The 43,929-nt window shown below is 38.4% G+C and carries 35 protein-coding genes, 3 rRNA genes and 1 riboswitch (1 of these 39 running past the window's edge); of the genes, 8 read left to right on the forward strand and 30 right to left on the reverse strand.

Annotation, left to right across the window (positions count from 1 at the left end):
- Positions 1 to 310: 310 nt before the first annotated feature.
- The 4 genes from gatB to MHH45_RS14725 all read right to left on the reverse strand — a co-directional run bounded on the left by gatB (position 311) and on the right by MHH45_RS14725 (position 3,892).
- The gene (gene gatB, locus MHH45_RS14710) at positions 311 to 1,738 is read right to left on the reverse strand and encodes an Asp-tRNA(Asn)/Glu-tRNA(Gln) amidotransferase subunit GatB (protein ID WP_016112844.1); all 1,428 of its coding nucleotides are present in this window, start codon (positions 1,736 to 1,738) and stop codon (positions 311 to 313) included.
- A gap of 13 nt (positions 1,739 to 1,751) precedes the next feature.
- Positions 1,752 to 3,209 carry an Asp-tRNA(Asn)/Glu-tRNA(Gln) amidotransferase subunit GatA gene (gene gatA, locus MHH45_RS14715; protein WP_016112843.1) on the reverse strand — a complete coding sequence of 486 codons (1,458 nt, stop codon included), beginning with the start codon at positions 3,207 to 3,209 and terminating at the stop codon, positions 1,752 to 1,754.
- A gap of 14 nt (positions 3,210 to 3,223) precedes the next feature.
- The gene (gene gatC / locus MHH45_RS14720) at positions 3,224 to 3,514 is read right to left on the reverse strand and encodes an Asp-tRNA(Asn)/Glu-tRNA(Gln) amidotransferase subunit GatC (RefSeq protein ID WP_003194647.1); all 291 of its coding nucleotides are present in this window, start codon (positions 3,512 to 3,514) and stop codon (positions 3,224 to 3,226) included.
- A 141-nt stretch (positions 3,515 to 3,655) separates the two neighbouring features.
- Positions 3,656 to 3,892 (reverse strand): YiaA/YiaB family inner membrane protein, encoded by a 237-nt coding sequence (locus MHH45_RS14725; protein ID WP_016112842.1) that lies wholly within the window; start codon positions 3,890 to 3,892, stop codon positions 3,656 to 3,658.
- A 230-nt stretch (positions 3,893 to 4,122) separates the two neighbouring features.
- Here MHH45_RS14725 and MHH45_RS14730 point away from each other — a divergent pair, with 230 nt between their 5' ends.
- The 4 genes from MHH45_RS14730 (at position 4,123) to MHH45_RS14745 (ending at position 6,915) form a co-directional block, all read left to right on the forward strand.
- The gene (locus MHH45_RS14730; protein WP_016112841.1) at positions 4,123 to 4,605 is read left to right on the forward strand and encodes a MarR family winged helix-turn-helix transcriptional regulator; all 483 of its coding nucleotides are present in this window, start codon (positions 4,123 to 4,125) and stop codon (positions 4,603 to 4,605) included.
- Between the two features lie 79 nt (positions 4,606 to 4,684).
- A complete protein-coding gene (locus MHH45_RS14735) occupies positions 4,685 to 5,863 on the forward strand; it encodes an ArsA family ATPase (protein ID WP_088094319.1) in 1,179 nt (392 codons plus the stop codon).
- Positions 5,856 to 6,050 (forward strand): DUF3926 domain-containing protein, encoded by a 195-nt coding sequence (locus MHH45_RS14740; protein ID WP_016112839.1) that lies wholly within the window; start codon positions 5,856 to 5,858, stop codon positions 6,048 to 6,050. Before MHH45_RS14735 ends, MHH45_RS14740 begins: the two co-directional genes overlap by 8 nt.
- A 307-nt stretch (positions 6,051 to 6,357) precedes the next feature.
- Positions 6,358 to 6,915 (forward strand): cysteine hydrolase family protein, encoded by a 558-nt coding sequence (locus tag MHH45_RS14745; RefSeq protein ID WP_088094318.1) that lies wholly within the window; start codon positions 6,358 to 6,360, stop codon positions 6,913 to 6,915.
- 59 nt (positions 6,916 to 6,974) lie between these two features.
- On the opposite strand, the gene MHH45_RS14750 is transcribed toward MHH45_RS14745, so the two are convergent.
- The 7 genes from MHH45_RS14750 to MHH45_RS14780 form a co-directional block, all read right to left on the reverse strand.
- On the reverse strand, positions 6,975 to 7,868 hold the full coding sequence (locus MHH45_RS14750; RefSeq protein WP_088094317.1) for a DUF4097 family beta strand repeat-containing protein: 894 nt from the start codon (positions 7,866 to 7,868) through the stop codon (positions 6,975 to 6,977).
- Positions 7,869 to 8,326: 458 nt separating this feature from the next.
- A complete protein-coding gene (gene pruA / locus MHH45_RS14755; RefSeq protein WP_088094316.1) occupies positions 8,327 to 9,874 on the reverse strand; it encodes an L-glutamate gamma-semialdehyde dehydrogenase in 1,548 nt (515 codons plus the stop codon).
- A 156-nt stretch (positions 9,875 to 10,030) separates the two neighbouring features.
- On the reverse strand, positions 10,031 to 10,801 hold the full coding sequence (locus MHH45_RS14760) for a TSUP family transporter (RefSeq protein WP_088094315.1): 771 nt from the start codon (positions 10,799 to 10,801) through the stop codon (positions 10,031 to 10,033).
- Between the two features lie 95 nt (positions 10,802 to 10,896).
- Positions 10,897 to 12,090, reverse strand: coding sequence for a CamS family sex pheromone protein (locus MHH45_RS14765; RefSeq protein WP_016132282.1), 1,194 nt, complete (start codon positions 12,088 to 12,090; stop codon positions 10,897 to 10,899).
- A gap of 16 nt (positions 12,091 to 12,106) precedes the next feature.
- Complete coding sequence (ligA, locus tag MHH45_RS14770) at positions 12,107 to 14,116, reverse strand: NAD-dependent DNA ligase LigA (RefSeq protein WP_016132504.1); 2,010 nt, start codon at positions 14,114 to 14,116, stop codon at positions 12,107 to 12,109.
- A 14-nt stretch (positions 14,117 to 14,130) separates the two neighbouring features.
- Positions 14,131 to 16,365: a DNA helicase PcrA gene (gene pcrA / locus MHH45_RS14775; RefSeq protein WP_016132503.1), complete on the reverse strand. Its 2,235-nt coding sequence runs from the start codon at positions 16,363 to 16,365 to the stop codon at positions 14,131 to 14,133.
- Positions 16,366 to 16,377: 12 nt separating this feature from the next.
- Complete coding sequence (locus MHH45_RS14780; RefSeq protein ID WP_016132279.1) at positions 16,378 to 17,067, reverse strand: heptaprenylglyceryl phosphate synthase; 690 nt, start codon at positions 17,065 to 17,067, stop codon at positions 16,378 to 16,380.
- 515 nt (positions 17,068 to 17,582) lie between these two features.
- Here MHH45_RS14780 and MHH45_RS14785 point away from each other — a divergent pair.
- The 3 genes from MHH45_RS14785 to MHH45_RS14795 all read left to right on the forward strand — a co-directional run bounded on the left by MHH45_RS14785 (position 17,583) and on the right by MHH45_RS14795 (position 19,364).
- Positions 17,583 to 17,963, forward strand: coding sequence for a YgaP family membrane protein (locus tag MHH45_RS14785; protein ID WP_016132278.1), 381 nt, complete (start codon positions 17,583 to 17,585; stop codon positions 17,961 to 17,963).
- A gap of 375 nt (positions 17,964 to 18,338) precedes the next feature.
- Entirely contained in the window at positions 18,339 to 19,184 is an 846-nt protein-coding gene (locus tag MHH45_RS14790; protein WP_016132277.1) for an SPFH domain-containing protein, read from the forward strand.
- A gap of 15 nt (positions 19,185 to 19,199) precedes the next feature.
- Complete coding sequence (locus MHH45_RS14795; RefSeq protein WP_016132276.1) at positions 19,200 to 19,364, forward strand: toxin-antitoxin system HicB family antitoxin; 165 nt, start codon at positions 19,200 to 19,202, stop codon at positions 19,362 to 19,364.
- 61 nt (positions 19,365 to 19,425) lie between these two features.
- On the opposite strand, the gene MHH45_RS14800 is transcribed toward MHH45_RS14795, so the two are convergent.
- The 4 genes from MHH45_RS14800 to MHH45_RS14815 form a co-directional block, all read right to left on the reverse strand.
- Positions 19,426 to 20,910 carry an amino acid permease gene (locus MHH45_RS14800; protein ID WP_088094314.1) on the reverse strand — a complete coding sequence of 495 codons (1,485 nt, stop codon included), beginning with the start codon at positions 20,908 to 20,910 and terminating at the stop codon, positions 19,426 to 19,428.
- 198 nt (positions 20,911 to 21,108) lie between these two features.
- The gene (gcvPB, locus tag MHH45_RS14805) at positions 21,109 to 22,680 is read right to left on the reverse strand and encodes an aminomethyl-transferring glycine dehydrogenase subunit GcvPB (RefSeq protein ID WP_016132500.1); all 1,572 of its coding nucleotides are present in this window, start codon (positions 22,678 to 22,680) and stop codon (positions 21,109 to 21,111) included.
- Between the two features lie 29 nt (positions 22,681 to 22,709).
- The gene (gene gcvPA / locus MHH45_RS14810) at positions 22,710 to 24,098 is read right to left on the reverse strand and encodes an aminomethyl-transferring glycine dehydrogenase subunit GcvPA (protein ID WP_088094313.1); all 1,389 of its coding nucleotides are present in this window, start codon (positions 24,096 to 24,098) and stop codon (positions 22,710 to 22,712) included.
- Between the two features lie 30 nt (positions 24,099 to 24,128).
- On the reverse strand, positions 24,129 to 24,905 hold the full coding sequence (locus MHH45_RS14815; protein WP_016132272.1) for an SDR family NAD(P)-dependent oxidoreductase: 777 nt from the start codon (positions 24,903 to 24,905) through the stop codon (positions 24,129 to 24,131).
- 187 nt (positions 24,906 to 25,092) lie between these two features.
- Between MHH45_RS14815 and MHH45_RS14820 the strand changes: the two genes are divergently transcribed.
- Positions 25,093 to 26,499 carry a sigma-54 interaction domain-containing protein gene (locus MHH45_RS14820; protein WP_088094312.1) on the forward strand — a complete coding sequence of 469 codons (1,407 nt, stop codon included), beginning with the start codon at positions 25,093 to 25,095 and terminating at the stop codon, positions 26,497 to 26,499.
- An 83-nt stretch (positions 26,500 to 26,582) separates the two neighbouring features.
- Here MHH45_RS14820 and purD read toward each other — a convergent pair whose 3' ends face one another.
- The 15 genes from purD to MHH45_RS14900 form a co-directional block, all read right to left on the reverse strand.
- Positions 26,583 to 27,848, reverse strand: a complete 1,266-nt coding sequence (gene purD / locus MHH45_RS14825; protein ID WP_016132270.1) for a phosphoribosylamine--glycine ligase — start codon at positions 27,846 to 27,848, stop codon at positions 26,583 to 26,585.
- Positions 27,849 to 28,123: 275 nt separating this feature from the next.
- On the reverse strand, positions 28,124 to 29,659 hold the full coding sequence (purH, locus tag MHH45_RS14830; protein ID WP_016132497.1) for a bifunctional phosphoribosylaminoimidazolecarboxamide formyltransferase/IMP cyclohydrolase: 1,536 nt from the start codon (positions 29,657 to 29,659) through the stop codon (positions 28,124 to 28,126).
- Between the two features lie 24 nt (positions 29,660 to 29,683).
- Positions 29,684 to 30,271, reverse strand: a complete 588-nt coding sequence (gene purN / locus MHH45_RS14835) for a phosphoribosylglycinamide formyltransferase (protein WP_016132268.1) — start codon at positions 30,269 to 30,271, stop codon at positions 29,684 to 29,686.
- Entirely contained in the window at positions 30,268 to 31,308 is a 1,041-nt protein-coding gene (gene purM / locus MHH45_RS14840) for a phosphoribosylformylglycinamidine cyclo-ligase (RefSeq protein WP_077295398.1), read from the reverse strand. Before purM ends, purN begins: the two co-directional genes overlap by 4 nt.
- 116 nt (positions 31,309 to 31,424) lie before the next feature.
- Positions 31,425 to 32,840, reverse strand: coding sequence for an amidophosphoribosyltransferase (gene purF / locus MHH45_RS14845; RefSeq protein ID WP_016132266.1), 1,416 nt, complete (start codon positions 32,838 to 32,840; stop codon positions 31,425 to 31,427).
- The gene (gene purL / locus MHH45_RS14850; RefSeq protein ID WP_016132495.1) at positions 32,825 to 35,044 is read right to left on the reverse strand and encodes a phosphoribosylformylglycinamidine synthase II; all 2,220 of its coding nucleotides are present in this window, start codon (positions 35,042 to 35,044) and stop codon (positions 32,825 to 32,827) included. Before purL ends, purF begins: the two co-directional genes overlap by 16 nt.
- The gene (gene purQ, locus MHH45_RS14855) at positions 35,028 to 35,711 is read right to left on the reverse strand and encodes a phosphoribosylformylglycinamidine synthase subunit PurQ (protein ID WP_088094311.1); all 684 of its coding nucleotides are present in this window, start codon (positions 35,709 to 35,711) and stop codon (positions 35,028 to 35,030) included. Before purQ ends, purL begins: the two co-directional genes overlap by 17 nt.
- On the reverse strand, positions 35,708 to 35,962 hold the full coding sequence (gene purS / locus MHH45_RS14860; RefSeq protein WP_016132263.1) for a phosphoribosylformylglycinamidine synthase subunit PurS: 255 nt from the start codon (positions 35,960 to 35,962) through the stop codon (positions 35,708 to 35,710). Before purS ends, purQ begins: the two co-directional genes overlap by 4 nt.
- A complete protein-coding gene (purC, locus tag MHH45_RS14865) occupies positions 35,955 to 36,674 on the reverse strand; it encodes a phosphoribosylaminoimidazolesuccinocarboxamide synthase (RefSeq protein ID WP_016132262.1) in 720 nt (239 codons plus the stop codon). Before purC ends, purS begins: the two co-directional genes overlap by 8 nt.
- An 89-nt stretch (positions 36,675 to 36,763) precedes the next feature.
- Positions 36,764 to 38,065: an adenylosuccinate lyase gene (gene purB, locus MHH45_RS14870; protein ID WP_016132492.1), complete on the reverse strand. Its 1,302-nt coding sequence runs from the start codon at positions 38,063 to 38,065 to the stop codon at positions 36,764 to 36,766.
- On the reverse strand, positions 38,062 to 39,213 hold the full coding sequence (purK, locus tag MHH45_RS14875; protein WP_016132491.1) for a 5-(carboxyamino)imidazole ribonucleotide synthase: 1,152 nt from the start codon (positions 39,211 to 39,213) through the stop codon (positions 38,062 to 38,064). The genes purB and purK overlap by 4 nt, the downstream gene beginning before the upstream one ends.
- A complete protein-coding gene (purE, locus tag MHH45_RS14880; RefSeq protein WP_000839362.1) occupies positions 39,210 to 39,695 on the reverse strand; it encodes a 5-(carboxyamino)imidazole ribonucleotide mutase in 486 nt (161 codons plus the stop codon). Before purE ends, purK begins: the two co-directional genes overlap by 4 nt.
- A gap of 110 nt (positions 39,696 to 39,805) precedes the next feature.
- Positions 39,806 to 39,907: riboswitch (purine riboswitch) on the reverse strand.
- 707 nt (positions 39,908 to 40,614) lie between these two features.
- Positions 40,615 to 40,730 (reverse strand): 5S ribosomal RNA (gene rrf, locus MHH45_RS14890).
- Between the two features lie 50 nt (positions 40,731 to 40,780).
- A 23S ribosomal RNA gene (locus MHH45_RS14895) occupies positions 40,781 to 43,702 on the reverse strand.
- Positions 43,703 to 43,847: 145 nt separating this feature from the next.
- Positions 43,848 to 43,929: ribosomal RNA gene (locus MHH45_RS14900) — 16S ribosomal RNA — on the reverse strand; it runs 1,470 nt beyond the window's last position.
- The 16S, 23S and 5S rRNA genes sit together here, the layout of an rRNA operon.

A 43,929-nucleotide genomic window follows, 5' to 3' on the forward strand; every position in this document is an offset into this window, starting at 1 on the left:
TACTTTCTGTTTCTTACATACAAGACAGGGGATAACAATTATCTATTATTTCACGAGATGAAAAAACTCTCTATGTCTAGATTTATCATTATTCCCACCTTTTTGCAACTATCATACCATAGTTGCTATACAAACATTTTCTCACTTTTGTCAGTTAATCAAACGTTTGTTTAAATAATTTCTTAATTTAAACAAACGTTTGATTAACTCAGAAAAAACACCCAAATATGGGTGCTTTCTCTGAGTAATCTTTACTATTTGATAACCGCTTAACTTCATGAGCTAGGCTATCCAGTTCCACTTTTCTTTATTATCGCTTGTTGATTTCTTCTAACAAGATTTTATTAACAAGTGGTGGGTTTGCTTGTCCTTTTGTCGCCTTCATAATTTGACCCACTAAGAAGCCAATTGCACGGTCTTTACCGTTTTTAAAGTCTTCAATAGATTGTTCGTTATTATCAAGAATTTCTGTTACGACCTTACGAAGTGTACCTTCGTCAGAAATTTGAACAAGACCTTTTGCTTTAACGATTTCTTCTGGGTCTCCACCTTTTTCAATTAATTCATTAAATACTTTTTTCGCAATTTTAGACGAAATTGTACCTTTTTCAATTAATTGAACCATTTTAGATAGACCAGCTGGCGTTAATGCTACGTCTTTTAATTCTTTTTGTTGTTTATTTAAGTATGCAAGTACTTCACCCATTAACCAGTTTGATGTTAATTTTGCATCTGCACCATCTGCGATTGTTGCTTCAAAGAAATCAGACATCTCTTTTGTTAATGTTAATACGTGTGCATCATAAGCTGGTAAACCAAGTTCTTCAACATAGCGTACTTTACGAGCATCTGGAAGTTCTGGAATAGAAGCACGAACGCGCTCTTTCCACTCATCATCGATGTAAAGTTCAACTAAGTCTGGCTCTGGGAAGTAACGGTAATCGTCAGATCCTTCTTTTACACGCATTAAGATTGTTTTCTTTGTTGCTTCATCATAACGACGCGTTTCTTGTTGAATGATGCCACCAGATAATAATTCTTTTTCTTGGCGTACTTGTTCATGCTCAAGACCTTTTTGTACATAAGTGAAAGAGTTTAAGTTTTTCAGCTCTGCTTTTGTACCGAACTTCTCTTGTCCTACTGGACGAAGGGAAATGTTCGCATCACAGCGAAGAGACCCCTCTTCCATCTTACAGTCAGATACACCTGTATATTGAATGATAGATTTTAATTTTTCTAAGTATGCATATGCTTCTTCTGGCGTACGCATATCTGGCTCAGATACGATTTCGATTAATGGCATACCTTGACGATTATAATCCACTAATGAACCTTCACTTGTATGCGTTGATTTACCTGCATCTTCTTCTAGGTGAAGACGTGTAATACCGATGCGTTTCTTTTTGCCATCTACTTCAATTTCAATCCAACCATTTTCCCCAATTGGTTTATCATATTGAGAAATTTGGTATGCTTTCGGATTATCTGGATAGAAATAGTTTTTACGATCAAATTTTGTTTCTGTTGCGATTTCACAGTTTAATGCCATTGCAGCTTTCATTGCAAAGTTAACTGCTTCTTTATTTAGAGTTGGAAGCACCCCAGGATATCCTAAGTCAATTACACTTGTTTGTGTATTTGGATCCGCTCCGAATTCTGTTGGACTCGCAGAGAAAATTTTCGAATTCGTTTTTAACTCAACGTGAACCTCTAAACCGATAATTGTTTCTAAATTCATCTATGCTCGCCTCCTACAGACTTGCTTTTTTTGTATGATAATCTGTTGCTTGCTCAAACGCATGTGCAACGCGATAAATTGTTGCTTCATTAAAGTGTTTACCGATAATTTGTAAACCAAGTGGCATGTTGTTCGCACCGAATCCACATGGAACAGAAATCGCCGGAACACCTGCTAAGTTCACTGGAATTGTTAAAATGTCGTTTGCGTACATTGTCATTGGATCATCTACTTTTTCGCCTACTTTGAATGCTGGAGTCGGCGTTGTTGGTCCAATAATAACGTCATAGTTAGCAAATACATTTTCAAAGTCATTTTTAATTAATGTACGTACTTGTTGTGCTTTTTTGTAATATGCATCATAGTAACCAGAGCTAAGTGCAAATGTACCGAGCATGATACGACGTTTTACTTCATCACCGAAGCCTTCGCTACGCGTGTTTTTGTAAAGGTCCATTAAGTTACTCACATTGTCAGAACGAACGCCATAGCGTACGCCATCAAAGCGTGAAAGGTTAGCAGACGCTTCTGAAGAAGAAATTACGTAATACGTTGCTAAAGCATATTTAGAGTGCGGAAGAGATACTTCTTCCCAAGTTGCCCCCATACCTTCTAATACTTTTAACGCAGCTAGTACTGACTCACGAGCTTCTTCGCCAACACCTTCTCCTAAGTATTCTTTTGGTACAGCGATACGTAAACCTTTTACATCACCTGTTAAACCAGCTAAGTAGTTGCCAACTTCAACATTTGCAGAAGTTGTATCCATGCGGTCAACACCTGAAATCGCTTGTAATAGGTATGCATTGTCTTCTACTGTACGTGTAATTGGTCCGATTTGGTCAAGAGAAGATGCAAATGCAACTAAACCAAAGCGAGATACACGTCCGTAAGTTGGTTTTAAACCAACGACACCGCAATATGCAGCTGGTTGACGGATTGAACCACCCGTATCAGAACCTAAAGAGAATAATACTTCTCCTGCCGCTACTGCTGCTGCAGAACCACCACTAGATCCACCCGGAACATAATCTAAATTCCATGGGTTTTTCGTAGCGTAGAAACCAGAGTTTTCATTTGAAGACCCCATTGCAAACTCGTCCATGTTTAATTTACCGATTGTAATTGTGTCAGCAGCTTTCAGCTTTTGCACAACTGTCGCATCATAAATTGGATCAAAGTTTGCTAACATTTTGCTCGCACAAGTTGTACGAAGGCCGTTTGTTACAATGTTATCTTTCACACCGATTGGCATACCGAAAAGTAAACCGTTATCTTCAGCACCAATTTTCGCATCTAATTCCTTCGCTTTCGCGCGTGCATTTTCTTCATCTAATGTAAGAAAAGCTTTTACGCTATCTTCTACATCCGCAATACGTTTGTATGATTCTTCTACTAAATCCGTAACGGAAATTTCTTTGTTGTTTAACTTCTTATGTAACTCTGATACAGAATGATCAAATAATGACATCGAAATTCCCCCCTCTATTCTAATACTGCTGGAACACGGATTTGATTATCTTTGTGATCCGGTGCATTTTTTAATACTTCTTCAACTGGTAAACCTTTTTCTGGTACATCTTCACGCATAATATTTTTCATATCTAATACGTGAGTTGTTGGTTTAACACCTGTTGTATCTAATTCATTTAACTGCTCTGCAAATGTAACAATTGCATCGAGTTGCTTTTGAAATTTTTCTGCTTCTTGATCTGTAATTGCAAGACGTGCTAAATGCGCTACATGCTTTACATTCTCAACGGAAATTCTTGACACGGCTAGGCCACCTCCATAATATATCGTTCAATCTACAATACTATTGATGATACCAAATTTTCAGTACTTCAAGCAAGTCAACACACGGCACTTACAGCATTTTTGCATAAAAAAAGAAAGGCTTCTGCCTTTCCTCTCAATTTAGTTTTTATCCAACGGTTCTTTTTTGGGTAAATGCTCGTTATCTTCTTCATTATCACGAATTGTTTTTTGCAGTACAAAACAGGACATTGTTAAAAATAATGTTCCAATTAAGTAGTATCCTTTTACACTAAGCGTTTCATCTAATGTATAAATACCAATTAACATACCAGAAAGCGCACAAACAAATGAAGTCCATGCTAAAAATGTGAACGCTTGGGTATTTCTCTTTCTCATTGTTCTCCCCCTTGATCTGTACATCCATTATAGATAAGTATATTACTATTATGGATTTTTATGTAAAATATAATTCTGTATTTATTACTCACCATACACATTTTCTATTATAAAGTTTATTTTTTATCTAATCTGAAAAAAACAAACATTAATTGTTTGACATTTATTTGCAATACGCATAAAATAAAACCAAATATTACGAATCTCGAAATATACGGGAGTGGAAATAATTGTTGCAATATGAACATTTTTTAGACTTACTGCTAGATAACGCCAAGAAGCTTTTCTATCCAGAAGAATGGGTGAGCCTTGATTTATCACTTTCTAAAACAGAAATATTCTGTCTGCTATGGATGGAGCGAAATACAGATATTACGATGACGAAGATCACGGAACTCCTTGACATTCCAATGAGCACAACGACAGGTGTTGTGAATCGGCTTGTGAAAAAAGGATATATTGAGCGCTATCGGAATGAAAGTGATCGACGCATTGTCTTAATTCGCTTAACCGAAACAGGAATACGACTTGTTCAAGAAGTGAAACAGAATGCAGCTCATTACTTTAACCTTGTGACGGAAGCATTATCAGAAGAAGAAAAAACATCTTTACTACAAATCTTCCAAAAGATTATGAATCACATCGCTACGTCACAACAAAAACAAGTGGAAAAGCTTCCTACACCTAAGATGAAAAACATCCCGATTGAATAAGGCCCTTTATGGGGTTTTTATTCAAATATATATTTCGATACTCGTAATATTCGATAACCGAAACAAAGGGGATATAAATATGAGAATTATTTTGTATACAGGCAAAGGCGGCGTAGGAAAAACTAGCATTTCAGCGGCAACAGCACTTCAAAGTGCAAAACAAGGATTAAAAACATTAGTAATGAGCACTGACCCAGCTCATAGCTTAGGAGATTCCTTTGGCATAAAATTATCTTCTGAGCCACTAGAAATTCGTGAAAATTTATGGGCTCAAGAAATCAATACAATTTATGAAATGGAAAAAGGCTGGGGGAAATTACAAAAGTATATTACATTGCTATTCACATCAAAAGCAGCCGATGATATTACAACAGAGGAATTAACGATGTTTCCTGGCATGGAGGACTTAATTAGTTTACTTCGTGTACTCGATTACCATAAACAGAAAACATATGATGTCATCATTATTGATTGCGCACCAACCGGAGAAACTCTCGCCATGCTAAGCTTTCCTGATATGCTCGGCTGGTGGATGGAAAAACTCTTTCCGATTAAAAGAAAAGTTTTAAAAGTTGTTCGACCTGTTGCACAACCACTTCTAGGAGTCCCACTTCCTACTGATGATATTATGGATGAATTAACAAATACACTTGAACACCTTGGAGAAATGCGGGATATTTTATCTAACCGTGACGTGACAAGTATTCGCGTTGTTGTAAATCCAGAAAAAATGGTTATTAAAGAAGCGCAGCGTAGCTTCACCTATTTGAATTTATATGATTATAACGTGGATGCGATCATGATTAACCGCGTCATCCCTAATACTGTTACCGACTCCTACTTCCAAGCATGGAAAGACGCGCAGAAAAAATATAAAGCATTAATTCAGGATAGCTTCCAACCACTTCCTATTTATGAATCCCCAATGTTTGAACAAGAAGTAGTTGGATTACCTATGCTAGAGCGTGTAGGAGATGCTCTATTCAAAGATGATGTAGAACCAACCGCTGTAAAATTCAACGGGCGTACACAATATGTAAAAAAAGATGGAGATGAATATATTTTTGTTCTCTCTATTCCATTCTCGGATAAAAGTGAACTCTCTTTAAATCAAAAAGGTGATGAACTCATCATTCGCGCCGGTTCTGTCAAACGAAATATTACATTACCAAAAACATTAACGCACTTATCCGTTCAAGGTGCAAAATTTGAAGGGGATGTTTTAAACATTCGTTTTGGGGGTGCGGTTCATGCATGAGGATTTATTAAGAAAAGTGATTCATACAAAAGTGGAAGTTGGAATGTATATCATAAATGAATTACCTACTCCCTTTAGGCAACAAGCTAAAAAAATGATAAATATTTTACAAGAAGAACTCTCTTCTTGTATGCAAGAAAAAAAACAACCGACAGACAAATCATTAAAGAATATCACAATTGAATAACTATGGTAAAAATATGAAACCCTCTTTTCAACTAATTTCTTTATTGAATCAAATAAAAAAGACCAGGAAAATTCCTGGTCTTTTCACTCTACCTAACAAACATTGGATTTATCCCGCTATTTGCGGGCAGTAATACTCCCATCTCAAAATTCAATGAAAGCAAGGAACTTAGTAGCTCATTACAAAACAATTATTTTTAAATTCATGTAAAATTCTCCTTCACATTCTCTCTCTAAAAGGAAAATATCCCTTTCCAGTTGAATAACATTACATGAATACGAAATGAAAACGGAGGACGATGACTAATATGAAAACAGCCCTTTTACTCGTTGACATTCAAAATGATTATTTTCCAAATGGCAAGATGGAACTACGTGGTGCCGTTGAAGCTAGCGAGTATGCAAGTCAACTTCTAAGGCACTTTCGAAAAACTAAGCAACCAGTTTTCCATATCCAACATGTATCTACGAAAGAAACTGCCACCTTTTTTCTTCCTAATACAGAAGGTGTTCACATTCATGAAATTGTTCGTCCATTACAAGATGAAACGGTTATCCTCAAACACTATCCAAATAGTTTTCGAGAAACAAGCCTACTAAAACAATTACAAGACTTAAACATTCAACATCTCATTATATGCGGAATGATGACTCATATGTGTATCGATGCCACAGTAAGAGCTGCTTTTGATTTCGGTCTTCGTTGCACTGTTGTACATGATGCATGTGCAACAAAAGATCTTATCTTTAAAAATGCTACGATTCCTGCTGTCTATATCCATAATACAATTTTAGCAAGTTTGAATGACATATATGCAGAAGTCATGAGTACAGAAGAGTTCTTACGTTTTAGAAACTCCATCTAAGACAAAAAATCATGTCTCTCACAGACGGAGACATGATTTTTTATACTGCTATTCATAGGTTACCGTAACTTGAAGTCCCCCGAACTTGTTTTTACTTTCACTTTATTTTCCCCTGTACCTTTTACTCCAACTAACTGATTCTTTGATTTCTCTTCATATAGCAAACCAGCAATATTTACATCCGCCTTACCTGAACTTCCATCAAACTCGACTCTTAAAGATTCAGGAAGTGTATCAAATTGCATCTTAACATCACCGCTTGATGTATTACACTCTACCTCTCCTTGCAAACTACGATCATTATATTCAATATCACCTGATGATGTTTTAGCTACTAATTCTTTAGAATGTAGATTTTCTACCCTAATTTTTCCGCTACTTGTGTTCAACTTTGCTACTTCGATTTCACTTTTATCTGTCTCAATCTTTCCGCTAGACGTTTTAGCTGTTAATTTTTCTTTTACCTTAGAATGCGAGAATGATACATCCCCAGAGGAAGTATTTATCTCCGCTACCTTTGTTTCAATTTCTTTTGCAACAAAATCTCCTGATGATGTAGTTACTTTTACAGTGTCATATATTTTCTTTGGAATTTTAACTTGTAAATTTACATCTGCGGTAGTTCCAATTCCCCAACCGACAGAATTCCAATTTTTACTAAAATCAATATTTAATCTATTGTTTTCTTTTTTCACCTCAAATTTATATTTATCTACTAGCTCTTTGCTTATCTCTCCATCCAGTAACACTTCTATATCTTTTGAATCACCTGTAATAATTTTAACATCTGCTGCCGAAGTCTTTACTTCAATTTCATCAATTTTTTCACCATCCACCGTTTCTTCTTTATGAATTTCAGTTTTATTAAAAGCTACACCAAAAACAGTCATTGCCCCAACACCAATGCCCCCAATAATTAACAATGATAATGCGATAAAAACAATCTTTTTCATAAAATAACACTTCCTTCGTCTTATTTCTTTTAATAAAATCATTAAAAATTAAATTCCATACATCCCTATTCATATAACTTTTATTATTCAGTACTATATATTATACAGTACCATTCCAAAGCTACTTATTCTCCTCAGAATCTTTCATGTTTCATTTTATCATTTACCATAATTTAACACAATGTTATTTTCTGAAAAATATAAAAACACCACTTTCAGTGAGCAAAACCGAAAGTAGTGTCCTCTTGTCTAACCATAGATTTTCTTTCAAATTGTATTATACAGGAAATTCAAAAAATTAATACAGAAAAATATGACGAATGGATCAACTTTTCTGGTGCTTTTGTTTCTTTTCACTCTTTTATATTGTATTTAAGCAAGGTAGCAGTTTTCCAATCAGAATCTTTCTTACATGAAAAAGGCCTTCCCTATTACAGGAAGGCCTTTTCATCTATTTCTTATAAAGTTTCAGAAGTAGTTTTTCCTTGCATGTGAAGTGCGATATAGTCAGGTCCACCAGCTTTAGAGTCTGTACCAGACATGTTAAAACCACCAAATGGTTGGTAACCTACGATTGCACCAGTACATCCACGGTTGAAGTATAAGTTACCAACGTGGAAGTCTTCACGCGCTCTTTCGATATGTTCACGGTTATTAGAAACAACAGCTCCTGTTAAACCGTATTCTGTGTTATTTGCAATTGCAAGCGCATGATCAAAGTCTTTCGCTTTACAGAATGCTACTACTGGTCCGAAGATTTCTTCTTTCATTAAACGAGCGTCTTCTGCAACGTCAGCAACGATTGTTGGTTGGATGAACCAGCCTTTAGAGTCGTCTCCTTCGCCACCTGCTACTACTTTACCTTCTTCTTTACCAATTGCAACATAGCTCATTACTTTATCAAATGCAGCTTGGTCATTAACTGGTCCCATGTTCATGTCTTTTTCAGCTGGGTTACCTACCGTTAATTCTTTCGTTAATTCAACAGCACGGTTTAATACATGATCATATACATCTTCATGGATTACTGCACGAGAACAAGCAGAACATTTTTGTCCTGAGAATCCAAATGCAGATGCAACGATAGACTTAGCAGCTAATTCAAGATCTGCTTCTTTATCAACAACGATTGTATCTTTACCGCCCATTTCAGCGATAACACGTTTTAACCAAATTTGGCCTGGATTTACTTTTGCTGCGCGTTCGTAAATACGAATACCTACATCGCGTGATCCAGTGAAGCTAATGAAACGTGTACGAGGGTGGTCTACTAAGTAGTCACCAACTTCAGATCCGCTACCAGGGATGAAGTTTACAACGCCTGCTGGTAAGCCTGCTTCTTCTAATACTTCCATAAATTTCGCTGCCACTACAGGTGTTGTACTAGCTGGTTTTAGTAATACTGTATTACCAGAAACTACTGCAGCTGTTGTCATACCTGCCATAATTGCGAATGGGAAGTTCCAAGGAGAAATGATAACACCTACTCCTAATGGAATGTAAGAGAAACGATTATATTCAATTGGACGGCTTTCTACTGGCATACCGTCTTTTAATTTTAACATTTGACGACCATAATATTCCATAAAGTCGATTGCTTCTGCTGTATCCGCATCTGCCTCATTCCATGGTTTACCTGCTTCTTTTACAAGAATAGCAGAAAACTCATGCTTTCTACGACGAACGATTGCTGCAGCACGGAATAAAATGTCTGCACGCATTTCTGGTTTTGACTTTCTCCAAGTTTGGAATGTTTCATCCGCCACTTGCATTGCTTTTTCAGCTAATTCACGGCTTGCTTTTGAAACACTGCCCACAACTTCTTCTTTATTTGCAGGGTTTACAGAAACGATTTTCTCGTCTGTAGTGATCTTTTCTCCCCCGATAATTAATGGATAGTCTTGTCCAAGATAAGATTCTACTTTCTTTAAACCTTCTTCAAACGCTAACTTGTTAGCCTCTACTGAAAAATCTGTAAATGGCTCATGCTTGTATGCTACTACCATTCTTTTTAGCCTCCCCTTAGAAAAACGTTTACATTTTACAACATTATTCTACACGATAATTTAGATTTATTCAAATATTCCTAGACTTATATTTTAAAAATTAATTAATTTTTAAAATATAATAATAATAAAAGAGCTTCATACCTAAGTATGAAGCTAAAAAATATGAACATATTCCAAAACACTTTTCCCAATCAACAAAATTGTTACCAATAAAAATAAAGTACGAACATATCCAACACCTTTTTGTACTGCAAACTTTGATCCTAGATAAGCCCCAAAAATCATTGATAACCCCATAATAATACCGTATTCAAAATGAATGACATCTAAAAATAGAAATGTGATTAAAGATACAATGTTACTAACGAAATTCAAAAGTTTTCCAGATGCAGCAGCTTGAATAAAATCCAAACCAATTAATAAAAATGCAAAAATTAAAAATGAACCTGTCCCGGGACCAAAAAATCCATCATAAAATCCTAAACTTAAAATAACAAAGAAAAACATTAATGCTTTTCCTTTCGTCATCTTTTTATAAGTGGACACACTTCCCCAATCTTTTTTTACAATAATATAAATTGCAATAAATACCAACATAATAAGTACAAGCGGCCGTAAAATATCGGGTGGAATAAATTTCACAACTAAAGCTCCAGCTATCGCACCCACAATAGTTAATGGGATTAACTTTCCTACTATACGAAAATTAACCTTCCCTGAACGAATAAAATAAATAGTGCTTGTAAAAGTCCCCATCGTTGCAGCCAGCTTATTTGTTGCAATTGCCGATGCAGGCGATAAGCCCACAAACATAAGTGCTGGAAGTGAAATGAGCCCTCCTCCTCCAACAACTGAATCAATAAATGCAGCCAAAAAACCGAAAGCAACAAGTAATACAATAATCTGTAAACTTAACTCATCCATGTCTTTTCTCCTTACCCCTTTTTATTCACAACATTAGAAATTATAACAAAATTACAGAAGAAAAAAAGCCGTTCCAAAAAGGAACAACTTTTTTCTTAATCTAAAATTTTCACAAATGGTTCATCTTGCTTTTCCTCACGAATAATAATCGCTTCCGGTCGCTCAACAGACTTAATTGTTACCTGTACTTTCACATAATTCGGGAAGTATTGCATAACTTGTCCAGCAACAAATTGCGTAAACCCAATGACTTCTGCTTTTCCGTTAAATTGAACAGGAATTTCAAGCTTCATTTCCTTTAATTGATCATCTTTATAGAATCCTGTACCAATAACAGCTGTGTAATCATTTTTGAAATACTCACTCAGCTTTGCAGTGAAGTTTTTTACAATGGCTGCATCGTCACGATGCGCTTCATCTACCTCTTTTGAAGGAAATAAATAATATTTCTCGTTAATTTCTTTCCAATCCCCTATCTTTTCACTGCCCTTATCTACTTGAGTGTAGGAGACAAATCTTCCTGGTACAAGTGTTGATTTTGGACCTTGGCGATAAATAGCAAATGTAATTGGAACATTTTTTAATTTCGGATCTTTCTTTTGCAACAATGTTAAAATTTCTTGCGCCATAGGCTTAGCTTTTTCTAGCATTTCTTTTTCTGAAATTTCAACTTCTCGTGGATACCCATGTTCCTCGGTATAATAATGAATCGAATTCATCGCTAACCCAATAACAACCCCACCAAGTTCAACTTCTTTGTCATCTTTTGGCACATAATAATCGTGCTCTAAAATATTAGAAAGATACATTGGTGTTTTTTTATTTCGAACCTCTAATGATTCTGAACCTTCTTGTAACGCCGGGTTCAATCCAATATTAGGGAATTTCACTGCGTCTTTTTTCAGTTTCTCTTCTAACTCTTTTTGCTCAGCATCTGTACGCTTTCTCTTTACAAGCATTTGAACAGTTTCTTTATCTAAATATTTACCACCTTGGAATAAATAATTTTTTGTGCTAAACGATTCTTTTGCAATGCGCATCAATCCTGTTTCAAATTCATCTATATCTAGACGGCTATTCAATCCTTGTACAACTAAGCCACGTGCAGAAGCTGGATCAAACGGGAATACCGTTTTATAATACTCATCAGAAATAGAATATTTCGGAACAATCGCTTGTTCTTTTGATTTACCCGATTTTTCAACAACTTTTTCTTCTTTTTTTATACCTGTACTACATCCACTTAGAAGTAGACCTAGGCTTAATACCGCTAATGCTATTTTTTTCATGGTAAGTTTGCACCTCTTACTTATTCAGCTCTTGTAAGAACCTCTCTTCATTCCAAACCTCAATATTATGTTTCTCTGCTTGTGCTAATTTTGACCCTGCCGCTTCACCAGCAACGACTAAATCAGTACTTTTACTTACACTACCTGTTACTTTTCCACCTAGCTCTTCAATCTTTTTCTTCGCTTCGCTACGCCCCATAACTTCTAGTTTCCCTGTTAGAACGATTGTTTTTCCAGCGAAGTAAGATGCAATATTTTGTAAATCAGCACGTTTTATGCCTTTGTAGGTCATGTTAACACCGTACTCTTTAAATTGTTGTAATAATTCTAACACGTCTTCATTATCAAAGTACGTTACAATTGATTGGGCCATTTTCTCGCCAATTTCATTAATCTCTTTTAACTCTTCTTCTGTTGCTTTCACAAGATGATCCATCGTTTCAAAATGCTCAGCTAACGTGCGAGCCGCTTTTGCACCGACATGACGAATACCAAGTCCAAATAATAGACGCTCCAACGAATTTTCCTTAGAAGTTTCAATTGCTTGTACTAATTTAGATGCTGATTTCTCACCAAAACGCTCTAATTGTAACAATTGCTCTTGCGTTAATGGATACAAATCTGCGAATGTCCGAATATAATCTGCTTCAAAGAGCTGTGTAATAACACGCTCTCCAAGCCCATCAATATTCATTGCATTTCTTGAAACGAAATGAATCAATCCTTCACGAATTTGCGCTGGACATGCTGGATTAATACAACGCAGAGCTACCTCTTCTTCTAAACGAACCAGTTCACTGTCACAAGTCGGACAATGCGTTGGCATATGATACTCTTCTTCTTCACCAGTACGTTTATCGAAAATAACATTAACTACTTCTGGAATAATGTCTCCAGCCTTTTTCACAATAACGTAGTCACCAATTCGAATATCTTTTTCACGAATTAGATCCTCGTTATGTAGAGATGCACGGCGGACAATTGTTCCTGCCACTCGAACTGGTTCTAGTTCTGCCGTCGGTGTCACAACCCCTGTGCGTCCCACGCTCAGTTCAATACCTGTTAATCTCGTTACAACTTCTTCTGCCGGAAACTTATAAGCAATTGCCCAGCGTGGACTCTTTGCTGTTGTTCCTAAACTATCTTGCAAGGCCACATCATCTACTTTAATTACGATTCCATCAATCTCATAATCAAGATTCGGGCGCTTTTCCTGCCATTCTTCTACATAAGCGATTACATCTTCAATTGTTTCACATGTACGGCGATTTGGATTTGTTTTAAACCCAAGCTCGCCTAAGAAGTTTAATGATTCGCTATGTGATGCAATCGTCTTTTCTTTCACATCAGCAAGGCCGTACACAAACATTGACAAATTACGCTTCGCAGCAATTTTTGGATCAAGCTGGCGAAGTGATCCGGCTGCTGCATTACGTGGATTTGCAAAAACTGCCTCACCATTTTGTTCTTTCTCTTCGTTTAATTTTACAAATGAACGCTTTGGCATATATGCTTCACCGCGCGCTTCTAATGTTACTTCTTCTTTCAAACGAAGAGGGATCGCTTTAATTGTTTTTAAATTTTGCGTAATATCTTCACCAGTTACGCCATCACCACGTGTTGCGCCTTGAACGAAGCGTCCTTTTTCATAATGAAGGGAAACAGCAAGACCGTCAATTTTTAGTTCACATATATATCTTACATTTGAATCATCAATTCCTTGACGTACTCTGCGATCAAAATCACGTAAATCTCCTTCATTAAAGGCATTTCCTAAACTTAACATCGGCGATTTGTGCGTTACCTTTTCAAATATATCAAGCACTGTTCCCCCAACTCGAACGGTGGGAGAGTCTTCTGTTAAAAATTCTGGGTTCTCTGCTTCTAATTTTATAAGCTCCTGCATATCGCGGTCGTATTCCGCATCAGAAACAGAAGGATTGTCTAATACGTGATATTGATAGTTGAATGCATTCAACATATCACGAAGTTCTTCTATACGCTGCTTTGCCTCTTCTTTTGACATATCCTTACTCCTTTCTATTGTTTCGTTACAGGTGCAAATTTTGCTAATAAACGTTTAATGCCAATTGGGCTTGGGAATGCAATATCTAATTCTTTTGCATCTCCTTCACCTTTCACACTTACAACTGTACCAACACCCCATTTTTGATGGGACGCTTTATCACCTACAGCCCAGCCAATTTGCTCTCCTCCTGTCGTTTTCACAGTTGGACGCACAAATGCAGAGCGGGAACGTGTTGTCGTTGTTGTTGCCCCAGCCGTTCTTCCTTTTGCACTAAATGTCTCACGCTTTGGCGCTGTTTCATTTAATGGTTCTAGCAACTCCGTAGGAATTTCTGAAATAAATCGAGATGCTGCATTCATATTTGTTCTACCGAATAAAGTACGCATTTGGGCATTTGATAAATATAACTCTTCTTCCGCACGAGTAATACCTACATAAGCAAGACGGCGTTCCTCTTGCATTTCATCTTCTTCCATAAGAGAGCGAGTATGCGGGAACACTCCTTCTTCTAGTCCAACAATAAAGACAACTGGGAATTCAAGTCCCTTTGCCGAGTGCATTGTCATTAAAATAACTTCTTCACCCGCAGTTGGATCCTCATCCACGCGATCAATATCTGCAACAAGTGCCAAATCTGTTAAGAAAGCAACAAGACTCTTATCTTCACTTTGCGATTCAAATGTCTGTGTAACAGATAAAAACTCATCTAAGTTTTCAAGTCGTCCTTCTGCTTCTAAAGAACGTTCATTCTTTAGCATATCGCGGTAACCCGTTTTCTCAATCACTTCTTCTACTAGTTCCGTAACAGATAAGTATTCTTGCATGTTTACCCAATTGTGTAATTGACTTGCAAATTCTTTTACTGCTTTTGTGATTTTTGCACTTACTCCGACATGTTCAATTTCATCCATTACAGCCGTTAATGAAATCCCATTTTGCACGCCGTAGTTAATAATTTTATCGATAGACGTGGCACCGATTCCTCGCTTCGGCATGTTAATAATACGTGCGAAGCTAATCTCATCATCTGGATTTGCAATTAAACGTAAGTATGCCAAAATATCTTTAATCTCTTTACGATCATAGAACTTAATGCCGCCGACAATTTTATATGGAATATTAGACTTTAAGAAAATCTCCTCGACCATACGAGACTGGGCGTTTGTACGATACAGAACCGCAAAATCTGTATATTTTCGATTTCCCATTTGAATTTCATCGCGAATTTTTTTTGCAACAAAATATGCTTCATCCTTTTCCGTTGCAGCACGGTAATACGAAATCTTGCTTCCAATTTGATTGTCTGTCCATAATTTTTTCGGTTTACGATTTGAATTTTTTTCAATTACAGCATTAGCCGCATTTAAAATATTTTGTGATGAACGGTAGTTTTGCTCTAACAAGATAACCTGTGCATTTTCGTAGTCTTTTTCAAATGACAAAATGTTAGAAATGTCCGCCCCACGCCAACGATAAATGGACTGGTCAGAATCACCAACAACACAAAGGTTTTTAAAGCGAGCAGCTAATTTATTTACAAGAATGTATTGAGCTCTATTCGTATCTTGGTACTCATCCACATGAATATATTGGAACTTACGCTGATAGAATTCCAATACTTCTGGAACACGTTCAAATAAATGGATCGTCGTCATAATTAAATCATCAAAATCTAATGAGTTATTTTTCAAAAGACGTTTTTGATATTCCGTATATACATCGCTTGTTAATTTTTCAAATGGATCCGCAATTGAAATTTGCTTTGCATATTTATCAGCAGATAACAATTCATTCTTTGCATTGCTAATACCAGATAAAATAGAACGTGGATCGAACTTTTTCGGATCAATATTACGCTCTTTCATAATCTTTTTTACAACCGTAAGTTGATCACTTGCATCTAAAATCGTGAAGTTACGATTAATTCCGATACGATCAATGTCACGTCGTAAAATACGTACGCACATTGAGTGGAACGTAGAAATCCAAATATCTTCCGCTTCCGGGCCAACAAGCTTATCGATACGTTCACGCATTTCACGAGCCGCTTTATTTGTAAAAGTAATTGCTAATACATTCCAAGGTGCTACACCTTTTTCACCAAGTAAGTATGCGATGCGATGTGTTAGCACACGCGTCTTACCACTACCAGCACCAGCCATTAATAGAAGTGGTCCGTTTGTTGTTTGCACTGCCTTTTGTTGCTGAGGATTTAAACCATTTAATAATTTATCAGTTATACTCATATGTGCCTGCACCTACTCTCCTTTTACAGCTTTTACTGTTTGTAAAGCTGCTTTTATATCATCATAAATTACATTTCCTACAACGACTGTATCAGCGTACTGTGCCATTTCTTTTGCTTCTTTCGCACTTGAAATTCCACCGCCGTAATACAGCTTTGCTTGTTGTAATTCTGCTTTTACGTTTTTAACGAGTTCAATATCTCCGTAAGTACCGCTATATTCTAAGTAGAAAATCGGCAACTTCAGAAGCTTGTCTGCCATACGTGCATATGCAATCACATCATCTTCTGTTAAATCACATTTCGCTTCTGTAAGCTGAGCTACCTTTGCTTCTGGATTTAAAACACAATATCCTTCCATGAAAATTTCATCCCAGTTCATAATATCCCCAAATTCCTTCAATGCCTCATGATGAATTCCCGTTATCCATTCCACTTTTGGGCTGTTTAAAACACTTGGAATGTAATAAAAATCAAACCCTGGTGTAAGAGCTTCAAGATCAGAAACCTCTAACACACAAGGAACTGCATATCTACGAATGCTTACTAGCATGTGTAATACATTATCAATTGTTACCCCGTCACTTCCGCCTACAATCACTGCGTCTGTTCCAGATTCACAAATCATTTCTAAATGTTCATCGCTTAATTCCTTATTCGGATCAAGCTTAAATACATGTTTCCACTGTGAAATATCGTACATGAAAACACCCTTTCTTTTGTCTATTCACCTTTATGTGCTGGTTCAAAAAGGAGGATCTAGAGAGCCGAGCTATTCGAGGCGCTGCAGCCAGGAGGATACGGAGTATAGCTTATACTACATGAGTACCGGACTGGCACAGCAGCGAAGAAATGCGAAGGTTATCTTGACCGGACTTTTTAAACTTCCTTTTACAATACACGTTTAAAAAGGAGAATCTAGAGAACCGAGCAGTTCAAGGCGCTGCAGCCAGGAGGATACGGAGTGTAGCTTATACTACATGAGTACCGGACTGGCACAGCAACGAAGAAATGCGAAGGTTATCTTGACCGGACTTTTTAAACTTCCTTTTATGCATTCTTACATTATAACAAAAAAAGACACCTATACACACGTCCAATCCAACATCTTTTTCACCGTCAAATGTTGGATTACATATCGCAAAACTTACGTGGAATAATAACAACTGAAATAGTGTTTGCTATTTCTAAGCTGATGAAGAAGGAGTGTTTTCTTTGATGAAGCAAAACATCGGCATAATGAATGCTTTAATCCGAATTACATTCGGTTTGGTCGTACTAAGTTGTAGCACAGCTAAACTCACACGTAAACCATGGTGCACTTGGTCAAAGGTTTTGCTGTGGCTTAGTGCAATGAAAATTGCAGAAGGAATCTTGCGTTTCTGTCCTATTACTGAAGCATGTAAATTCGGAAAATATATAAACATGGGGGCCTTTAAAATACCTAGCATGGATTTTAATAAAAAAGGACATGCTAAACAAGAAGAAGTAAGTCACACTTCCAGTCCTGACAAACCAGGATCAAAAGGAAGTTATGATGCTTCTGACAAAGAGATTGAGTCAGCGATTGAAGAAGCAATCCTGGCGAAACCGCTTTGAATCAGTTGTCACAATGCAAGATGCTCTCAAAGGGACTTAGCTGCTGCAGTGGGCGGCTAAGTCTTCTTTATTTTATCACAAAACAGAACTAATGTTCTTTTTGTTTTATTTCCCCTAAGAGATTCCATTGAACTACCCCCACCTAATCTCTTTGCTTTTGCTGAATTCTGAGGTGGAGGTCTTACTGCCCGATAATGCGGGATAAATAACTGTAGCTATATATTAATTTGAGATGTATCGCGCCGCACACCTAAAAAACTAATTTCCCCGTTCTTCTAAGAATCATTTTTATTTTTTTCAGAAAATTAGACTTTCCTCCCTTGCATTCGATGATATAAAAATGATATCATTTTTATATCAGAAGGAGGCGATTATATGAGAGAAAAACAAGTGTTTTATGTAAATGGTTTTCTAGGTATTATTGGTCTTTTAGCTTTAGCCGGTATCGGTGTGTTTTGCCTCGTACAAGAAATATTTGTAGTAGCTGTACTTTGTCTAATTTTAGCTGCGATTCTTGCCACCGGTATTGGGATTGTCCAACCAAATCAAGCAAAAGTGATTACGTTTTTTGGGAACTATTTAGGAACAATCCGTCAAAATGGATTATTTTTAACAATTCCATTCGCACTTCGTCAAACTGTTTCTCTTCGCGTTGAAAACTTTAATAGTAAAAAACTAAAGGTAAATGATGTAGAAGGGAACCCGATTGAAATTGCAGCTGTTGTCGTTTATAAAGTTGTCGATTCAGCAAAAGCGATTTTTGGGGTTGAACATTATGATCAATTCGTCGAAATTCAAAGTGAGACAGCAATTCGCCACGTTGCAACGAAGTATCCGTATGATAATTTTCAAGATGATAATTGCATCACACTACGTGGAAATGCCGAAGAAATCTCTGAGGAACTAAGACGTGAATTAGAAGCGCGCTTAAATATTGCTGGTGTAGAAGTACTAGAAACTCGTTTAACACATTTGGCTTATGCAACAGAAATTGCACATGCGATGCTTCAGCGTCAACAAGCGAAAGCTGTTCTAGCAGCACGAAAAGAGATTGTCGAAGGTGCTGTGAAAATGGCGAAAGATTCGATTCATATGTTAGATGAAGAAGGCGTACTCGATTTAGATGATGAGCGTAAAGCAAACATGGTTAACAACTTATTGGTTGCCATCGTTTCAGATAAAGGTGCACAACCAGTTATTAATACAGGAAGTCTATATTAAAGGTTGTATGTAATTATGGCCAAAAAGAAAAGCTTTCCATTACGTATTGATCCTGAATTGCACGCAGTCATCGAAAAATGGGCGGATGATGAATTTCGCAGCGTCAACGCACACATCGAATATTTACTTCGAGAAATAGCAAAGCAAAAAGGAAAACTAAAAAAAGAGAAAGAGTCTTAAATTTATGTTAAATGGCTCTCTTCCCTACACAAAAACACACCCGCGTTCAGCGGGTGTGTTTTCACAAATCATCTCGACTAAAGTCACACTCTTTTAACGGGACAACCTGCGTCTTTTTAATAAACTTATAACCTAACCAAAGAATAAGAAACACTGGCACACTAATATACGATACAAGCATTCCATACCAGTTAATCTCCCCTCCAGAAACCACTTCACTTCCTTGTCCAATAATAACAATGATGCATAATACTAACGTAAACAACGGACCAAAGGGATACCATTTCGCCTTAAATTTGAGTTCATTTAGGTCTCTCCCTTGCACCACGTATGCTTTACGAAATCTATAATGACAGATTGCGATTCCAATCCATGTTAAAAATCCCGTTAACCCCGTCATATTAAGCAACCATATATAAACAACGCCATCGCCAATGAACGATGATAAAAAGACAAGTAATCCAAAAATAATATTAGCATACAAAGCATAGGTAGGGACCCCTCTTCTATTTACCTTGCGCAAAATTTTAGGCGCTTTTCCTTCTTGTGCAAGAGCCCAAAGCATGCGAGTAGAAGCATACATAGAAGAATTGCAAGCTGAAAGCACAGAGGTTAAAATAACAGCATTCATTAATGATGCCGCAAATGCAAGTCCAGCTTTTTGAAAAACTAAAGTAAATGGGCTAATAGAAATATGATCCACATCCGATTTAAGAAGACTCGGATCTGTATATGGAATAATAATCCCGATTACGGCTATAGCCAACACATAAAAAATTAACACCCTCCAAAAAACACTACGAATTGCCCGAGGAACATTCCGCTCTGGATCCTCACTTTCACCAGAAGCAATACCAACCATTTCTGTACCTTGAAAGGAGAAACCTGCAATCATGAAAACACCAACTATAGCCAAAAATCCTCCTTTGAAGGGAGCCTCACCTATCGTAAGATTATGAAACCCTACTGCCGGGCTAAAGAATATACCAAGTATCATGAAAATACCAATCACTAAAAATAGAATAATTGTAACGACCTTAATACCAGCAAACCAAAATTCCGATTCACCATACCCTCTAACAGATAGTACATTTAATAAAAATATAAGTGTCAAAAAAAGCATCCCCCATAGAACATCCGAGGATTCTGGTAACCAGTATTTCATAACCAAGGCACCTGCTGCCAACTCAGCTGGAATGGTTGTAGCCCAGCTTAGCCAATAATTCCAACCAAGTGTAAATCCAAATGCTGGATCAACAAACCGAGTTCCATATGTTTCAAATGAACCTGACGTTGGAAGATATGTTGCCATTTCACCAAGACTTGTCATCAAAAAATAAACCATACATCCGATAGCAAGGTACGCAACAAATGCTCCTCCCGGTCCCGCTTGACTAATCGTAGCACCGCTTGCAACAAATAACCCCGTACCAATTGCACCACCAATTGCAATCATAGATATATGTCGTGGCCTTAAGCCACGATTCAACTTCCCATCTATAGTAGATGGTGTTCCAATATTTGATTTTGTCTCTAAATTATCCATCATCTCACCTCTCTCTTTGCAACTTTCCTAAAAAATAACCGATTCACTCTATGCAAAATCAAGTGATTCGTTTCAAAATATACAATGTCCTCTCTTTCCTGCTCTGAATATTCAGACTATTAAACCCACAATAATAGAATTACTATGTTATAGAACGAAAGGCAATCAAAAACAATTCTGATTGCCTTCCCATTTCATTCAAATCAATTCTAGTAACTGCACCTTCTTCTGATACGCTCTCCATGTAATACACCATTTTTTCGGATTATCGAGAAAATCCTGTTCATCTAATTTGTGAATCGTACTATTTTGTGGAGCGTTTTGAATGACTTTGGGATTTTCATAGGCTTCCTTAGAAATTTGTTCAAGGGCTGCTATATACTCATCTAAGTCAGTCTTAGAATAGCTCTCAGTCGGTTCAAGCGTGAACGGCTGGGGTACGATATATGGATGGTGACTCGTCCAATAGTGCAAGCCGAAATCCGTCATTCTTCTTTGGACATCCTCTGTTGTAATACCTGTTTCATTTTTCATCTCTTCCCAGCTATAGCGAACTTGCTCAAGGCGCTGTCCTTTTACATATGGAGCACTTGCACCACGAATCTTTTGTACTTTGTGATACATATAATTGTTATTTAATACAGCTGTTTTCGCCACTTCTTTTAATCCTTCTGGACCAAGGGCACGAATCCATGCATAAGACCTGAGAATTGTTTGTGCTACCCCATGAAAAGCGCGCACTTTTCCAATGGAATGTTTCAGGTCATTGTTTAAATAATATTTTCCTTCATCGCATTCCACAATTGGCCCAGGTAAATATTCTTTTAGCTCTTTTCTCACTCCAAGTGCACCCGTCGCTGGCCCACCACACATATGCGGAGCAGCAAATGTTTTGTGAAGGTTAAAAAAACACATATCAAATCCTGCTTCTTTCGCTCTAGTAATTCCAAGGAGACCATTGGCATTTGCCTGATCATAGTAACAAATCCCACCAGCTTCATGTACGACCTTTGTAAATTCTTTAATTTTCGAATTAAAAATCCCTGTATCTTCAGGATTTGCAACAACAAATCCCGCTGTCCGCTCTGAAACAACTGCCTTTAATTTTTCTATGTCAGGGAATCCATCTTTATCGGGATGAAGCGTAATGATTTTAAAGCCTTTAACAGCTGCTGTAGCCGCTTGTGAAGGATGAGAAAAAATAGTTGTAATAATTTCATTACGTTTTTCCCCTTCTCCGCGAGATTCATGATATTTTCTTACGATAGAAGCCATAGCAAATAATGCTTGCGTACCGCCACTCGGTTGGAATGAAAAATGATCCATACCAGAGATTTCTCTCATGCAAAGATCCAATTTGTATATGATTTCTAACATCCCTTGAACAGTGCTTATATCTTGAAGAGGATGCAGTTCCATTATTTTAGGATTTCGTACTAACAATTCATTAATTTTAGGAATATATTTCATTGTACAAGTACCTTGCCCAATTTCAACGTTAAAATCTGACCCTAACGTCTCTTGCGAAAGTCTCACATAATGCCTTAACACACGCGCCTGACCGATTTCTGGAAGTTTCGGTCTTTCTTTTCTATACATAGAATTAGGAATCTGCGAAACCCCATCTCCAACTTCCTTCACAATCGTTTGATCAACTAATGGAACCTCTACTCCTCTTTCTCCTTGCTGGTGAAGTTCAAAAATAATTGGTTCATTCCATTTTGCTTGATGAAAGTCACGAACTTTACTATTCCTTTTAATTTTTTTCATGAGTCAATTCTCCTTTCTGTCCATCTATTTTAATTCGTCACAACTTCCTGAAGAGCATCAATTAACCGATCAAGGTCTTCCTTCGTATGGACTTCTGTAACGCAATATAAAGCACATTGGCCAAATATAGGAAACTCTTTTGAAATATCCTTTCCTCCAAATATCTGCTTTTCTAATAATTTTTTATTTATGGTTTCTACCGATAAACCAGTTTCATTAAAATCGACAAGAAATTCTTTGAAAAATGGAGAACTTAATCTTGAACCTCTCACTCCAGGAATTTTGTTCAGTTGTTTTACTGCATATTGACTATTTTGCATAATGGTTTGACCTAATTCATACATACCATTCGGTCCAAGTAACGATAAATAAACCCCAGCTGTAATTCCCCATAACGCAGTTTGTGTACCAACTGATTCTTTTCCTTTTTCACGAAGGGCAAAAGATGTCCGATCATAAGCCACATCGCCAAAGCCATACTCCCCTTCTTTTACTGTTGGCACAATTCCAAATAGACGTGAAGGATATTCATTAATAAACTTTTCTTCATCCCTTGTAGCAATGAATCCCGCTTGCCCTCCGCTATAGTTCATATGCATACCAAGCGGCTGCAAATCACCACAAACAATATCCGCTTGATAGTGACTTGGCGGCGCCAACACTCCAAGTGAAATTGGATCAACACCAACTACTACTAGTGCATCATTCTGCTTCGCAATTTCCGCAATTTCCATACCTTGTGATTCAATAAACCCTAAATAGGAAGGATTTTCAAAATAAATGGCTGCCACATTAGAAGAAATCTTATTCTTTAAATCTTCTAAATCTAGAAGACCATTCTCAGCATCATAACTAACAAAAACAAATTCAAGATCTGGGGAGCCATAATTTTGAATAATTTTCATTCTTTCAGGTGATACGGTTTGCGCTACTAATACCTCTGTTCTTTTTGTTATACGAGCAGCCATCCGAATCGCTGTAGCTGCTGCTTGCCCCCAATCAAACGTCGGTACATTTACAACATCCATATCAACAAGTTCAGCTACTAGACTTTGATATTCAAATAACGCTTGGAATCTACCATGATCCTCGTAAGGTTCACCGGCATATGCCGTCAGAAATTCCGATCTTTGATTCACTTCATCGCAAACTGCTGGTACAAAATGCTGCCAGCAACCTGCTCCTAGAAAGTTTAGATATTCACTTGTACTCGTGTTCTTACACAATATTCCTTCAATGAGGCGACGCAATTCGTATTCTGTAAGCGCCTTTGGTATGTTCATTTCCTCTTTCAACTTTAGTTCATCTGGTATACAAGCGTATAATTCCATCACTGATTCAGCGCCTATTTCTTTTAACATCTCTTCCTTTACTTCAGGTACCATATTTGGAATGTAAGGATGTACCTTTTTCGTCATCTTAATACCCCCTTATTAAAATTCTTTCAATTATGCTAAACCTCCACCATCAACAACAAGTTCTGTTCCTGTCACCCAAGATGACAAATCGCTAGCTAAAAATAAAACACCTTTTGCGATATCACGAGGCGTACCAATTCTTGATAGAGGCCGATCTGTTGCTGACTCTTTCAAAAATGTTCCCTCTTCCACATTTAATTGCTTCGCCTCGTCACGTAGTAACTGTGTATCTGTATCACCAGGACATATACAATTCACTCTAATATTTTGCGGACCATGATCAATTGCCATCGCCTTCGTTAAGTTCACAACCCCGGCCTTCGCAGCACAATAAGCAGCTGCTTTATCGCCTCCTTTTAGCCCCCATCCGGAACCTGTGTTGATAATGCTCCCACCTTGCTTTTCAGCCATAATTGGAATGATATATTTAGATAAAAGATATACACCTTTTAATGAAACATTAATAACTGAATCCCATTCCCTTTCCTCTAATTCAACAACTGTTTTTCTTCTAATAATTCCCGCATTGTTAAACAACACATCTACATTTCCATATACCTGCCTAATACGTTCACTGACATTCTTACAATCTAACTCACTTGTTACATCGCACTTCAAAAACTCTGCTCGCTGTCCATCATCTCGTAAACTCTGTGCGGCCTGCATACCTTTTTCTTCATCAATATCTAAAAGAATAACGGTAGCCCCTACTTCAGCAAAAATTGTTGCAGTCGCATACCCAATTCCTGATGCCGCCCCAGTTACAACCGCCACTTTATCCTTTAATTGAAAATAATCTCTTTCCATAAAAAGCCTCCTTTATTTGCATCTGCTTTTTATTAAGCAAAAATCATGCCAATGTTATTGCATAGAAAATCCTTATCATAGCAAGCAATCTTAGTACGATTGTTTGACATTTTTGACAAACGTTTGACACTTTTGTATTTTTCAGAATTATCATACAATGGTTATATAATAGAGAGGAGGTTCTAAATTGTCTACAATCACAGCAATCACAAAAATTATTTATACCTTTTCCGAACTCTTACAAATAGAAATTGCCTATTTCAACCATGAAGGGCTATTAGTTTCTTCAACGGAAGAATATAAAAAGAAAAAAGGAGAACGTGTCTACCTCCCCTTTTTCCAAAAACTATACGAGCATCCCATTACCTTTGTACATAAGCCAGGACATATGAATATGTGTCATGGTTGTCACTTTCAAAAGAGCTGTCCATCAACTGCAGAAATTATACAAAATATGATTCAAAATGAACGCCACTATGGCTATCTTTCATTCGTTAGTTTTTCCAAAGATAAGCAACAAAAATTACTCGATCAGCAAAAAGACTTTATCTATTGGATGGAAAAATTAAAAGAAATTATTACTGAGATTATCCATGAAATGAATTATTCTACTTCCAAAATAGGAACAAAATTAAAACAAACTGAATATATCCTTGGAAACAGCTATACATTACAAAACATAAAAGAAATCTTAAAAAATATGAAAAGTAGTACTTCCTCTATCGTGATTACAGGAGAAACCGGGACGGGGAAAAGCTTAATGGCAAAACTAATTCATGAACAAAGCATGTTCCAAAGGGGAGATTTCATTGAAATAAATTGTGCTAGTATTCCTGAATCGTTATTCGAGAGTGAACTCTTCGGCTATGAGGAAGGCGCATTTACGGGAGCAAGAAAAAAAGGAAAACCAGGTTACTTTGAAATGGCTGATCGAGGAACACTATTTTTAGATGAAATTGCCGATCTCCCTCTCCATTTACAACCAAAACTATTGAAAGTGCTGCAAGATGGTGTTGTACAAAGAATTGGTGGAACACTTCCTAAAAAAGTGAATATCCGGATTATCGCTGCATCTAATCAATCATTAGAAAAATTGATGGAATCTAAACAATTCCGTTCCGATCTTTACTACAGACTAAATGTTATTCCTATCCATTTGCCACCATTAAGAGAGCGAAAAGAAGACTTAAAAAAACTAGTTCCCTTCTTAATTGAAAAATTACAAACAAGAACAGGAAGATTCATTCAAACTCATACAGATGATTTTTTAGAAAAGTTAAAGCAATATCACTGGCCCGGGAACATTCGTGAGCTAGAGAATGTTTTAGAATATAGCATGAATATGGAGAAAAGCGGCCAATTAACTGAATCATCACTACCAGCATTTCTTCAAAATAATTCGGATTTGCTGCGTTCATCCACAAAACAACATGGTGCATTACAAGAGGCTGAAAAAGAAAGCATTATTCAAAAACTTCATGACTATGGTTATGATTATGAAGGAAAAAAACAAGCCGCTGCTGCTTTAGGAGTAAGTGTACGAACGCTATACAGAAAAATGGAGAAACTCGGAATATCTGAGTCAACTAGATAATATACTACTTTTATTATTAGAACTTGCTTTTTTCATAAAAACTATTAAACCAAAAAAGAAGCTAACATAAAACATGTTAGCTTCTAGCAATCGACCTTTTCAATTGCGCGATATCCGATATCACTTCGATAAAATAAACCATCACTCTCGATTTTTTCTATCTCTTTATATACTTTATCCTTCGCTTCTTGTAAGTTTTTTTCCTTACAAGCAACAAATAGTACACGACCACCGTTTGTTACGAAATCTCCATGCTTCATAGCTGTACCTGCGTGAAAAACAATTGCATCTTCTAATGTATCTAATCCGCGAATAATAGCGCCTTTTTCATATGCTTCCGGATATCCGTTTGAAGCAAGTACGACACCAATAACCGCTTCTTCGGACCATTTAAGTACTAATTTTTCTCCATCTAAAACGCTATTACATACATCAACTAAATCATTGTCTAAACGAGGCAGTACAACCTCTGTTTCCGGATCTCCAAAACGAGCATTAAACTCAATTACTTTTGGGCCTTCGTTTGTTAAAATAAGGCCTGCATATAAAATACCTGTAAATGAACGACCTTCTTTGATCATCGCCTGAGCGGTTGGATGTAAAACCGTTTCAATCGCTACTTCAACCGCTGATTCTGGAATTTGTGGTACTGGAGAATATGCACCCATTCCTCCTGTATTCGGTCCTTTATCACCATCAAAAGCGCGTTTATGATCTTGTGCAATTACCATTGGATAAACAGTTGTTCCATTTACGAATGCCATTAAAGAGAATTCCTGTCCATCTAAAAACTCTTCAATAACAACCTTTTTACTTGCTTCACCAAATTTCACATCTTGCAGCATTTCTTTTACAGCTTGTAATGCCTCTTCTAACGTCATTGCCACTGTTACACCTTTACCAGCTGCTAAACCGTCCGCTTTAATAACAATTGGTGCACCAATTTTTTGAATATACGCTACTGCTTCCTCATAATTCGTGAACGTTTCATATGCTGCTGTTGGAATATCGTACTTTTTCATCAATTCTTTTGTAAAAGCTTTACTGCCCTCAATCACGGCCGCTGCTTTATTCGGACCAAAAACACGAAGTCCTTCTGCCTCAAAACGATCGACAATCCCATTCATAAGCGGAATTTCGGGACCGACGAATGTTAAACCTATATTGTTCTCTTTCGCAAACAGAACAAGTGTATCAAAATCATTTTCATCAATAGCAACTGGCGTTGCCACATCTCTCATACCTTCATTTCCTGGTGCTACATATACCTTTTCCACTTGCTCAGACTGTGCAAACTTCCAAGCTAAAGCATGCTCACGTCCACCGCGGCCAATTACTAAAACATTCATATGTCATCCTCCATTATTCAAATAAGTACAAACCAGGAGCAATGCCCCTAGTTTGTTTCTACTCGTTCATGCTCAAAAAGAAGATTATCTTGACCGGACTTTTTGAACTTCTTCTGACAATATAAGTTTAAAAAGGAGGATCAAGAGAACCGAGCAGTTCGAGGCGCAGCTGCCAGGAGGACACGGAGTGTAGCTGACACTACATGAGTACCGGACTGGCAATGCAACGAAGAAATGCGAAGGTTATCTTGACCGGACTTTTTAAACTTCCTCTATTAATGTTTGAAATGACGTACGCCAGTGAACACCATCGCAATGCCAAACTCATCAGCTTTTTTAATAGAATCTTCATCACGAATCGATCCGCCTGGTTGAATGATTGCTGTAATCCCTGCTTTAGCGGCCTCTTCTACTGTATCTGGCATTGGGAAAAACGCATCAGATGCAAGCGCACTACCTTGTGCTTTATCAGCAGCTTGTGTAATAGCAATTTTCGCTGAGCCAACGCGGTTCATTTGTCCGGCTCCAACTCCAATTGTCATATTATCTTTTGCTAAAACAATTGCATTTGATTTTACGTGTTTGACAACTTTCCAAGCTAGTTTTAAATCGGCCCATTCTTGCTCTGTTGGTTCACGTTTTGTTGGAACTGTAATTGTATCTTCATCTAGCGCTAGCGTATCTTCTTCTTGAACAAGAAGGCCACCTTGTACAGAAGTTAATTTTTTACTTGCATTTACTGCTTTTTCAATATTTACAGTTAAAAGGCGTAAGTTTTTCTTACTTTGCAACACTTCTAATGCTTCCTCTGAGAAGGAAGGTGCAATAATAATTTCTAAGAAAATTTCATGTAATTTTTCTGCTGTAGCTTTATCAATTTCACGATTCGCTGCAATAATGCCGCCAAAGATCGATACTGGATCTGCTTCGTAAGCACGTGTATATGCTTCATGAATATCAGTACCAACACCAACTCCGCATGGGTTCATATGTTTTACTGCTACCACTGCTGGTTCTGTAAATTCTTTCACGATGCTAAGCGCTGCATCTGCGTCATTGATATTGTTGTAAGATAGCTCTTTTCCATGTAACTGCTCTGCATATGCAACAGAAGACGTTGCTGCAAATGGTGCTTTATAGAATGTTGCTTTTTGATGCGGGTTTTCTCCGTAACGTAAATCTTGTTTTTTCTCGAATGTTACTGTTAATGTTTCTGGGCTTTCTTCTCCCATTTGTTCAGTTAAATAGTTTGAAATTAATGCATCATATGCCGCTGTATGACGGAATACTTTTGCTGCTAATTTACGTTTTGTTTCGTCTGTAACTTCACCGTTTTCTTTTAACTCAGCTAGTACAACATCATAATCTGTTGGATCAACGATTACTGATACAAATTTATGATTTTTCGCAGCTGAACGAATCATTGTTGGACCACCGATATCAATATTTTCAATTGCATCAGCAAATGTCACATCAAGTTTAGCAACTGTTTCTTTAAATGGATATAAGTTTACAACAACAAAATCTATTGGCTCAATACCTAATTCATTCATTTGCGCTACATGAGTTTCATTGTCACGTACTGCAAGTAAACCACCATGGATGTTTGGATGTAATGTTTTCACACGTCCATCCATAATTTCTGGGAAACCTGTTACTTCAGAAATCCCGATGACTTGTAAGCCGTTTTCTTCTAATAATTTTTTCGTTCCGCCTGTTGAAATAACTTCAATCCCTTGTTCAAGTAATCCTTTAACAAATTCTACAACGCCTGTTTTATTCGAAACACTTACTAATGCACGCTTTTTCATTTATCCTTCACCCCTAGTTGAATGTTATTTAACAGTTGGCTCTTCTATAAATTGAACGATTTCGTTCACCGTATCTACGTACAATCTATGTTCAACTTGCTGAATTTTCTTTTGTAAACTCTCTCTCGTATCCGTTTCAGAAACTGTTACTGCTTCTTGTGCGATAATTGGTCCTGTATCCATCCCTGCATCTACATAATGAATTGTCACACCAGTTACTTTCACACCCGCTTCTAATGCTTGACCAACAGCATCTTTCCCTGGAAAACTCGGTAATAATGATGGATGAATGTTAATGATTTTCCCACCATAGGCTTCTAATAATGTTGGCCCGATAAGACGCATATATCCTGCCAAAATAACACAATCAATCTCGTATTCTCGCAGTTTTTTTAATATCCCATTTTCAAATGCTTCTTTTGATTCATATTCTTTCGCTGAAAAAGCAAAGCATGGAACATGATGATAATGCGCTCGTCCGATAACACGTGCCTCGGGTTGATCACATACTAGCAAACTAATTTCAGCATGTAATCTTTTTTCTTCCACTGCATTAATTAGTGCTTGGAAGTTAGAGCCGCTCCCAGAGGCAAAGACTGCCAATCTACTCATAGTTCTGCGCCTCCATTAAAAGTAACACCTGATCCTTTTACAGTACGTCCAATAATATGTGCTTTTTCTCCTTGTTCTGCAAGAAGTTGAACAACAGCTTTTGCATCTTCTTCTTTTACTGCAACTACCATACCAATACCCATGTTAAAAATATTGAACATTTCTTTTTCTTCTAATTTTCCAACCTCTTGAAGTAAGCTGAAAATCGGTTGAATTTGCCAAGAACCTAGTTCAATTTCTGCACCGATTCCTTCCGGCAACATACGTGGAATATTTTCAATAAAGCCGCCACCTGTAATATGTGCCATGCCATACACTTCATACTTTTTCAATAGTTCTAAAATAGGTTTGACATAAATTTTCGTTGGTTTTAATAGTTCTTCACCAAGAGGTAGTTCTAAGCGACCATGTATACGATCTAAAGATAGCTGTCCGTCTTCCAATAACACTTTTCGTACTAAAGAATACCCGTTACTATGAATACCACTAGATGCTAAACCAATTAATACATGACCAGCTTCAATAGACTGACCTGTTACAATTTTCTTTTTATCAACAATTCCAACAGTAAAACCAGCTAAGTCATACTCTTCAGTGGAATACATACCTGGCATCTCAGCTGTCTCTCCACCAATTAATGCACAACTCGCTTGGCGACAACCTTCTGATATACCTTTGACGATGTTTTCAATTTTACTAGGTTCTGCTTTACCGCAAGCAATGTAATCAAGGAAGAAAAGCGGTTCTGCCCCTTGGACAACAATATCATTTACACACATCGCTACTGCATCAATACCAATTGTGTCATGTTTATCCATCATAAAAGCGAGCATCAATTTTGTACCCACGCCGTCTGTTCCAGATACTAATACAGGTTCTTCTAATGCAAATTTTGATAGATCAAACATACCTCCAAAACCGCCAAGACCGCCTAGTACTTCTTTTCTCATTGTTGTTTGTACGTGTTTTTTCATGCGAGATACCGCTTCATATCCAGCTTCAATATCTACTCCTGCTTGCTTATATGCATTCGCCATCGTTTTTTACACCTCGTCTTTTAATTTCTCCCACCCAAGCGGGCACTCTCTTTATAGAGTATGTTTTAGGAAAAAGCTAGCTTCTACTTAAAATGAAGTAGAAGCTTCTCGCCTTTTTATTTCATACTTTCTAAAAGCTCTTGCTCATAATCATAAAGAGCTGTTGGATAATCTCCATTAAAGTAAGCCATACATAAGCCGCCGTATTTCCCTTCATATGGACGTCCAATTGCATCTACTAAGCCATCTTCACTTAAAAATGTTAAAGAATCTGCACCGATGATTTGACGTATTTCTTCTACAGAGTTATTTGCTGCAATTAATTCTTTTCTCGTTTGAATATCAATTCCATAGAAACATGGGTACTTAAGTGGCGGAGAAGCAATTCTCACATGTACTTCTGTCGCTCCTGCCTCACGAAGCATGCGCACAATACGTTTACTTGTTGTTCCTCGTACAATGGAATCGTCAATCATTACAACACGCTTTCCTTCAACCACGCCTCGTACTGCTGAAAGCTTCATTTTTACCCCTTGCTCACGCAATTCTTGAGAAGGTTGGATAAAGGTACGACCAACGTAACGATTTTTAATTAATCCTAATTCGTATGGAATTCCTGTTGCTTCTGCATAACCGATCGCTGCCGAAATACTAGAGTCTGGAACACCTGTTACAATATCTGCTTCAATTGGAGCTTCCGTCGCTAAACGTTTTCCCATATTTTTACGTGCTGCATGAACGTTAATGCCAGCAATATTAGAATCTGGACGAGCAAAGTAAATGTATTCCATACTACAAATTGCATGGTCTACTTCGTTTGTAAAACGATCTACTTGAATACCCTCGTCATTAATGATAAGTAGTTCTCCAGGTTCTACATCACGAATGTATGTTGCACCAACTACATCAAAAGCACATGTTTCAGATGCTACGACATACGCATCCCCCATTTTCCCAATTGAAAGTGGCCGGAATCCATTCGGATCTAGTGCAACAATCATTTCGTTTCCTGTTAGTAAAAGATACGCAAATGCGCCTTTTACTTTGTTCAATGCATCTTTTACGCTCTCGATTAGTGAACCTTTTGTATTACGTTTAATTAAATGAAGCAGTACTTCTGTATCTGAACTTGTTTGAAAAATACTTCCTTCTGCCTCTAATTCACGGCGAAGCATTTTTGCGTTAATTAAATTTCCGTTGTGAGCTAACGCCATACTATGATCAGAGAAACGGAATAGTAATGGTTGCACATTTGCTACTTCACTTCCGCCTGCTGTCGCATAGCGCACGTGTCCAATTGCTGATTTTCCATTTAAGCCTTCTAGCTCACCTCTTGAAAACACTTCTGATACTAAACCTAACCCCTTATGGCCAACAATTTTCTCCCCGTTATTGACAACAATGCCCGCGCCTTCTTGCCCACGGTGCTGCAAACTATGCAATCCGTAGTACGTAACTTGTGCTGCATTTTCATGCCCCCAAATTCCGAAAACGCCACATTCTTCATTTAACCCCTTTATTTCAGCAAGCATGGGATTGCCCCTTTCCAAGCCTTTCTCATTTCATCAACATTTGCTGTAAGTAATACTTCATTTTCTTCATTGTGAATTGTTACTTCATTCGTATTTGTGACTTCCCCAACTTGAATTGCTTCTACTGATTTCTCAAATGCTTCTTGTTGTTCACGTTTTACTGTTATGACAAAGCGTGATTGTGATTCCGCGAATAATGCCGCTGTTGCTTCTCCACCTAATTTCACAGTAGCACCTAAGCCTTTAGCGCCAATTGCACTTTCAGCAATCGCAACCGCTAAACCACCTTCTGCAACATCATGTGCAGATTGTACAAGTCCTGCTTGAATAGCTTCTAGTAATTGTTTTTGGCGTTTTAATTCTACTTCTAAATCGATGCTTGGTGATTGACCAAAGATTTTACCGTATACCATCTTTTGCAATTCACTTCCACCAAACTCAGCTTTCGTTTCACCAATTACATAAATAAGATCGCCATCTTGCTTAAACTCTTGTGTTGTTACATGTTTTAAGTCATGAACAAGACCTACCATACCAACAGTCGGTGTTGGATATACAGCTTCACCACTACGTTCATTGTACATTGATACGTTTCCGCCGATAACTGGAGTTTGTAATGTGCGACAAGCTTCACTCATACCATCTACTGACTTCTCAATTTGCCAGAAAATCTCTGGTTTTTCTGGGTTACCAAAGTTCAAGCAATCTGTAATTGCAAGTGGTTCTCCACCAGAACATACGATATTACGTGCTGCTTCTGCTACTGCAATTTTACCGCCCATTTCAGGATCTAAGTAAATGTAGCGAGAGTTACAGTCTGTTGTCATTGCTAATGCTTTCTCTGTACCACGTACACGTACAACTGCCGCATCTGATCCTGGTGTAACAACTGTACTTGTGCGTACTTGATAATCGTACTGATCATATACCCACTCTTTACTTGCAATCGTTGGTTGTTGTAATAGAGCTAGTAATGTCTCTCTATAGTTATCTACTTTCGGCGTTTCCATCTTCATTTCTTGGAACTCTTTAAAGTACGTTGCCTCTTTTGAAGGCTTATGATAAATTGGTGCTTCTTCTGCTAATGCATCCGCTGGTACTTCCGCTACCATTTCACCTTTATGGAATAATCGAAGCATTTTATCTTCAGTTACTTTCCCCATCGTAACTGCCGCAAGTCCGTACTTTTCAAATAAATCTACAATTTCTTGTTCTCTACCTTTTTTCACCACAATCAACATACGTTCTTGTGATTCAGATAACATCATTTCGTATGGTGTCATACCTGTTTCACGTTGTGGTACATCGTCTAAGTACATTTCAATACCCATTCCTGCTTTACTTGCCATTTCTGCAGAAGATGATGTTAAACCAGCTGCTCCCATATCTTGAATTCCGACAAGAGCATCAGATTGGATTAGCTCTAGGCATGCTTCAATAAGAAGTTTCTCCATAAATGGATCGCCTACTTGTACTGCTGGACGTTTCGCTTCTGAACTCTCAGATAATTCTTCTGATGCGAAAGTTGCACCGTGAATGCCATCACGTCCTGTTGAAGCACCTACGTACATCACTGTATTACCAGCACCATGCGCCTGCCCTTTTTTAATATCTTCATGATTAATTAAACCAACGCACATTGCATTTACAAGTGGGTTTCCTTCGTAACACGGATCAAACTGTACTTCTCCGCCCACAGTTGGAATACCGATGCAGTTACCGTATCCTGCAATCCCTGCAACTACTTCTTCAAATAAATATTTTACGCGTGGTGATTGTAGTTCACCGAAGCGAAGTGAGTTTAATAATGCTACTGGACGTGCTCCCATAGAGAATACATCGCGAATAATACCACCAACACCCGTTGCCGCACCTTGATATGGCTCAATTGCTGAAGGGTGATTATGGCTTTCCATTTTAAATACAACCGCTTGGTTATCACCGATATCTACAATCCCTGCACCTTCACCAGGTCCTTGTAGTACACGCTCTCCTGTTGTTGGGAACTTACGAAGAACTGGTTTTGAGTTTTTATAACTACAGTGCTCTGACCACATAACAGAGAATAGTCCTGTTTCTGTGTAGTTCGGCAAACGACCTAAAATCTTTTCAACCATGGCAAACTCTTCGTCTGTTAGCCCCATTTCCGCATATATACGTTCTTCTTTAATTTGTGTTGGATTTGGTTCAAGCATTAACGACATATGTTTCCCTCCAATGTTTCAAAATAGATTGAAAGACTTTTAACCCTTCAGCGCCGCCAAGCAATTCACTCACAGCACGCTCTGGATGTGGCATCATGCCAAGTACATTTTCTTTTTCATTTACAATACCTGCAATATCTGAAACGCTTCCGTTTGGATTGTCTACATAACGGAATGCAATTTGGTTCTTTTCTTCTAATTCTTTAAGAGTTGCTTCATCGCAGTAGTAATTTCCTTCACCATGTGCAATTGGAATATTGATTACTGCACCTTTTTCATATTGCGATGTAAACATCGTTTCGTTATTTTCAACACGTAACTGAACAGTACGGCACATAAACTTTAAGTTTTCATTTCGCATTAGTGCACCTGGTAACAATCCTGACTCAACTAAAATTTGGAATCCATTACATACGCCTAAAATCGGCTTTCCTTGCTCAGCTGCTTTTTGTACAGCCTTCATTGCATTGGCGAAGCGAGAAATAGCACCACAGCGAAGGTAATCACCGTAAGAGAAGCCTCCTGGTAAAAGAATTGCATCATATTCATCTAAATTCTCTGCATCATGCCAAACGTAGTCTACCTCTTCGCCAAGCTCATCTTTAATTGCATGAAACATATCAACATCACAGTTCGAACCTGGAAAAACGATTACGGCAAATTTCACTGTGCGACAACCTCCTCAACTTCGTAACGATAATCTTCCATTACAACGTTTGCTAATAGTTTTTCACACATTTCTTTTACCTTGCTATCCAGATCAGTTACTGATTTATCGATTGTTAACTCCATATATTTACCAATGCGGACATCTTGTACTTCTGTAAAGGAAAGACTGTGAAGAGCACCTTTCACTGCTGTTCCTTGTGGATCTAATACGCTCTCTCTTAATGTTACATATACCTTAACTTTATACATGTGAAGCTCCCCCTAAACGTTTTAAAATTTCTTCATATGCCTCTGTTAAATTACCTAAATCACGGCGGAATACATCTTTATCAAATTTCTCATTACTCTCTTTATCCCATAAACGGCAAGTATCTGGTGAAATTTCATCCGCTAATACGATTTCGCCTTCTTCTGTTAGCCCAAACTCTAATTTAAAATCTACTAATCTTACACGACAGCTTGCGAAGTGCTCAATCAATACTTGATTGATTTGTAGAGCTTTTTCTCTTAATGTACTTACTTGCTCTGGCGTTGCAACGTTTAACACACGGATATGATCTTCTGTTACAAGCGGATCTCCTAAATCATCATCTTTGTAGTAAAATTCTACGATTGGTGCTACAAGTGCAGTTCCTTCTTCCATTCCTAATCGCTTTGAAAGACTTCCTGCAATTACGTTTCTTGTGACAACCTCTAATGGAATAATGCTTACCTTTTTCACAAGTTGTTCTGTGTCTGACAGCTTCTCAACAAAATGTGTTTTGATTCCCACTTCTTGTAACTTTCTGAATAAAAGAGTTGTAATCTCATTGTTCAGACGACCTTTTCCTGTAATTGTCGCTTTTTTCTCCCCATTGAAAGCAGTAGCACTATCTTTGTACTCTACCCAAACCATATCTGCTGCTTCTGTACGATAAATTCTTTTTGCCTTACCTTCATACAGCAATTCTAGCTTTTGCATTTCGCAAGCCCCCTGTAGTTTGAAAAATATGAATATTTTTTTTATAAAGAATGGCACAGAATCACTCTATTCTGTGCCATATAAAATTATCAGTTTAATCCAAGACGTTCAAAAATTGTATCAACATGTTGTAAGTGATGCTCGTAGTTAAAGCATTCGTTGATTTCTTCTTGTGTTAATTTGCTTGTAATACGCCCATCAGCTTCTACAAGCTCTTTAAATTGTACTTGTGTCTCCCAAGCTTCCATCGCTTTAGGCTGTACGATATCGTAAGCTTCTTCACGTACCATACCTTTGTCGATTAGCGTAAGCATTACGCGTTGAGAGTAAATTAAACCGTATGTTCTTTGCATATTACGCTTCATGTTCTCTGGGAATACCGTTAAGTTTTTCACGATATTACCAAAGCGATTTAACATGTAGTTTAATGCGATTGTTGCATCTGGTAAGATAATACGTTCTGCAGAAGAATGTGAGATATCACGTTCATGCCATAATGGAACATTCTCGTAAGATGTCATCATATAACCACGGATAACACGAGCTAAACCAGTCATATTTTCAGAACCGATTGGATTTCGTTTATGTGGCATTGCAGAAGAACCTTTTTGCCCTTTCGCAAATGCCTCTTCCACTTCACGTGTTTCACTCTTTTGTAAACCACGAATTTCGACTGCCATTTTCTCAATAGATGTTGCGATTAATGCAAGTGTTGACATGTAATGTGCATGACGATCACGTTGCAATGTTTGTGTTGAAATCGGAGCTGCTTCTAGCCCTAAGTTTTCACAAACATATTTTTCTACGAATGGATTAATGTTCGCGTATGTACCAACTGCACCAGACAATTTACCAACGCGAACTGTATCAGCTGCTTGTTTGAAACGGTCTAAGTTACGTTTCATTTCTTCATACCAAAGACCAAGTTTTAAACCAAATGTTGTTGGTTCTGCATGAACACCGTGTGTTCTTCCCATCATAATTGTGTACTTATGCTCTTTTGCTTTGTTAGCTAAAATAGTAATGAAATTTTCTAAGTCGTTTAGTAGAATTTCATTTGCTTGTTTTAAGATATAAGATAAAGCTGTATCTACTACGTCTGTAGATGTTAAACCGTAATGTACCCATTTGCGTTCTTCACCTAATGCTGGTGTTTCTGATACAGCACGAGTGAAAGCAACTACATCATGACGTGTTTCTTTTTCAATCTCATAAATACGCTCCATATCGAATGCTGCATGTTCACGAATTTTTTTCACATCTTCTTTTGGGATATCACCAAGTTCGGCCCATGCTTCACATGCTAAAATCTCAACTTCTAACCACGCTTTAAATTTGTTCTCTTCTGTCCAAATCGCACCCATTTCAGGGCGTGTATAACGACTAATCATTTTTTTCCCTCCAACAGTTGTTCTTGATGGTCCCAAATATGCAATTCTTGCGCTTTGTCTAAAGCATCTTCAACATTTTCATTTAAAATATTTACATGCCCCATTTTACGCTGCAGCTTTGCTTCTTCTTTTCCATACAAGTGTAAATAGCACCCGGTTAATCTATTCACTTGCTTTAGGACCCCTTCTATATGTTCGCCTAAAATGTTTACCATGACAACTGGTTTTAACAAAATTGTTTCTCCAAGAGGTAAATTACAGATTGCTCGAATATGTTGCCCAAATTGACTTATTTCACATGCATCCAGTGTATAATGTCCAGAATTGTGAGGTCTTGGTGCTAATTCATTAATATAAATCTCACCATCTGCCGTAGCAAACATCTCTACCGCTAGTGTTCCCACAAGCTGCAGTTCATCCGCTAGTACCTGTGCATATTCAATTCCTTTTTGTGAAAGCTCTTCTGTAATACGAGCTGGTACGATGGATTCATGTAAGATGTTATTAACGTGAATATTTTCAGCTACTGGAAATACCTTCGTTTCACCACTTACGCTACGAGTTACAATAACTGATATTTCTTTTTCAAATGGCACCCATTTTTCAAGAATACATTCAGCTTGACTGGCAAGCTCCCTTGCTCTTACAACATCCGTCTCACTTCTTAAAACAACTTGCCCTTTTCCGTCATATCCTCCTGTTGTTGTTTTTAACACACAAGGAAAGGAAAGTTCCGTAATTGCTTCTAAAAGTTCATCTTGCTTCTTCACAAGTCTATATGGTGCTACTGGTAAACCAGCCTTTACGATTGCATTCTTTTCTGTAAAACGATTTTGCGTTTTGTTTAATAACTGACTGCCTTGTGGTAAATACGCATGTTTTTCAAGCCATTGTAAACATCTATAATCAATATTCTCAAATTCATATGTGATAACATCGCTTATTTCCGCTAAATGCTGAATCGCTTTCAAATCATCGTAAGATGCAACAATTTCGATATCAGCAACTTGTGCACATGGTGAATGTTTTGCCGGATCTAATACAGCAATTTTATAACCCATTTCCTTCGCTGCTAGCGCCATCATTCTTCCAAGCTGGCCACCGCCAATAATTCCAATTGTTTTTCCCGGTAAAATGATTCTTGTCATATCAGTTCACTACCTTCACGCACATTTTTCTCAATTGCTTCTCGTCTGAGTTCTAATGCGTCATGTATGTCATCATGAAATGATCCAAGTATTTGTGCTGCAAGTAGTCCTGCGTTTGTTGAACCAGCCTTACCAATCGCAACAGTCGCAACTGGAACCCCTCCTGGCATTTGAACGATAGACAGTAAAGAATCTAAACCATTTAACGCTTTTGATTGAACAGGAACACCGATTACAGGAAGATTTGTCTTCGCTGCAACCATCCCTGGTAAATGAGCGGCTCCCCCAGCTCCAGCAATAATAACCTTTAATCCACGTTCACGAGCTGTTTCTGCATATTCAAACATATAATCTGGAGTCCGATGAGCGGATACAACTTTTTTCTCATACGGAATGTGTAATTCATCTAAAATGTCACAAGCATATTTCATTGTTTCCCAGTCTGACGTGCTTCCCATTATGACTCCAACTAGTGATTTCATATTAGAATCCCCCCGATTCAAATAAAAAAAGCCTGAAATAGAACAGTTTCTCTTTTACTATGAGAGAAAGCGCTCTACTCAGGCATACGTATCCCTTGTGAATAGAAAAATACCGAGTGACTTTCCCCCATAGTCTAACGAATAACGGTCGTTAGGTAGAGACTTGCAGGCCATATCCCCGCGATTATATGAGGTGCGATATAATATTGTTTCTATGGATATATTAACAACATTTCATAAGCCATGTCAACAAATAATCGAATGTTTTTTTGTTAGTTATTGATATCGTTCGTGTTTTAGTTATATTCAAAAGAAGAAGTGAAAATATATGCAAGTGGGAAAGGGAATTAGGATAGGCGTATAAGATGCAATCATATGAAGATCTAGCCATGTAGCGATAAAATACCTTAACCAGGATTTAATCGAATTTCATTTTCTAAATTTATCACAATAACAGTTATGTATTTTCAAATTCATACTATGTATAACCTTAGCATAAGAAGAAGTAATCAAATTAAGGTTCAAGTAATATCATTTTTTGTATATTTAAGTGAAGCTCATGATACTATTACTATAAGTTCACACTAATTTATAGGTGGATTAATTATGCAGAACCTTAATGTATGGTCATATTTATTTTTTTCATCGCAGTAACTGGTGCAATTATTGATTCTTCCTTTATAACATCTCACTTTTTCTACTATCATTACTTCAAACCTATACTGCTTGTAGAAATAATTAGTCCATTATCGGAATTATTCTAAGTTCGTTCGGAAAACCTGGAAAACCAAAACAAATCGCTATTATTTTAAACAGCCTCTTCTTTTTTCTTTTTTAGCATTGCTAAATTTATGGATTACTACATTTGGCAAATAAAAATATATACAAAAAAACCTAAGTCGAAACGACTTAGGTTTTTGCTTGGCGACGTCCTACTCTCACAGGGACAAGGTCCCAACTACCATCGGCGCTAGAGAGCTTAACTTCCGTGTTCGGTATGGGAACGGGTGTGACCTCTCTGCCATCATCACCAAACTATTGAAGGCATATTCCTTCAAAACTAGATAACATTTGCTTCATATTATATGGTTAAGTCCTCGATCTATTAGTATTCGTCAGCTCCACATGTCACCATGCTTCCACCTCGAACCTATCAACCTGATCATCTTTCAGGGATCTTACTAGCTTACGCTATGGGAAATCTCATCTTGAGGGGGGCTTCATGCTTAGATGCTTTCAGCACTTATCCCTTCCGCACATAGCTACCCAGCTATGCCCTTGGCAGAACAACTGGTACACCAGCGGTGCGTCCATCCCGGTCCTCTCGTACTAAGGACAGCTCCTCTCAAATTTCCTACGCCCACGACGGATAGGGACCGAACTGTCTCACGACGTTCTGAACCCAGCTCGCGTACCGCTTTAATGGGCGAACAGCCCAACCCTTGGGACCGACTACAGCCCCAGGATGCGATGAGCCGACATCGAGGTGCCAAACCTCCCCGTCGATGTGGACTCTTGGGGGAGATAAGCCTGTTATCCCCGGGGTAGCTTTTATCCGTTGAGCGATGGCCCTTCCATGCGGAACCACCGGATCACTAAGCCCGACTTTCGTCCCTGCTCGACTTGTAGGTCTCGCAGTCAAGCTCCCTTATGCCTTTGCACTCTACGAATGATTTCCAACCATTCTGAGGGAACCTTTGGGCGCCTCCGTTACACTTTAGGAGGCGACCGCCCCAGTCAAACTGCCCACCTGACACTGTCTCCCGGGTCGATAAGACCCGTAGGTTAGAATTTCAATACAGTCAGGGCGGTATCCCACCAGCGCCTCCACCGAAGCTAGCGCTCCGGCTTCAAAGGCTCCCGCCTATCCTGTACAAACTGTACCAAAATTCAATATCAGGCTACAGTAAAGCTCCACGGGGTCTTTCCGTCCTGTCGCGGGTAACCTGCATCTTCACAGGTACTATAATTTCACCGAGTCTCTGGTTGAGACAGTGCCCAAATCGTTACACCTTTCGTGCGGGTCGGAACTTACCCGACAAGGAATTTCGCTACCTTAGGACCGTTATAGTTACGGCCGCCGTTTACTGGGGCTTCAGTTCAGAGCTTCGCTTACGCTAACCCCTCTCCTTAACCTTCCAGCACCGGGCAGGTGTCAGCCCCTATACTTCGCCTTACGGCTTCGCAGAGACCTGTGTTTTTGCTAAACAGTCGCTTGGGCCTATTCACTGCGGCTTTCCGTTAAGAAAGCACCCCTTCTCCCGAAGTTACGGGGTCATTTTGCCGAGTTCCTTAACCAGAGTTCTCTCGCACACCTTAGGATTCTCTCCTCGCCTACCTGTGTCGGTTTGCGGTACAGGCACCTTTTATCTCGCTAGAAGCTTTTCTTGGCAGCGGGGAATCAAAGACTTCGCTCCATAAGGAGCTTCCCCATCACAGCTCAGCCTTCACGATAAGCGGATTTGCCTACTTATCAGCCTAACTGCTTGGACGTGCACAACCAATCGCACGCTTCTTCTATCCTTCTGCGTCCCTCCATTGCTCAAACGATAAAGAGGTGGTACAGGAATATCAACCTGTTGTCCATCGCCTACGCCTGTCGGCCTCGGCTTAGGTCCTGACTAACCCTGAGCGGACGAGCCTTCCTCAGGAAACCTTAGGCATTCGGTGGACGGGATTCTCACCCGTCTTTCGCTACTCATACCGGCATTCTCACTTCTAAGCGCTCCACCAGTCCTTACGGTCTGACTTCACTGCCCTTAGAACGCTCCCCTACCACTGATACCATAGGTATCAATTCGCAGCTTCGGTGGTGTATTTAGCCCCGGTACATTTTCGGCGCAGAGTCACTCGACTAGTGAGCTATTACGCACTCTTTAAATGGTGGCTGCTTCTAAGCCAACATCCTAGTTGTCTAAGCAACTCCACATCCTTTTCCACTTAATACACACTTTGGGACCTTAGCTGGCGATCTGGGCTGTTTCCCTCTTGACTACGGATCTTATCACTCGCAGTCTGACTCCTAAGGATAAGTCATTGGCATTCGGAGTTTGACTGAATTCGGTAATCCGATGAGGACCCCTAGTTCAATCAGTGCTCTACCTCCAAGACTCTTACACTTAAGGCTAGCCCTAAAGCTATTTCGGGGAGAACCAGCTATCTCCAGGTTCGATTGGAATTTCTCCGCTACCCACACCTCATCCCCGCACTTTTCAACGTGCGTGGGTTCGGGCCTCCATTCAGTGTTACCTGAACTTCACCCTGGACATGGGTAGATCACCTGGTTTCGGGTCTACGACCACGTACTAAACGCCCTATTCAGACTCGCTTTCGCTACGGCTCCGCCTCTTCAGCTTAACCTCGCACGGGATCGTAACTCGCCGGTTCATTCTACAAAAGGCACGCCATCACCCATTAACGGGCTCTGACTATTTGTAGGCACACGGTTTCAGGATCTCTTTCACTCCCCTTCCGGGGTGCTTTTCACCTTTCCCTCACGGTACTGGTTCACTATCGATCACTAGGTAGTATTTAGCCTTGGGAGATGGTCCTCCCAGATTCCGACGGAATTTCACGTGTTCCGCCGTACTCAGGATACATTCAAGAGAGAACGAAGTTTCGACTACGGGGTTGTTACCCTCTGTGACGAGCCTTTCCAGGCTGCTTCGTCTACCTCGTTCCTTTGTAACTCCGTATAGAATGTCCTACAACCCCAAGAGGCAAGCCTCTTGGTTTGGGCTAGATTCCGTTTCGCTCGCCGCTACTCAGGAAATCGCATTTGCTTTCTCTTCCTCCAGGTACTTAGATGTTTCAGTTCCCTGGGTCTGTCTTCCATACCCTATGTATTCAGGTAAGGATACCATACCATTACGTATGGTGGGTTTCCCCATTCGGAAATCTTCGGATCAAAGCTTACTTACAGCTCCCCGAAGCATATCGGCGTTAGTCCCGTCCTTCATCGACTCCTAGTGTCAAGGCATCCACCGTGCGCCCTTTCTAACTTAACCAAACTAAAATTAAAAAATATGAGCTACACTGTTATCTAGTTTTCAAAGAACATACATTTATTTCTGAGAGATAGTTCTCTCAAAACTGAACAAAACGAAACACGGAAACTTATATTGATGAACAGCGTTCATCAATTCTCCATAGAAAGGAGGTGATCCAGCCGCACCTTCCGATACGGCTACCTTGTTACGACTTCACCCCAATCATCTGTCCCACCTTAGGCGGC

The organism is Bacillus sp. FSL K6-0042, from assembly GCF_038006685.1.
Taxonomy (GTDB): domain Bacteria; phylum Bacillota; class Bacilli; order Bacillales; family Bacillaceae_G; genus Bacillus_A; species Bacillus_A pseudomycoides.

Coding starts and splice junctions, on each gene's coding strand:
- MHH45_RS14735 (WP_088094319.1), top strand. CDS start 4,685: ATGAGAATTATTTTGTATACAGGCAAAGGCGGCGTAGGAAAAACTAGC.
- purN (WP_016132268.1), bottom strand. CDS start 30,271: ATGAGTAGATTGGCAGTCTTTGCCTCTGGGAGCGGCTCTAACTTCCAA.
- purK (WP_016132491.1), bottom strand. CDS start 39,213: ATGACAAGAATCATTTTACCGGGAAAAACAATTGGAATTATTGGCGGT.
- pcrA (WP_016132503.1), bottom strand. CDS start 16,365: ATGAGTATAACTGATAAATTATTAAATGGTTTAAATCCTCAGCAACAA.
- MHH45_RS14800 (WP_088094314.1), bottom strand. CDS start 20,910: ATGGATAATTTAGAGACAAAATCAAATATTGGAACACCATCTACTATA.
- MHH45_RS14765 (WP_016132282.1), bottom strand. CDS start 12,090: ATGAAAAAAATAGCATTAGCGGTATTAAGCCTAGGTCTACTTCTAAGT.
- purD (WP_016132270.1), bottom strand. CDS start 27,848: ATGAATGTTTTAGTAATTGGCCGCGGTGGACGTGAGCATGCTTTAGCT.
- gatB (WP_016112844.1), bottom strand. CDS start 1,738: ATGAATTTAGAAACAATTATCGGTTTAGAGGTTCACGTTGAGTTAAAA.
- purM (WP_077295398.1), bottom strand. CDS start 31,308: ATGGCGAATGCATATAAGCAAGCAGGAGTAGATATTGAAGCTGGATAT.
- MHH45_RS14740 (WP_016112839.1), top strand. CDS start 5,856: ATGCATGAGGATTTATTAAGAAAAGTGATTCATACAAAAGTGGAAGTT.
- MHH45_RS14790 (WP_016132277.1), top strand. CDS start 18,339: ATGAGAGAAAAACAAGTGTTTTATGTAAATGGTTTTCTAGGTATTATT.
- MHH45_RS14750 (WP_088094317.1), bottom strand. CDS start 7,868: ATGAAAAAGATTGTTTTTATCGCATTATCATTGTTAATTATTGGGGGC.
- purC (WP_016132262.1), bottom strand. CDS start 36,674: ATGCAAAAGCTAGAATTGCTGTATGAAGGTAAGGCAAAAAGAATTTAT.
- pruA (WP_088094316.1), bottom strand. CDS start 9,874: ATGGTAGTAGCATACAAGCATGAGCCATTTACAGATTTTTCAGTAGAG.
- gatA (WP_016112843.1), bottom strand. CDS start 3,209: ATGTCATTATTTGATCATTCTGTATCAGAGTTACATAAGAAGTTAAAC.
- gcvPA (WP_088094313.1), bottom strand. CDS start 24,098: ATGACGAAAAAGGTACATCCTTACATTCCAAATATGGTACCTGAAGTA.
- MHH45_RS14815 (WP_016132272.1), bottom strand. CDS start 24,905: ATGGAAAGAGATTATTTTCAATTAAAGGATAAAGTGGCGGTTGTAACT.
- purH (WP_016132497.1), bottom strand. CDS start 29,659: ATGAAAAAGCGTGCATTAGTAAGTGTTTCGAATAAAACAGGCGTTGTA.
- MHH45_RS14795 (WP_016132276.1), top strand. CDS start 19,200: ATGGCCAAAAAGAAAAGCTTTCCATTACGTATTGATCCTGAATTGCAC.
- MHH45_RS14785 (WP_016132278.1), top strand. CDS start 17,583: ATGAAGCAAAACATCGGCATAATGAATGCTTTAATCCGAATTACATTC.
- purF (WP_016132266.1), bottom strand. CDS start 32,840: ATGCTTGCTGAAATAAAGGGGTTAAATGAAGAATGTGGCGTTTTCGGA.
- purB (WP_016132492.1), bottom strand. CDS start 38,065: ATGATTAGTCGTTATACACGCCCTGAAATGGGTGCGATTTGGACAGAA.
- purE (WP_000839362.1), bottom strand. CDS start 39,695: ATGAAATCACTAGTTGGAGTCATAATGGGAAGCACGTCAGACTGGGAA.
- MHH45_RS14725 (WP_016112842.1), bottom strand. CDS start 3,892: ATGAGAAAGAGAAATACCCAAGCGTTCACATTTTTAGCATGGACTTCA.
- MHH45_RS14745 (WP_088094318.1), top strand. CDS start 6,358: ATGAAAACAGCCCTTTTACTCGTTGACATTCAAAATGATTATTTTCCA.
- purL (WP_016132495.1), bottom strand. CDS start 35,044: ATGTCGTTAATGCTTGAACCAAATCCAACACAAATTAAAGAAGAACGT.
- MHH45_RS14780 (WP_016132279.1), bottom strand. CDS start 17,067: ATGTACGATATTTCACAGTGGAAACATGTATTTAAGCTTGATCCGAAT.
- ligA (WP_016132504.1), bottom strand. CDS start 14,116: ATGTCAAAAGAAGAGGCAAAGCAGCGTATAGAAGAACTTCGTGATATG.
- MHH45_RS14760 (WP_088094315.1), bottom strand. CDS start 10,801: ATGGATGAGTTAAGTTTACAGATTATTGTATTACTTGTTGCTTTCGGT.
- gcvPB (WP_016132500.1), bottom strand. CDS start 22,680: ATGAAAAAAATTAAAAGGAATAGTAAAGTTCGTGACTTTCATCAAGCA.
- purS (WP_016132263.1), bottom strand. CDS start 35,962: ATGTATAAAGTTAAGGTATATGTAACATTAAGAGAGAGCGTATTAGAT.